The organism is Rugamonas rivuli, assembly GCF_009380165.1.
Taxonomy (GTDB): domain Bacteria; phylum Pseudomonadota; class Gammaproteobacteria; order Burkholderiales; family Burkholderiaceae_D; genus Rugamonas; species Rugamonas rivuli.
This window is the reverse complement of sequence record NZ_WHUF01000001.1, coordinates 1,086,958-1,144,628: the sequence shown is the minus strand read 5'-3', so window position 1 is coordinate 1,144,628 and position 57,671 is coordinate 1,086,958. Positions and strand designations below refer to the sequence as shown.

Sequence of the window (57,671 nt, the reverse complement as noted above, 5' to 3'; positions counted from 1 at the left end):
TGACGGTCAGCTTGTCTGCCGCCGTCTGCCGCACGTCGCCGTCCGGCCGCGTGCCTGTCATCGACGGCACGAACGCAAAGTAGTTGGGATCCGCGGGCTTGGCCTGCACCGCCGGCGCCTCACCGTGCGTCAGCGCGAAATACAAGCCGATGCCGGCGACTGCGGCCAGCGCGCCGAGGCGCAGCAGTTTTGCGTTCGTGTCCATCGCGAGCTCCTTACAGTCCCAGTCCCTGCAGGCGATTGGCCTGCTGGCGGAAGATGGTGACAGGGCTGGTCTCGAACAGGTTGGTGATGCCGACCAGTTGATTGACCTCGTCCAGATGGTTCAGCGCATAGTCGTCGCGGATCACGCGGCCCAGGTGGCTGGAGCAGCTGCTGACCAGGCCATCGTTCTTGGCGCCTTCGAAGGCGATGGCGGTCAATGCCAGCACCGGATCGCTGACATCCAGCAGATTGGTATAGGGCTGCGCGCCGCTCCACGAGAAGTAGTACACGCCGCGCACCTGGTAGTCGCCTTCGCCGCAGGCCGACGCCGGCACGCCTTCCGGATGGCGGCTGTTGAAGGCCAGCGTGCCGGCGGTGCTCAGCGATGCGGCCGCCGCGCGCGCGTTCTGCGGCAAGGTCGGGCTGCCGGACAGGAAGCTGATCAGGCCCGACACCGCGTTCGCCAGGCTGTAGGTCACGTTGGGCACCGCGCCGATCAGCACATCGGCCACCTTCGAACCCTTGTTGACGCCACCCACGCTGCTGACCGAGGCCACCAGGTCGGGCCGCACCGAAGCGACATAGCGCGCGGTTGGGCCGCCATGGCTATGGCCGATCAGGTTGACCTTGGACGCGCCGGTGGCGGCCAGGATTTGCTTGACCTGCACCAGCAGCTGCTCGCCGCGTACCTCGGTGCTGTTGGCGGCCGATACCGACGTCACGTACACATTGGCGCCGCCGCTGCGCAGCGCCGGGGCGATGCCGTAGAAGTAGTCGACCGGGCCGAGGCTGTCGAAGCCGAACAGTCCATGCACCAGCACGATGGGGTATTTGGTTTGCGTGTAGCCGGCAGCCCATGAGGGCGAGGGCAGGGCGGCGAGGGCGATCAGGCAGACCGCCAGATACTTCCAGAAGCGTGTTTTCATTGAAGTCTCCGATTGTATTTTGAGGTCCGGGTATTTCCCCGGTCAGCAAAATGTAGCACCGGGGCGTTGGCCTTGCAGTCCGCACGCTAGGCCTGGGGAGCCAATCTGCGGCGGCGCTGATGCCAGTTGTTTTCCTGGGCTATAATCGGTTACAAAAATCATACAAAGAGACTATCTTGCGGGCGCGATTCGACTTCCAACAATTTCAGGCGATGACGCCGCTGGACGGCGCCAATATCTGGGCGTATCTGCTCGACCACAACGCTGAGCGCATCACCGTCAAGCGCCGCAAGCCGGCGCTGGAAAACCTGGAGCGCATCTTCCGCGCCACCTTCAAGCTTGCCAACGATGTCGGCTTCCGCGCCATGAACCTGCGCGACCTGTGCCAGGAAACCGGCCTGTCGATGGGCGGTTTGTACGGATACATCAGCAGCAAGGACCAGCTGGCGGAGATGATAGAAGACGTGGTGCGCCACGCCACGCTGGAGATGCCGCGCCTGTTCACCGATATCACCGAACCGCTGGACAAGCTGGAAGCGCTGATGCGCGCATCGATCTACGTGTCCGAGATTCTGCAGCCTTGGTTTTATTTCGTCTTCATGGATTCGCGCGTGCTGCAGGCGGCGCAGCGCACCACGGCCAAGGAATCGGAGCTGTATGTGCAGGCCTTGTTCGCCGGGGTGATCGCGCAGATTCCGCAGCGTCCCGAAGGCAGCCCGGAACTGCTGGCCGCCCACGTCATGGCGATGTTCCAGGACTGGTACGTCAAACGCTGGAAGTACCGGGCTGCGGATATCAGCCCGGACCAGTTTGCCGATAGCGCCGTGCGCATGATGCGCGGCTATCTGGCCGTGTAATTCAGGCGTTGCCGCCCGGCGTATGCGGCAGCGCCTTGATCCATGCGACCAATTGACGCATGCCGGGGGCCGGGTCTTGCGCGTAGCGGTGAACAATCGTGTGGTAGATCGCGCGGGCTTCCGTTGCCATCCCCCGGCCTTCCAATATCTTGGCGTGTTCGACGCTGCTGTCGGCGACCATGCTGCGTATTTCCGGTACATTGTCGTGCGCAAAACGCTGGTCAAGATCGGCATACGCCGCGATGGCCTGATCCTGCCGGCCCAGGAGGTTCGATAGCCGGCCCTTTTTGAACAGGCTGGAGGCGACATGCACGCGCAGCTTGGGGTCTTCATCCTGCCCGTAGCGTTGATCGACTTCCGCGAAGATGAGCAGGGCGCTGTCTGCCTGTTGCAACTTGAGCAGATTGGCGCTCTTGTTCAATAAATCCATGACGACGATTTCGCGCAAGGCTGGCGAGGGATCGTCGGCAAAGCGGCGGTGCAGATCGTCGTGGGAGGCGATCGCCTCCTCGGCGCGATCCAGTTGAGAGAACAATAGTCCGCGGTTGAACAGCGCCCGCGCCAATTTTTCACGCAGTGGCGGCGCGGGGTCGTCGCCGAAGCGCGCGACGATCTCGTCGTAGACGGCGAGTCCTTCGGCTATCTGGCCCACGGCCGCCAGCTTGGAGCCTTTGCCTATCAGGCCGCTCGCTATCTTGACGCGCAAACCCAAAGCGGCGTGCGGGCCTGCGTGGCGCGCGACGCCATCCGCAGCGGTGGCCGCCTCATCGAATTTCCCCGCGTTGGCCAGCAATAGCCCTTGCTGGTGCAGTGCCTGTGCGACCAGTTCGCGCAATGCCGTCTGTTCGCTGGCGCCGAAGCGCTGCGCGATGTCGCCCAGGGTGGCGCTGGCGGCATCAATCTGCTGCAGGGCATGCAGGCTGTTTGCTTTTCTGAGCAGGCTGAATGCCACCAGTTCTTTTTCCATTGTGGCGGCGTCGTCCCGGTAGCGCCGGGTGATCTCGTCGCAATGGGCGATCTGGGCTTCCGGCCTGGCCAGGGCTTCCAGGCGCAGGCCTTTGTTGTTGAACACAATGCACAACAGCTTGCGTATCTCCAGCGTGGAATCTTGCCCATAACGCTCGATGAATTCATCATAGACGGCCAGTTCATCTTCAAACCGGTTCAGGCGCGCCAGGGCGACGCCCTTGTCCAGCAGGCAGGCACCCACCATTTGGCGCAGCGCCGGAAAAGGCTCGCGGGCATAGCGCTGATCGAATTCGGCGAGAGCGGCGATTTCTTCGTTGAAGCGGCCCAGTTGCCTGAGCGTCTGGCTTTTCCTCAGCAAATTCTTCGCTGTGATTTCACCGAAGGGGGACTGCAGCGGAAAGCGTGCAAAGCGTCGTTCAATGTCGTCAAACGCCGCCAATTGCTCGTCGAACCGCCCCAGACTGCCCAGCAGCGCCTCCTTGTTGCACAAACCGCGCGCCAGCACGCCGATCAGCTCATGTTCGGATCTGTCGCCGAAGCGGCGAACCAGGTCGTCATAGATGGAGATTTCGTCATCGATCTTCCCTGTCTGCCCCAGTTTGACTGCCTGGCTAAACAGGTTTTGCGCAACCTGAAGATTCAAGTCGGCGTCGGCGTGTTCTGGCGCGGGTGCGGTCTTAAACAGGGAGCGCGCAACATCGCGTATTTTTTTCCAGTGGTGATCGGACATGGTTTTTAAATTTAATTGGTCGGCGGCGGAGGCGTGGCGCCAGCCGGCTGAGGCGCCACGTTCTCCGCGCCAGGCGCGGCGTCGTCCATGTCCAGCGTGTGGCGCGCGGCATCGCCCATGAACTCGTCGAACAGCCACTCGCCGTCCACCTGCGTCAATCCCGCCGGTACCTGGCGCTCCTGCGCAGGGCGGCCTTGCAGCGCCACCTTCATGTAGTCGATCCAGATCGGCAGCGCCACGCTGGAGCCGAACTCCTTGCCGCCCAACGATTTCGAATCGTCGTAGCCCATCCACGACACCGCGACGATGCCGCCGCCGTAGCCGGCGAACCAGCCGTCCACCGCGTCGCTGGAGGTGCCGGTCTTGCCGGCCAGGTCAGGGCGGCCCAGGCGGGCCACGGCGGCGCCGGTGCCGGTGCGCGTCACCTGGCGCAGCATGCTGTCGGTGACGAAGGCGTTGCGCGGATCGATCACGCGGGCGTCGTCCGGCAGCGTCGTGCGCGGCTTGGCTTCGGAGATGATCTTGCCGCTGCCATCGACGATCTTCGCGATCAGATAGGGCTCGACAGTGTAGCCGCCGTTGGCGAACACCGAGTACGCGCCCACCAGCTGCGCCGGCGTCACCGAGCCGGTGCCCAGCGCCATGGTCAGGTTCTTCGGATGCTTGGCCAGGTCGAAGCCGAACTTGCCCAGGTAGTTGTGCGCGTACGGCACCGTGATCGAACGCAGGATGCGCACCGACGCCACGTTCTTCGATTCCGCCAGCGCGGTACGCATGGTGATCGGGCCGTCGAATTTGCCGTCGTCGTTTTTAGGACTCCATGCCTCGTTGCCGGTTTCGGCGCCGGTCAGGTCCAGCGGCACGTCGTTGATCAGCGTCGCCGGCGAGAAGCCTTTTTCCAGCGCCGCCGAATACACGAACGGCTTGATCGAGGAACCCGGCTGGCGCCAGGCCTGCGTGACGTGGTTGAACTTTTGCAGGTTGTAGTCGAAACCGCCGACCATGGCGTGATAGCCGCCCGTCACCGAATCGATGGACACGAAGGCCGCCGCCACTTGCGGCACCTGCGAGATGCTCCAGCCGTTCTTCTCCTGCATGATGCGGATCACCGCGCCGGGACGCAGGCGCACGTTGTCCTTGGCCTTGTCGGTCAGCGCGCTGGCGGCCAGGCGCAGGCCGTCGCCGCTGATGGTGATCTCTTCGCCCGACGGGTTCTGCACCTTCACCGACTTGGCGCCGACGTCCAGCACCACGGCCGGGATCAGGCGGTCGCTGCTCGGGCGGCGTTGCAGCGCGTCCTCGATGGCGTCGTCGCGTTCCTCCTCGCCGGCCGGCAGTGTGATGAAGGCTTCCGGGCCGCGATAGCCGTGGCGCTGGTCGTAGTTCAGCACATTGCGGCGCACCGATTCGTAGGCCGCGTTCTGGTCGGCCTTCAGGATCGTGGTGTAGACGCTGATGCCCTTGGTGTACGAGTCCTCTTTAAATTGGGCGTACACCACCTGGCGCGCCAGTTCGGCCACGTACTCGGCGTGGGTGTCGAACTCCTGGCCGCGATGGCTGACGTGCAGGGTTTCATGCAGCGCCTTCTGGTACTGCTCTTCGGTGATGTAGTCCAGGTCGCGCATCGACTTCAGCACCACGTGCTGGCGTTGCTTGGCGCGCTTGGGGTTGACGGCCGGGTTGTGGCGGGCCGGGTTCTGCGGCAGGCCGGCCAGCATCGCCATTTCGGCGATATCCAGATCCTTCAGCGATTTGCCGAAGTAGACCTGCGAAGCCGCGCCGAAGCCGAACGAGCGCTGGCCGAGGTAGATCTGGTTCATATACAGCTCAAGGATCTGCTCCTTGCTGAGCGTTGCCTCGATCTTAAAGGCCAGCATGACCTCATTGAGTTTGCGGCCGTAGAATTTCTCCCGGGTGAGGAAGAAGTTGCGCGCCACCTGCATGGTGATGGTGGAGCCGCCCTGGCGCATGGCGCCGCCCAGGTTGGCGCGCGCGGCGCCGAGGGCGCGGCGCCAGTCGATGCCGTTATGCTCGTAGAAGCGCTTGTCCTCGATCGCCAGCACGGACTTCTTCATCATCTCCGGAATGTCCTTGATCGGCACGAAATCGCGGTGCTCCTCGCCGAATTCGCCGATCAGGGCGTTGTCGGCGGTGTAGATGCGCAGCGGGATCTTGGGCCGGTAATCCGTGATGACTTCCAGCGACGGCAGGTTGGGCGCAACGTACAGCAGCATGTAGGCCAGCAGCAGGCCGCCGGCGATCAGCGCGGCGACGCCGGCCAGGACGAAGCCGCGGATGGCGTTGCGGCGGGTCAGCCATTTGGACAAAACAGTGGGGGAAGCAGTCAAGGCGTAGTCTCACGGTAGCATTGGTAGGCGCGATTATAGACCAACAAAATTTGGGCACTCTTAAATCAAACGGGGCGGAAAAGTGGTTTTTTATGCAAATATGGTCACTCAGCTCTATGACTATTGGTGATTTTGTCGTAACGTAACAGATATTCGACTCAATGACGCTTTACTCACGCTTTATTACCGGGGAAGACATGGCGGAACCGCAGCACACTCTCGATTGCGACGTCCTCATCGTAGGGGGCGGCATCAACGGCGCGGGCATCGCGCGCGACGCGGCGGGGCGGGGGCTGTCGGTGGTGCTGTGCGAGAAGGACGACCTGGCCTCGCACACCTCGTCGGCCTCCACCAAGCTGATACACGGCGGCCTGCGCTATCTGGAGTACTACGAATTCAACCTGGTGCGCAAGGCGCTGATCGAGCGCGAGGTGCTGCTGCGCGCCGCACCGCACATCATGTGGCCGCTGCGCTTCGTGATGCCGCACGCGCCCAGCCAGCGTCCCGCGCTGATGATACGGGCCGGCCTGATGCTGTACGACCTGCTGGCCAAGCGCGAGCTGCTGCCCGCATCGGCCGGCATCAACCTGCGCACGCATGCTGCTGGCAAGCCGCTCAAGCCGGAGTTCCAGCGCGGCTTTATCTATTCGGATGGCTGGGTCGACGATGCGCGGCTGGTGGTGCTGAACGCCATCGACGCCTGCGAAAAAGGCGCCACCATCTTGACCCAGACCGTGTGCAGCACGCTGGCGCGCAAGGCGGGCGGCTGGGAAGCGTCGCTGCACAAGAGCGGCTGCGGTGATTTTCGCGTCAACGCGCGCTACGTGGTCAACGCGGCCGGGCCGTGGACGGCGGACTTCCTGCACTCGGCGCTGCCGAAAGAGGGCCGGGGCAAGCTGCGGCTCATCAAGGGCAGCCATATCATCGTCAAGCGCATCTTCGAGCATGACAATGCCTACATCTTCCAGCACCCGGACGGCCGTATCGTGTTCGCGATTCCGTATGAGCGCGACTTCACGCTGATCGGCACCACCGACCTCGATTACCAGGGCGACGCCGGCCAGGTCGCCATCAGCGAAGACGAAATCGCCTACCTGTGCGGGCTGGCCAGCCAGTACTTCGTCAAGCCGATAGCTCCGGCCGACGTGGTGTGGACCTATTCGGGCGTGCGGCCGCTGGTGGAAGACGGCGCCGACGCCAAGGCGGTCACGCGCGACTACAGGCTGGAAGTCGACAGCGAAGGCCCGCCGATGCTGAGCGTCTTCGGCGGCAAGATCACCACCTTCCGCAAACTGGCCGAGGAGGCGGTCGACCAGATAGCCAAGGCGCTGGGCAACCGCCACGGCGCCTGGACCCACAACGCCTGCCTGCCGGGCGGAGACCTGTTCGGCGCCGAGCCGCAGAACCGCTCGGTGCTGGAGTTCGACAACTGGGTGCGCAACGTGCAGGGTCGCTACAGCTGGCTGCCGCCGTTGCTGGTGGCGCGCTACGCCCGCGCCTACGGCACCCGCATCCACACGCTGCTCGGGAAGAAGGAAGATATCGCCGCGATGGGCGAAGAGATCGCGCCGGGCCTGTACGCGGCGGAAGTGGAATACCTGCGCCGCTACGAATGGGCGCGCACCGCGCAGGATATCCTGTGGCGGCGCTCCAAGCTTGGCCTGCACCTGCCGCCGGATACCGGCGATAAGCTGCAAGTCTGGTTAGGGGCGAACCCCTTCCAGTACAAGCAAGCGGCATAAAAAAACGGCGCCCCCAAAATCGAGGCGCCGTTTTTATTGGAGCGTAAAGCGCTTACTTCACGCCGTGCATCAGCTTCTGGATCAGCGGAGCGATCAGGAACAGCAGCGCGCCGCCAGCCATCAGCGACCAGAAGCCGAAGGTGTAGCCGGACAGCGCCGACGTCACCGACATGCCGCTCTCGCCGCTGACTGCCGAAGCGAAGATGCCCGACAGGTTGTTGCCGATACCGGTAGACAGGAACCAGCCGCCCATGCCCAGGCCAACCAGGCGGGTAGGGGCCAGCTTGGTCACCATCGACAGGCCGATAGGCGACAGGCACAGCTCACCGATCGATTGCAGCACGTAGACCATGAACAGGGTCCAGAACGGAATGTGGTTGTCGATGCTGACCAGCGACGACAGCGCGAACATCAGCAGGCCGAAAGCGGCGCCGTTGAACAGCAGGCCCAGGCCGAATTTACGCGGGATCGACGGGTTCTTGTTGCGCATGGCGACCCAGATGAACGCGATGATCGGAGCGCAGGAGATGATGGCCAGCGAGTTCACGGTCTGGAACCAGGCAACCGGGAAGGTCCAGTTGAACATCTGGCGGTCGACGATCTTATCGGCCAGGAAGGTGAACGAGCTGCCTGCCTGTTCGAAGAACATCCAGAACATGATGTTGAAGAAGAAGATCAGCAGCATGGCGATGACCTTGTCGCGGGCTACCTTGCCGTTCTTGATACCTTCGACCAGCAGCATGATCGACAGCAGGATGAACAGCGCCGACAGCACGATCTGCAGGTTCTGCGCGCCGGCAGCCAGCAGGAAGTAGACCACAGGGATCACGCAGAACGAGCCCAGAACCACGTACAGCACGCGTTTCGGGTCGGAGTTCGATGCATCCGGAGCTCCAATGCCTTGCAGCTTGCGGCGGCCGATGAAGAACCACACCAGGGAGATCAGCATGCCGACGCCGGCGGACATGAACACCACTTTATAAGCAGGCATGCCGTTGGAGCCGAAGATGGCGGTCGCCAGCCACTCGGTCAGCACCGGTGCGACCATCGCGCCCGAGTTGATGCCCATGTAGAAGATGGTGAAGCCGGAGTCGCGACGGGTGTCGGCGGCGCTATACAGCTTGCCGACCATGGTCGAGATGTTCGGTTTGAACATGCCGTTACCGACGATGATGGTGGCCAGGCCGAGTTGGAACACAGTCTGATTAGGGAGCGCGATCATGAACAGGCCGGCCGCCATGAAGGACGCGCCGACGAGGATGGAGCGCTGATAGCCCAACACGCGGTCGGCGATGTAGCCGCCGAACAGCGCGGCGGCATAGACCACGGCCAGATAGGAGCCGTAAATCAGGTTTGCAGGGGCCTCACCGGAGGGGTCGCCATTGTAGAACTGCGCCACGACGTAGAGCACCAAAGCCCAACGTATGCCGTAGAACGCGAAACGCTCCCAGAACTCGGTCATGAACAACATCCACAGCGGAGCAGGGTGGCCCATGATCTGCTTGAATTCGGGAATAGCGACTTCCGTATTGGTGGTGGTAGCACCGCTCATGCGGCTTCTCCTAATTTTATGATCTATGAAAAGTGTCTCGGGTTCCCTCGTGGGGAGCCAAATTGGGCGCCATTTTAATCTACAAATCGCTCCGGCCGTACATTTTGATGGCCTGCCTGCAAAGATATGTCTTTTGTGCTAATAAATATGTACTTTCCTGCTATGGCAATCTCCGCCCCAAAATCTTCCGGTTTGTCGTATATTGGCACTGCAGGCTTACCTGTAATGCATCGGAATGCATCGAATTTGAATAAGGATTTACGCATCATGGAACATGACGTTGTCGATACCCTGATTTCACCCGAAGGCCATCTGGAAGTGCTTTCGAAGGCGGAAGTGAACAAGCTGCTCGACACTAGCCAGGGCGGCCTCTATAACATCTTCCGCAATTGCGCACTGGCGGTGCTCAATTGCGGCAGCACGATCGACGATGGAAAGGAACTACTGGAACGATACAAGTCGTTTGACATCAGCATTGTGCAGCGCGAGCGGGGCATCAAGCTCGATATCAAGGGAGCGCCGGCGATCGCTTTCGTCGACGGCAAGATGATCAAGGGGATCCATGAGCACCTGTTCGCGGTGCTGCGCGATATCGTCTTCGTCAGCAATGAGGTGAGCGACAATCCGAAGTTCGACATGGGCAGTACCGAAGGCATCACCGACTCGGTGTTCCACATCCTGCGCAACGCCGGGGTGCTCAAACCTATGCTCAATCCGAACCTGGTGGTGTGCTGGGGCGGGCATTCGATCAACCGCGCCGAGTATAACTACTCGAAGGAAGTCGGCTATCAAATGGGCTTGCGCGACCTGGATATCTGCACCGGCTGCGGCCCGGGCGCGATGAAGGGCCCGATGAAGGGCGCCACCATCGGCCACGCCAAGCAGCGTTTGCACAAGGGGCGCTATCTGGGGATCACGGAGCCGGGCATCATCGCGGCGGAATCGCCCAACCCCATCGTCAACGAGCTGGTGATCATGCCGGATATCGAGAAGCGACTGGAAGCGTTCGTGCGCACCGGCCATGGCATCGTCGTGTTCCCGGGCGGCGCGGGGACGGCCGAGGAGATCCTTTATATCCTGGGCATCCTGCTGCATCCCGATAATGCGGACATTCCGTTCCCGCTGGTGTTCACCGGGCCTGAGACTTCGCGCGAGTACTTCGTGCAAATCAACCAGTTCATCCACGATACGCTGGGCCCAGAGGCGCAGCAGCGCTACAAGATCATCATCGACGATCCAGAGCTGGTGGCGCGCGAGATGCAGGCGGGGATCAAGCAGGTGCGCGAGTTCCGCAAATCCCGCAGCGACGCCTACTACTACAATTGGGGCCTGAAGATCGACCAGGAGTTCCAGCATCCGTTCGCGCCGACGCACGAGAACATGCGCAACCTGAGCCTGCACAAGAACCAGGAAGTGCACCTGCTGGCGGCGAATCTGCGCCGGGCGTTTTCGGGCGTGGTGGCGGGTAACGTCAAGGACGAAGGCATACGCGCGATCGAGAAGTTCGGCCACTTCGAGATCCACGGCGACAAGGGGATCATGGGGCCGATGGATGCGCTGCTGGCGTCCTTCGTATCGCAGCATCGCATGAAGCTGGCGGGTAAGCAGTACACGCCTTGCTATCGGGTGATCCAGTAACCCTAACCGGCGTCCGCGCGCAGCTTGCGCGGACGTCGGACATCTTCAGTCGATCATGGCCGAACCGATTTCCATACAGTGCCTGTGCGGTGCTGTACATATTGAATTGCGTGGCGAGCCTGCGGCTCGGGCGAACTGCCATTGCGGCTCATGCCGCGATTTCTACGGAACGCCGATGTTGTCGGCCACGGCGTGGCCGGCATCCTCCGTGCGTATAGTCCAAGGGGCTGTCACCACGTTCGCGCATCCTGCCAAGCAGATGTCGCGGGCGTTTTGCGCTGGGTGCGGCGAGACCATGTTCGGCATCAACCGCCTGGATATGCGGGTTGTGCCCAACAGCTTGGCGGCCCGCGCCAGCGGCGGCGATCTGCCCACCGGCCTTGGGCCGACCATGCACCTGTTCTACCGCCACCGCGTTGTCGACATCGATGATCGGCTTATCAAGTACCTGGACGGATGGGATGGTCCGGAGTTTCTGTCAGTGCCTGAAGCCTGAGCATGCGCGGAAAGCTATTCTGATCCTTTGATCTGATTTTTGCCTCGCTTCCAAGCCGTTGTGCCTAGTCCTGACTCAATGTAGCCAACATGTGGCGGCGCGATAGGGGGAAATCTTTTATATCAATTCCAGACCCGGATAGTTGATCTTCAACTTTCAATTGTGTGATTCTTCTCAGTGCCTACGATCCACGTTTGCTTAGCATGGAGTAAGTTTTATGGGCGATCAACTCAGGAGAATGAAATGGAAACGCTTTCTGGATTTGAGATCGAACAAGTAGGTGGTGCTGTCAATCGTTCGGATATTTTGAATTATGGCGCGGCGATAACAGCGGTTGGTGCTGCCGCGCTAGGAGGGCTCGCTTTGGTCTCTGCATCGCCTGCTATCGGCGTTGCCGCTGCAGTGTACGGGGTTGCATCGGGGGCGATGTGGTTAGGTAGCTCTATGTACGGTATGGGCGTGATAAGCGGAAGTGGTGGGCATAGCCTCCGGTTCCTGCCGTGGGACTAGGCTCTACTTGATACTTGGGAGGGCGGGATATGTGGATTAAAAATATAGCTGTGGTGGCGCTATCGTTTGGAATCGCTATGTTGCTTCTTTTGGGCGTCACGCGATTTGGAGGGATTGTCGCCGCACGCATTTTTGCTCTTGACTTACGCGTGCTGTCCACTATCACGCTGAGCGGATTGGCAATCATGCTGGCGTGTGTGCTAGTGTTACGCAGGAATAGGTATGGAGCCAAACATGGCGATTGATGATTCCGATGAAAAAAAGCCGCTCATTGAGCGGCTTTTTCTTGATTGCTCTTTACGGCGTAAACGCGGTTGCGCTACTTGGCTTACTTCGCCACCTGCTCCGCGCGAGGGGCGTAGTTGTCGAAGCCGTAGCTGGCGTAGATGCGCCTTACGGTGCCATCGCGGTACATCGTGCGCAGCAGCGTGTTGAGTCGCGCGACTTCGTACGCGTCCATCGTCTTGTTACAGGCCAGGTACATATCGTAGTGAGCGAAGGTCAGCACCGCTTCGACACCGGTGATGCCCATTTGCTCCATCATGTATAGACCCGGAAGGCGGCCCTCCGACCATAGCTGGATGCGCTGCATCTTCAACTTTGGGCCGTTGGTGCGGTTGTAGGGAACGATGCTCAGTTTGAGCTGGTTCGCCCGCAGCAGCGGAATCATCGCATCGTCGATGATGGTGCCGACGGTGTAGGGGCGGGCGTCGGCCAGGCTGGTGAGCCGGATATGGTCCTCGGCGCGCGCATACATCACCCACTCGTTGCGGCCGACCGGGCCGATCCAGGCAAAGCTGGTTTCGCGCTCCGGCGTGCGGGCCATGGAGAACAGGCAGGTGTTGGTATTCTTGCTGGTCAACGCCATGGCGCGCGCCCAGGGCATCAGCATCGGGACGGAGGCGAGAGTGTCGGCCCGCCGCATCAGCTCAACGACAATGTCGGTGGAAAGTCCTGTGGCGGAGCCAGTCGTCCGGTCGGTCCAATTGAAGGGCGGGTATTCTTCGGTATAAAGTACCAACGGCTCTGATGCGCGCGCAGCGAAGCACGTAATCATCAACAGCACTGCACTCAGGCGCAGCAGCGAGCGGCGGCCAGCCATTTTCTTCCTTTTTCATTGGATACTCTGCTGAAGACTACCTGGTTTATCGAACCCGGTCGAGCAAAAATATTGACTTGCTGTTCGTGACATTGAGCAACTTCATAGCGAGAATTGCACAAGCAGTTACATTGGACTTCCCAGTTTATCGTTTGCCTCCAGGCAATGGCAGGCGATGTCTACGACGAGGAGCGTCTATGTGGGACACGAAAGTAGCTGTGGCTTATCTCGATAAACATGCTCGTTCAGCTAGTCAAGGAAAATGCGCGGCATACGTCAGAAAGGCAATCGAGGCGGGCGGTGTGCGCTTGCATCGACATGTATCGGCAAAGGACTATGGTGAGAGCCTTATCGCCGCGGGTTTTTCAGTTCAGGATAGCTCGATACTTAATGCTGGGGATGTCGTCGTTATACAACCAATCACCGGCCATCGTCACGGACATGTGGCGATGTATGACGGCGTGAAATGGGTATCCGATTTTAAGCAGCGCCATGGACTCTATCCGAGCGAATCGTATCGGAGATTGAAGCCGGCATTTACGACCTGTCGTCATCCATGAAAACGCCGTTTAGCCGCCTCGGGAAAATCCAGGCCATCTCGCTCTCGGTGTTCCTGATATTGCTTATCTGCTGGAGCCATGTGACGGCTGCCGCCCCGCAGCCAGCAGAACAGACCGTATCCGTATTTTACAAATGGTATTTGCGTTCACTCGCTGCCGGCCGTGAACCACTCGCTGATGATCGAGTGGAGATATCAAAGTACGTTTCCACTCCGCTGATTCGCGAAATTCGGCAACGCATGCGCAGCGATGAAGGCCTGGATGAGGACTACTTCATCAAGGCCCAGGACTATCTTGAAGATTGGGAGCGGACTGTTGTCGCTGACAAGGCTCTGGTCGATGGTGGTAGGGCGCTAGTGGTGCTGCAACTTGGGGCGAGTAGCGAAAGCCGCCGCAAGCTCTCGATCACTCTTGCAAGAGAAGGCGGCCTCTGGAAAATTCAAAGTGTTCAGCTTCTGAAGACGGCCAAATAGAGTGTTTGAAGGAAGAGTAGCAGCACTGCATTCACGGCGTGGAGTGCATCACAATCTTCAGGAAATTGTTGGCTTTTTCTCGAAACGCCACGGGTGGCATTTTATCGGCGAGGGAAACGGTCATGATTCCTTCAAGGGACGCGAAAATAATCTCCGCCAGTTCCCGTTCTCGTAGGCCCGACGGCAACCGTTGCGTGCCGTTTTTAGCATGCAGAATTTTCTCAAGCCAGTCCACATTTTGCTTTGCAAACAGCTGCAGCTCGTCGATACAAGCCTGCTCTTGAAAGGACGGCTCACGCACCATCGTCACATACATGCACAGGCGATTCCCGTCGTGGAGCATCTCGGCAAAAAGGCCTGCATACATGCGAAGCTGCTCACTCAAGTCCCCCATACCCTCGATGACGAGCAGCTGCGTGGCTTGCTCCTCCCGATACTGCTGCAGCGCCTGCCTGGTCAAATCTTCTTTCGAAGTGAAGTGGTGGTAGAGGCTGGGCGCTTTGATTTGCAGGTACTCAGCGATCTGACGCATGCCCAGCCCGCTGAATCCACGTTGCTGGAACAGGCGGATCGCCGCGCCGAGTATGGTCTCCCGCGTCAGCGACGGCTGGTTTTTTTTCGCTTGTGTCATGGCGCTTACTCCCGAATCTCGATACCGCCGTGGTGAGCGACGAACAGCAGCGTTTCCTCCAATGCGCAGGCCTCATGCTCATCGCTTCCCTGAACCTGCAGCACATCGCCAGCACGCATCTCCACATCGTTAAAGCGGATCGCACCCGCTATCACGAAGATCTGCTCCCACCCATGGTGAGCATGTTTTGGAAACCGTGCGCCGGCTTCAAACCTGGCCAGGTAGCCGCCATCGCCATCGTTGCCGGTCCAGGTCGAGCAGGTCTGCACCCCGGGGATGCCTGAGTCGCTCCAGTTGCGGTCATCTTGTTGAGCCAGAATCATTTGCCAATTCCTTTTATAAGCAGAAGCCACAACTCTAACTAACGTTCGTTAGGTAGTCAAGCGTGATCCACAATTGGCGTAAAACCGACCAGTTTCGCGACATCGCCGCCACCGGCAATATGATCGACATCACGCAATACCGCACCTTTCGCATTGCCGATGGCCGCATCGTCGAACACTGGGCGCTGTTCGACATGGCCAGCGCCTTTCACCTGGACGTGCAGGAGCGCAGCTGGCTGCTGCCTCCGCATCGGGCGGCCCTGATTCAGGCGGGGACGGCGATCCGCATCCTTAGCCATGCCGCCGCTACATCGGCCTCGGTGCTTTTCTCGCCGGGATGCGTCGTCGCGCCTGCACTGCCGTGCCAGGTGTTCCGGGTCACGCCGCTGATCGCGGAAATGATCCAGCATGCGGCTCGCTGGGATGAGCGGCAAGCGGGATTGGACAGCAGCTCACAAACATTTTTTGCTGCGCTGGCCGGCGTCGCTGGCGAGGCCGCCGCCTGCGCAGAAGACTTGTGTGGACAAGGCGGCGATCGTGTCCGAGCGCACGCTGTCGCGGCGCTTCACCGACGAGTTCAACATGGGCTGGCGAATCCGTATAGCGCGCAAAAAAGCCGCTCAGTTGAGCGGCTTTTGCTGGATTACTCTTCGCGGCGCAGGTGCGGGCGCCTCGCCTCCTGGCGCCTAGTGTTGCAAGACGGAGGGGACAGGAATCACCAGCACGTTCTTATTTCCAGCAAAGAACAGGGTCTTGCCATCCGGGCTCACAACAGTCGACATACGCGGATCGCAGTACGCATCCGGCAGGCAGCTTGTCGGCGAATCGGGAACCTCAAAGTAACCGAGTACCGGGAAAACACCGCTAACCGCCTTGCTGGTGTCGAAGACGTAGATGCGTGGTTTGAGAGTCGGATCGGTGCTGGGGCCGAGGTACATCACATAACTGCGCATGCTATCCGAAGCGAGTGCCGATCCATATGCGTAGCTCAGTGCATAAGGTCCGCTTGGCGGCGCAAATTTGCCAAGCAACTTGAATGTGTTATCGCGCAGTTCGCGATCGTCGAGGATGATACGGCTGCCATCACGGTTTTGCGACGAGGTGGAAAAGAAATATAGATCGGGATCGGGTACGTCCCGGATCACGCTGTTGGCCGCATCGAAATACTGCATCGGCGGCATCGGACTGACCGATGCGGATTGCGACATCACGAGACGCTCACCGTCACCTGACAACGAGAACCATGGCCCGCTGTAGTAGCTGCCCCCGAGATGTCCGAACTGGCGCGTGCGCACGTCGAAAGTCGCCATGATATTCCATTGATTCCCTTGCGGGAAAAGAGCTCTGCCGTCATTGAGCATGGCCAGCCGTGGCGATACATAGGTGCCGATCGCATACGGGCCGCCCTGGTAGCTGGCTTGCAGTGCGAGCGTCGCCGGATCCAGCAGCGACAACAGGCCTGAGGTGGAAGTCACCAGCAGCGATTTGCCGTCCGGGCTTAAGGCAGCATCGTCGGCGCCGGCAATATTAATGTTGGATTGCAGCCAGCTGCCGCCCGTGTAGGCATAACGCAGTACTTTTTGATCGCCCCGGTTAACGAGCAACAGGGCTTGGCGTTCGACGTCGAAGCGCAGCGTGCCTTTGTATCCCTCGGAAGCAAAGGCCTGATAGCCGTAACTGGTCGGCGCGACGATTTTCAGTATGGCCGAATCGGTGTCCAATCCCATGGCGTTGGCGATGGCGAAACGAGCGGTTCCCGCAATGCCGGCGGAGGAGGCCTGCACGGTAATTTCAGTATCGCTGATCAGGCGCGGGTTACTGATGCTGATGCCGTTCACTTGCAGTGCCTGACCCAGGTCGTTCAAGCTGGCCAGGCCGCGGCCGCGCAAGCGGATCTGGGCGGATTGGCCTGGCTGCATCGTATAGGGGCCGGCATAGTTCAGCTCAGCGATATTTTTTTTCAGCGTGACCGTGGTCGTGGTGCTCGGCGCGTCCGTCGCGTTGGCGCTGATGGTCACGATGGCCTTGTGGTCGGCGAAGTTGGGGAGCTTGGCGAATTCGATGGGATCGACTGCGAACTGCAGGCTGGACGAGTTGGTGATGCCCGCACTCCGGACCAATTTGAGCCAGGGCGCGGTGGTGGTGGCGTACCATTGGGCCGGTCCGGCACCCGACAGGCCGACGGCAGTTTGCGTCGTCAAGGAAGCCTGCGTGGAATTGCTGTTGGCAACGATGGCGGGCGGCTCCTGAATCGACCAGATGATCGGTGCGGCAGCTTGCTTAACTTGTATGTGGTAGGGCAGGTGCCATGGCGAGCCGCTGTGTGGGCGGCTGCAGATCTTGGGGTCGTCTTTGCACAAATGGATTTCCAGCATGCCGTCGTAGCTTCCGGCGGCCAGGGACGGTAGCGTTTGCAGTCTTGCCGTATAGCTGTACTGGGATGCAGCAGTCAAGCTGATGTTGGCGGAGAACGCGCCGTTTTTATCGACCACGGCGACGTTGATGATATCGGGGAAATTACAATTGGCTGTAGCCTGGACTTGGACGGCTGCCGGCGAGCCTTGCGTGAGTGCCAGGCTTAGAGGATTCGGAGACAGCGTCAGGCAGCGATCGTCGGCGGTCGCCGGTGTGTTTGGCGTCGGGGGTGGTGTCGGAACTGGCGTGGCGCCCGGCGACGTGCTGGAACCGCCGCCGCCGCAGGCGCTCAGCAGCGCCGCAAAAATACAGGCAACAATTTTTTTCATGGGGGAGGGCTTTCGACCCGAGCAACGCCAAAGTCCGCTGCGAGAGCGGCGGCGAAGCCGGAGAGGTGATGTCAAACGGAAAGCCAAGATTCTACAGGAAAATTGATTTATTTGCAATGACGGGGTGATCACCGGCTGGGCGCCGCCAGCTGCAAGCCATTCGGTTGCGCAAAAAAAAGCCGCTCAGTGAGCGGCTTTTTGCTTGATTACTCTTCGCGGCGCAAGTGCGGGAACAGCAGCACGTCGCGGATGTTCGGCGAGTCGGTGATGATCATCATCAGACGATCGATGCCGATGCCGCAACCGCCGGCCGGCGGCATGCCGTATTCCAGCGCGCGGATGTAGTCGGCGTCGTAGAACATCGCCTCTTCATCGCCTGCGTCCTTGGCCGCTACCTGCGACAGGAAGCGGGCCGACTGGTCTTCCGCATCGTTCAACTCGGAGAAGCCGTTGGCGATCTCGCGGCCGACCATGAACAGCTCGAAGCGCTCGGTGATGCCTTCGCGGGTATCCGAAGCACGGGCCAGCGGCGACACTTCGACCGGATAGTCGATGATGTAGGTCGGTTCCCACAGCTGCGCTTCGGCGGTTTCCTCGAACAGCGCCAGTTGCAGCGCGCCCAGGCCTGCGGTGGCGAACGGCTTGACGCCGAACTTCAGCAGTTCCTTCTTGATGAACTCAACGTCGGTCAGCTGCTCAGGCGTGTAGCCCGGCGCGTACTTATTGATCGCTTCAACGATGGTCAGGCGATGGAATGGCTTGGCCAGATCCAGCTCGCGGCCGCCGTAGGTCAGCGTCGCGGTGCCGTGCGCGTCGATCGCGGCCTGGCGGATGATCGCTTCGGTGAAGTCCATCAGCCAGTGGTAATCGGTGTAGGCCGCGTAGAACTCCATCATCGTGAATTCAGGATTGTGACGGACCGACACGCCTTCGTTGCGGAAGTTGCGGTTGATCTCGAACACGCGGTCGAAACCACCGACCACCAGGCGCTTCAGGTACAGCTCAGGCGCGATACGCAGGAACATCTGCATGTCCAGCGCGTTGTGGTGGGTGATGAATGGCTTGGCCGCGGCGCCGCCTGGAATGGCGTGCAGCATCGGCGTTTCCACTTCCATGAATTCGTTCTTTTCCATGAAGCGGCGCATCGACGAAATCGCAGCGGTACGCGCCTTGAAGGTGCGGCGCGTTTCTTCGTTCATGATCAGATCGACGTAACGCTGGCGGTACTTGGTTTCCTGATCGGCCAGGCCGTGGAATTTGTCCGGCAGCGGGCGCAGCGACTTGGTGATCAGGCGCAGTTCCGACACCTTGATCGTCAGCTCGTCGGTCTTGGTCTTGAACAGCGTGCCGACCACGCCCAGGATGTCGCCCAGGTCGTAGTGGTGCAGCGCGGCCATCGCGGCTTCGCCGGTCAGGTCCAGCGTGGCGTAGATCTGGATGCGGCCATCGGCTTTAGGGCCGGACGAATCCTGCAGCGTGGCGAAAGCGGCCTTCTTGCCGGCTTCGCGCTTGAGCATCATGCGGCCTGCCAGCACCACGGTGACTGGCGCGGCTTCCAGCTCTTCGCGCGACTTCTCGCCGTACTGCGCGTGCAGGTCGGCGGCTTTATGTTGAGGCTTGAAGTCGTTCGGGAAGGCGACGCCTTGTTCGCGGATGGCGGCCAGCTTGGCGCGGCGCTCGGCGATGATCTTGTTTTCGTCCGGCGGGGTGGCGTTGCCTGCTTGTTCTTGAAGATCCGTAGTCATGGTCTGTTCTTTTGTTGAGGTGATGATTAGTTGGTGGCGGATGCGAAGAGCTCTTCCACATCCAGCTCGCTGAAGTCGCGCACGACGGCGATGACGTTGTCGAATTCGGCGAAGGCGTCGGCCGGCAGGGTGGTGGTCAGCACCACCGCGCGCATGCCGGCGCGGCGCGCCGCTTCCACGCCCAGCGGCGCGTCTTCGAACACGATGCTGTTGGCGGGCAGGGCGCCGCTGCGTTGCGCTGCAAGCAGGAACACGTCCGGCGCCGGCTTGCCATGTGCAACGTCGGCCGCGCCGGCGATGGCGTCGAACTGCTTGCGCAGATCCAGGCCGTCCAGCGTGAAGTCGATATTTTCGTTCGGAGCGGCGGTGGCCACGGCCAGCTTGACGCCTGCGCTTTTGGCGCGGGCGATGAAGTCCTCGAAGCCATTCACCGCCGCCAGGTGCGGCGCGTACAGTTCGCGGTACAGCGATTCCTTCTCGAAGTCGAGCGCGGCGCCTTCTTCCTTGGTCACCGGCTTGCCCAGGTATTTGCTCATGATTTCATGGCCCTGGCGTCCGGCGGTGGCGCGGAAGAATTCGTCGGCGTCGAGGTCGTGACCGCGACGGGCGAAGAAGGCCAGCCACGATTTGGTGTGGAAGGCCATGTTGTCGACGATGGTGCCGTCCATGTCGAAGATGAACGCGCGCTGCGAATTCGAGATGCTCATTAGACGCCTTGCTTCAGCGATGCCGAGATGAAGTCGTCCAGGTCGCCGTCCAGCACGCCCTTGGTGTTACCCGTCTCGAAGTTGGTGCGCAAGTCCTTGATGCGGGACTGGTCCAGCACATAGGAGCGGATCTGGTGGCCCCAGCCGACGTCGGTCTTGGAGTCTTCCAGCTTCTGCTGCTCGCTCATGCGCTTGCGCAGTTCCATCTCGTACAGCTTCGCCTTCAGCATTTCCATCGCCTCGGCCTTGTTGCGGTGCTGCGAGCGGTCGTTCTGGCACTGAACCACGATGCCGGAAGGGCCGTGCGTCAGACGCACTGCGGAGTCGGTTTTGTTAATGTGCTGACCACCGGCGCCCGATGCGCGGTAGGTATCGATGCGCAGGTCGGCAGGGTTGATCTCGATATCGATCGAATCATCCACTTCCGGATACACGAACAGCGACGTGAACGAGGTATGGCGGCCGTTGGCCGAGTCGAACGGCGACTTGCGCACCAGGCGGTGGACGCCGGTCTCGGTGCGCAGGTAGCCGTAGGCGTAGTCGCCTTCGACCTTGATGGTGGCGGTCTTGATACCGGCCACCTCGCCGTCGGATTGTTCCATGACCTCGACCTTGAAGCCTTTGCGTTCCGCGTAGCGCAGGTACTGGCGCAGCAGCATGGACGCCCAGTCCTGGGCCTCGGTACCGCCGGCACCGGCCTGGATGTCGATGAAGCAGTTGTTCGGGTCCATCGGATTGTTGAACATCCGGCGGAACTCCATGCCCTCGATGACCAGGCGCACGTCTTCAGCATCGACGATCAGCGCTTCCAGCGTGTCGTCGTCGCCTTCTTCCTTGGCCATGGCGAACAGGTCGCCCATGTCTTTGAGGTCGGTGTCGGCCTTGGTCAGCGCGAAGACGATGGCTTCGAGCGATTTCTTTTCCTTGCCGAGATCCTGGGCCTTTTTCGGGTCGTTCCAGACCGTCGGGTCTTCCAGTTCTTCGTTTACTTGTTCGAGTTTCTCTGACTTTTTATCGAAGTCAAAGATACCTCCGTAGTTCGGCTTCGCGCGAGGTCAGATCGGCGAGCAGGGCGGAGAGGGCGTTGATGCGTTCGGCTTCCATGTTTTCTTCTTCTCTAAGGCTGAAATCAAACCTTCGATTATACCCTAGCCGGGCCGCTCCCTCGCAGCTAAATAGCCGAGGCCGCGCCGGCGGCCGTCCGGGCGTGCCCGACCCCGTCCCGATTGACGCACAATGCTGACACTTTTGCCACAAAAAGCATAAAATGCGACTCCTCTGGCTTAAGTTGCTTGATGCAAGGAAATTCGCTGCGTATGATGTCGCGCATAGCTCCGTTGCCTAAAAAATCGCAACCCCAAATATAGTTCATTCATGCGCCCAGCAGTTTGCCGTCTCACCATCGCGTTGCCCTCCTTGTTGCTCGGCTGTGCCGGTCTGCCGCAGGGTACGCCGACGCCCATGGGCGCCGAGGCCACGCTGGCGCTGCTGGAAACGACCGACCTGCACGCGACGGTCCTCAGCTACGACTACTACAAGCTCAAGGCCGATCCATCGATCGGCTTTGAACGCACTGCGACGCTGATCAAGCAGGCACGCACCGAATTCCCCAACAATTTGCTGCTCGATAACGGCGACGCCATCCAGGGCACGGCCTTGGCAGACTACCAGGCGCTGGTCGCGCCGGTCGCCTGCGGCCAGCCGCTGGCGATCTACAAGGCCATGAACCTGCTGGGCGTGGACGGCGGCGGCATCGGCAACCACGAATTCAACTTCGGCCTGGCCTACCTGAACCAGGTGACGGGCAGCCATTTCGACGTGGACGGCGTGGCCGCCGATGCGCCGCGCTGCGCCGGGCCGAACTTCCCCATCGTGCTGGCGAATATCTACAGCGTAAAGACCCGGCAGCCGCTGTTCGAGCCATACCGTATTCTCACGCGCCGGATCAGCGCCACAGGGCCGGATGGCAAGCCGCTGACGGCCACGATCAAAATCGGCATCATCGGCTTCGCGCCGACGGTGGTGATGTCCTGGGATAAGCACTGGCTGGAAGGGAAGGTCTACGCGGAAGGCGTGCGCGAGACGGCGCAGAAGTACATCCCGCAGATGCGCGCCCAGGGTGCGGACCTGGTGGTGGCCATCTCGCACGGCGGCCTCGATGGCGATCCGTATGCGCCGGAGATGGAGAACGCCAACTACTACCTGGCCCAGGTGCCGGGCGTGGACGCGATGATGATAGGCCACGCGCACCAGCCGTTCCCGGATGCGGCCAGCAAGGTGCCTGAATTCAGCCTGCCGAACGTGGACAAGGCCAAGGGCACTGTCTTCGGCGTGCCCGCCGTGATGGCCAACCTGTGGGGCAAGCACCTGGGCGTGATCGGCCTGCGCCTGAAGTACGACGGCAAGGCCTGGGTGGTGGACAAGAGTCGCACCACGGTCGAAGTGCGCGCCACCCGCAACGCCGACGGCAGCTACGTCGCCGCCGAGCCGGCCGTCGCGCCGCTGGTGGCGGCCGAGCACGAGGCCACCATCGGCTACGTCAAGACGCCGGTCGGCAGCAGCGACTTCCGCATGACGACCTATTTCGCCGACGTCGGCGACATCAGCGCCATCCAGCTGGTGAACCAGGCGCAGACCGCCTACGTGCAGAACTACGTCAAGGCCAATCTGCCGCAGTACGCGGCGCTGCCGGTGCTGTCGATGGCGTCGCCGTTCAAGGCCGGCGCCGCCGGTGCGGGCGACTACACCGACGTCAAGTCCGGCGGCCTGGCGCTGAACAACGTCGCCGACCTGTATCTGTACCCGAACGCGCTGCATGTGGTGAAGGTGGACGGCGCGGGCCTGAAAGCCTGGCTGGAGAAGGCGGCCGAACGTTTCAACCGCATCGCCCCGGCCAGCAGCGCGCAGCAGGAGCTGGTCAACACGGCGGTCCCCGGTTTCAACTTCGATGTGCTCAGCAGCGCCGATGTAAGCTACCAGATCGACGTCACTAAACCTGTCGGCCAGCGCATCACGGCGCTGCAGTACCGGGGCGCGGCGCTGTCGCCGTCGCAGGAATTCCTGGTCGCGACCAATAACTACCGCGCCAGCGGCGGCGGGGCGTTCCCTGGGCTGGACGGCAGCAAGACCATCCTGGCCTCGCCGGACGCCAGCCGCGATGTGCTGATCGCCTACATCCAGCAGCAGAAGAACGTCACCCGCGCGCGCAACGGCTCCACGCGCAGCTGGCGTTTCGCGCCGGTGGCGGTCAAGGGCGCGGTGGTGTTCCACTCGGCCCCGGACATGCTGGACCTGGCAAGGGAGGCCGGCCTGAAGGCGGTCTCGCAGATTAAAACGGACGATGGCGGCGGCAAGGGCCTGGCCCTGTACGCCATCGATTTGTCGAAATGAACGGAGGGCGCATGAAGCAAGTGCGGAAAACGCTGGCAGGGCTGGTACTGATGGCGGTGGGCGGCGCGGCCGGCTTTGCTGCGGCCGGACCGGTCGGGCCGGTCGACGAAGCGCGCCTGTACCTGCGCGGCGGTTCCGGCGTGGCCGTCGACCTGCCGAAGGCATTCTCGCTCTTCACCAGCGCCGCCAAGGCCGGCGACCCGCTGGCCGCCTACTACCTGGGCATGATGTACCGGAACGGCATGGCCGTCGCACGCGACGCCAAGGCCGCAGCGCGCTGGTTGAAGTTCGCCGCCAGCCGCCAGATGCCGGCGGCGATGTTCGCGCTGGCGAACCTGTATCTGAGCGGCGACGGCGTCAAGCGCGACGAGCAGGCCGCTCGCCATTTGATAGAAAAAGCCGCCGATCTGGAGTATCCTGAAGCGGTGATGGCGATGGCCATCGGCCTGCGCGACGGCTCCATGGGCTTCGACCGCAACGAAGCGCTGTCCGAAACGCAGATGCGCTTCGCCAACCGCGCACTGGCGCAGCGCACTTCCGGCATGTAATTCCTCCGCCGCACGCGCGCTTTACTCACTGCTTACTTACAAGTTCCTTACACGCGGCAGGCCATTTTTGGCTTGCTGCGATGCCGCACATCTATGTGTTGCTGCTGCTGATCGACTCACCTACAATGGCCCATCGATGGGGTACTACTATAAAAAACGTTGTAAACAGGAGATCACAGATGAACTTTAAGTTGAAATTGCTCATAGCAGGCATTGCACTCGGTTTCTCGGCTTCTTCCATGGCGGCAGACCCCATCAAGATCGGCGTCGCCGGTCCGTTCACCGGCGGTTCCGCGCCGATGGGCGTGTCGATGCGCGACGGCGTCAAGCTGGCCGTGGCGGAGATCAACGCCAAGGGCGGCGTGCTGGGTCGCCAGATCCAGCTGGTCGAACGCGACGACGAAGCCAAGAACGAACGCGGCGTGCAGATCGCCCAGGAACTGATCAACAAAGAGAAAGTCGCCGCCACCGTCGGCTACATCAACACCGGCGTGGCCCTGGCCTCGCAGCGCTTCTACCAGGAAGCCAAGATCCCGGTCATGAACAACGTCGCCACCGGCTCCATCGTTACCAAGCAGTTCGCCGACCAGCCCGAGAACTACATCTTCCGCAATTCCGCCAACGACCAGATCCAGTCCGGCATGATCGTGCACGAAGCGGTCGAGAACCGCAAATTCAAGAAGGTCGCGATCCTGGCCGATTCCACCAACTACGGCCAGCTGGGCCGCGAGGATCTGGAAAAAGCGCTGGATAAAAAAGGCCTGAAGGCCGTCGCCACCGAGAAATACAACCTGAAGGACGTCGACATGACGGCCCAACTGCTCAAGGCCAAGCAGGCCGGCGCCGAAGTGGTGCTGACCTACGGTATCGGCCCGGAGCTGGCGCAGATCGCCAACGGCATGGAAAAACTGGGCTGGAAAGTGCCGCTGATCGGCAGCTGGACGCTGTCGATGGCTAACTTCATCGACAACGCCGGCAAGAACGGCAACGGCACCCGCATGCCGCAGACCTTCATCCAGGATCCGACCACGCCGAAGCGCAAGGCCTTCATCGACGCCTATGTCAAAGCCTACAATCCGCCGGGCGGCCGCATGCCGTCGGCGGTGTCGGCGGCACAGGGCTACGATTCGATCTACCTGCTGGCGGCCGCCATCAAGCAGGCCGGTTCCACCGACGGTCCCAAAGTCAAGGCCGCGCTGGAAGGCCTGAACGAGAAGATTGAAGGCGTCGTCACCACCTACAGCAAACCGTTCAGCAAAGACAACCACGAAGCCATCACCGCGGACATCACGGTCTTCGGCGAAGTCAAGGACGGCAAAGTAGTGCCGGCCAAGTAAGCCAGCGCCGCATGGGTACCGGCCAGTCTTGAGGATTCAAGCCTGGCCTTTTTCTTGTCGTCCTACAGTGGTGGTTATCATGGAAATCTTCCTGCAACTGGCATTCAGCGGCATCGCGCTCGGCATGATCTACGCCGTCATCGCCTTCGGCTATCAGCTCACCTTCGCCACTTCCGGCACGCTCAACTTCGGCCAGGGCGAATCGCTGATGCTCGGCGCGCTGGTCGGGCTTAGCCTGGTCGGCACCATTCACGGCGGGCCTTACATGAGCTATCTGCTGATGATCCCCCTGGTGATCGTGTTCGGCGCGCTGCAGGGCATGTTCGTCGAATGGATAGGCGTGCGGCCGGCGATCAAGATCAAGTCCGAATTCGGCTGGATCATGTCGACCATCGCGCTGGCCATCATCTTCAAGAACGTGGCCGAGAATATCTGGGGCAAGGACGACCTGACCTTCCCGTCGCCGCTGAGCTCCACGCCGTTCCAGGTGCTGGGCGCGAATGTGCAGCCGATGCAGGTGGCGGTGATCGTCGGCGCGCTGGCGATCATGGCGGCGGTCGAGATCTTCAACCGCAAATCGATCTACGGCAAGGCCGTGGTGGCCACCGCCAACGACCGCGACGCGGCGGGGCTGATGGGCATTAACACCCGCATGGTCATCACGTTTTCGTATGCGCTGTCGTCGGCGACGGCGGCATTCGCAGGCGTGCTGGTGGCGCCATTGACGCTGACCGGCGCCACCATGGGCGCCTCGCTGGGCCTGAAGGCCTTCGCGGTGGCCATCATCGGCGGCCTGACTTCGGGCGTGGGCGCCATCGTCGGCGGCCTGATACTGGGCATCGCCGAAACCACCACCGGCTACTACATCTCGACCGGCTACAAGGAAGTACCGGGATTGCTGCTGCTCCTGCTGGTGCTGGCGATCAAGCCGTCCGGCCTGTTCGGCAAAGCCGCCATCAAAAAGGTCTGACCCATGAACAAGAAAATCGTCGCGGCGAGCATCGTGGGGCTGGCGGTGCTGGTGCTGTATCCGGTGCTGATCCCCAACCCGTACTACATCCATCTGTTTGAAACGATCCTGATCTACGCGATCCTGCTGTTCGGGCTGGACATCGTGGTCGGCTACACGGGCCAGGTGTCGCTGGGCCACGCGGGCCTGTTCGGCATCGGCTCTTACGCCACCGGCGTGATGGTGTTCAAGCTGGGCGCACCGTTCTGGATCGCGATACCGGCCAGCGTGGCCGGCGCCGCGGTGTTCGGCGCCATCCTCGCGCTGCCGGCCTTGCGCGTCACCGGTCCTTATCTGGCGATGGTGACGCTGGCCTTCGGCACCATCATCCAGATCCTGATCAACGAAATGACCTTCCTCACCGAGGGCCCGATGGGCATCAAGATCGCCAAGCCCATGATCGTCGGCCAGAAGCTCAGTGAAGTCGGCTACTACTACATGGTGGCGGCGCTGATGGTGGTGTCGCTGATCGTCGTGCACAGGATATTGAAATCCAACCTGGGCCGCGCCTTCGAAGCGCTGCGCGACAGCCCGATCGCCTCCGACTGCATGGGCGTTTCGGTGTACCGCTACAAGGTCTACGCCTTCATCATCAGCGCCGGTTTCGCGGGCCTGGCCGGCAGCCTGTATGCGTATTCGGAAGAGTACATCTCGCCAAATACCTACAACTTCGAGCTGACCATCCTGTTCCTGCTGGCCGTGATCATGGGCGGCCGCAAGACCCGTTCCGGTTCGCTGATCGGCGCGCTGATCGTGGTAATGCTGCCCAGCCTCCTGGCCGACATTGAACTGTTCCGCAAGATCGCCACCGCCGCCGCCGTGCTGGGCGTGATCGGATCGGCGTTCATGCTGGCGAAAAAACGCTCGACGCTGCGCGGCGTGCTGGTGCCGCTGATCGCCACCATCGGCATGGCGGCGTTCTCGTACAAGCTGGAAAACATCGTCGACTGGCGCCTGACAGTGTTCGGTTTGATGACGCTGTTCGTGGTCTACTATCTGCAGGACGGCATTGTCGGCTTCCTGTTCAGCCTTGTGGGCAAAGGCGCCGCGCACGCCAAGGCGGTGGCGGCCGGCGGCGTCGAGCCGTTCTCGCGGGCCAAGGGCGGCAACGCCGGCGACACGCTGCTCAGCGTCGACAAGATCCTGATGCAGTTCGGCGGCCTGAAGGCGCTCAACCAGGTGGACCTGAACGTGGTGCAGGGATCGGTGCATGGATTGATCGGCCCTAACGGCTCCGGTAAGAGCACGATGATGAACGTGCTGACCGGGATCTACAAGCCGACCGCAGGGCAGGTATCATTCTCCGGCGCGGTGATCTCCGGCCGCACGCCATCCGAGATTGCGCTGGGCGGCGTGGCGCGCACCTTCCAGAACGTGCAGCTGTTCGGCGAGATGACGGCCACCGAGAACGTGCTGGTCGGCCTGCACAACACCTTCGAATCGAATGTGCTGGATGTGATGCTGCAAACGCCGCGCTACAAGCGCGAGGAACGCGCCGCGCGCGAGCGGGCCGCCAGCATCCTGGAGTTCGTCGGCCTGACGGCGATGGCCGATGAAGAGGCGCGCAATCTCCCTTACGGCAAACAGCGCCTGCTGGAGATAGGCCGCGCACTGGGCCTGAGCCCGCGCCTGCTGCTGCTCGACGAACCGGCTGCCGGCCTGACCGCGCCAGACATCAAGGAGCTGATGGCCATCATCCGCAAGATCCGCGACCACGGCATCACCATCATCCTGATCGAGCACCACATGGACGTGGTGATGGCCTTGTCCGACACGGTGACGGTGCTGGACTTCGGCCAGAAGATCGCCGAAGGCGTGCCGGCGGCGGTGCAAAGCGACGCCAAGGTGATCGAAGCCTACCTGGGTGGCAGTGGCGAAGAACATGGCGGCACCAAAGCGCCTGCGGCGCATTAACGAGGACAGCACATGCTATCGATCTCCAATCTGCAAGCGTCATACGGCAAAGTCGAAGTCCTGCACGGCATCTCGCTCGACGTCCCGAAGGGCAAGCTGGTGACGCTGATCGGCTCCAACGGCGCCGGCAAGACCACCACCATGCGCGCCATCTCCGGCATGCTGAAACCGAAGGGCGGCACCGTCACGCTGGACGGCAAGGACATCACCGGCGCCGACTCGCACAAGATCGCGCGCGCCGGCCTGGCGCATTCGCCGGAAGGGCGGCGCGTGTTCGCCTCGATGACGGTGACGGACAACCTGCTGCTGGGCGCCTTCCCGCGCTTCACGCGGGCGCGGCCCCGGGGCGACATCAAGCACGACCTGGAAAAAGCGCTGGAGCTGTTCCCGCGCCTGAAGGAGCGCCAGACCCAGCTGGCCGGCACGCTGTCCGGCGGCGAGCAGCAGATGCTGGCGATGGCGCGCGCCGTCATGCTCAACCCGGAGGTGATCCTGCTGGATGAGCCGTCGATGGGCCTGGCGCCGATCCTGGTCGAAGAAGTGTTCAAGATCATATCGCGCCTGAAATCGGAGGGCGTGACGATGCTGCTGGTGGAGCAGTTCGCCGCCGCCGCGCTGAACGTGGCCGACTACGGCTACGTGCTGGAAAATGGCACGATATCGGTCCACGGCCCTGCGGCAAGCCTCAAAACCGACCCGAAAGTGATCGCCGCCTACCTCGGCGGCGGGCAGGGGCATTGATCAACTATCAAAATAAAAGTTATAAATTTTAGAATAATTTAATTGCCGTATGGAAATTCAATAGATATAATTCGCAACTATTGAATTTCCGCAAGGCAACAAATGCAGCAAGCAAGCAGTCGGCTGTACGGCATGATTTTGCTGTACGGCCTGGTCAACCAGAGCGCGCACGGCCAGAGCCAGGCCGACATCGCGGCGCAGCAAATCCAGCGTCAGCAGCAGAGGGAGCGGGCACAGAACGAGCAGGCCGAGGAGCAGCGGCCCGCCGTGCGCCTGCCGCGCGAGCCGGTCAAGGCCGCCGCCGTCTATCCGCTCGACGAAACCCCATGCTTCCCGATACGCCACATCGCCTTGCAGGGCGAGCAGTCGGCGCAGTTCGCGTGGGCGCTGGGCGCGGTGGCCGATGCCGCCGGCCTGTGCCTGGGCAGCGCCGGCGTCAACGCCGTCATCGGCAAGGTGCAGAACGCGCTGATCGCCGCCGGCTACGTCACCACGCGCGTGCTGGCCGCGCCGCAAGACCTGCGCGGCGGCGAGCTCAACCTGGTGCTGGTGCCGGGCCGCATCCGCGCCATCCGATTCGCCGACGCGGCCGCCGGCGCCAGCAATGCGCGCGCCTCGTGGCGCACCGCGCTGCCGGCTCGGCCGGGCGACATCCTCAACCTGCGCGACATCGAGCAGGCGCTGGAAAACTTCAAGCGTGTGCCCACGGCCGAGGCCGATATCGAAATCGTGCCCGGCGAGCAGCCCGGCGAAAGCGACTTGCTGATCAAGTGGCGCCAGGCGCGGCCGGTTCGCCTGAGCCTGTCCGCCGACGACAGCGGCAGCGACTCCACCGGCAAATACCAGGGCGGCGCCACCGTCTCGCTGGACAACCTGCTGGGCTGGCAGGAGCTGGCTTACTTCAGCGTCAACCGCGACCTGACCGCGCACGGCCGCGACCACGGCACCCGCAACTATGCGCTGCATTACTCGATGCCGGCCGGGTATTGGCTGTTCTCGCTAAACGCCAGCCGCTACCGCTACTACCAGGCCATCGCCGGCGCCAACCAGACCTATGTCTACAGCGGCACCAGCGGCAACGTCGACCTCAAGGCCGCGCGCGTGCTGTACCGCGACGCCGCCCGCAAGACCACGGCGTCGCTGCGCCTGTATCAGCGCCGCAGCAACAACTTCATCGACGACACCGAGGTGCAGGTGCAGCGCCGCCAGATGGGCGGCTTCGAGCTGGGCCTGACGCACAAGGAATTCATCGGCGACGCCACGCTGGACGCCAACCTGCTGTACAAGCGCGGCGCCCACATGTTCGGCACCTTGCCGGCGCCCGAGGAGGAATTCGGCGACGGCACCTCGCGGCCGGCCATCATCAATGCCGACGCCACGCTGACGCTGCCGTTCGCGCTGGGCGCATCCAAGCTGCAATACCAGGGCAATGTGCGCGCCCAGTGGAACCGCTCGACGCTGATCCCGCAGGACCGCTTTGCCATCGGCGGCCGCTACACCGTGCGCGGCTTCGACGGCGAGACCAGCCTGTCGGCCGAGCGCGGCTGGCTGCTGCGCAACGACGTCAGCTGGTCCGTCAGCGACAGCATGCAGCTGTACCTGGGCCTGGACTATGGCCAGGTATCGGGCGCGCATGCCGCTGCGCTGGCCGGCACCAGCCTGGCCGGCGGCGCGCTGGGCTGGCGCGGCCAGCTTGGCGGCATCCAGATCGATCTCTTCATCGGGCGGCCGCTGCGCAAGCCCGAGCATTTCCGCACCGCCCCAAACGCCGGCGGCTTCAGTCTCAATTATCAGTACTAATTATTTACGCCGGCCCCAACCCCGCCGGCGGAAGGAATCGCAATGAACAAGCTCTGCTACCGTATCGTCTTCAACAAAGCCCGTGGCCTCTGCATGGTGGTGCAGGAAGGCGCACGCAGCCAGGGCAAGGGCGCGGGGCAGGCCGGTCCTGCGGGCGGCGCAGCGATGGGCGAATGGCAGGGCGGCCTGGCGACGCGCCTGCGCAGCCTGGCGTTGGCCATGCTGGGGGCGTTCGGCGGTTCGTTGCTGCTGGCCGGCCTGGCGTCGGCGCAGATCATTGCGGACCCGAACGCGGCGGGCCGCCAGCAGGCCACGGTGCTGAATGCGGCCAACGGCGTGTTGCAGGTCAACGTGCAGACGCCGAGCGCGGCGGGCGTATCGCGCAACGTCTACAGCCGCTTCGACGTGCCCAAGACCGGCGTCGTGCTGAACAATTCACGCACGGCGGTCCAGAGCCAGCTGGGCGGCTGGATCGACGCCAATCCGTGGATGGCGCAGGGTACCGCGCGCGTGATCCTGAACGAAGTCAATTCCAAAGATCCCAGCCAGTTGCGCGGCTATATGGAAATCGCCGGTTCGCGGGCGGAGATGGTGATCGCCAATCCGGCCGGCATCGTGGTCGATGGCGCTGGCTTCATCAACGTCAGCCGCGCCACGCTGACCACCGGCAAGCCGCTGCTGAGCGAGGCCGACGGCGCGCTGCGGGGCTATGCGGTACGCGGCGGCATGATCAGCATCGAGGGCGCGGGCATGGATGCGCGGCAGACCGACTATGCGGCCTTGATCGCACGTTCGGTGCAGCTCAACGCAGGCCTGTGGGCGCAGCAGTTGGAGGTGACGACCGGTACGAACGATGTCACGCTGGCGGCCGATGGCGCGGCGCCGGGCAATACGGCCGCGCCGGTGGCGGGCAGCGGCACGGCGCCGCGTTACGGCATCGACGCCTCGCTGCTGGGCGGCATGTACGCGAACAAGATCACGCTGGTTGGCACCGAGGCCGGTGTGGGCGTGCGCAACGCCGGCGCCATTGGTGCGGCGGCCGGCGAGCTGGTCGTCACCAGTGAAGGGCGGTTGGAAAACACCGGTAGCCTGGCGGCCAGCCTGGCGTTGTCGGCCAAGGCACGGGATGGCATCGTCAATAGCGGCGGCATGTCTGCGGGCGGTACGCTGGCGCTGAGCACGCCTGCGGCGGTGTCGAACAGCGGCACGATCAATGGCACGGGCGGCTTGCAGCTGACGGCCGATACGCTGAGCAACAGCAATCTGATCAGCAGTTCGGGTCGTGCGGTGCTGGCCATGCAGGGCGATGTGGATAACAGCCACGGCGTGATCCAGGCGCAGAGCCTGGCGCTGAGCAGCGTTGCCGGTGGCGTGAACAATCAATCGGGCAAGTTGCTGCAAAGCGGGGCCGTGACGCTGGATGTGGCGGCGGCCAGCCTGCACAATGCGGGCGGTGGACAGGTCGGCGCGGCGCCTGCGACTGCGGGCACGGACGGTGCGGGCAACGGTGGCGCGGGTACCGGGAACGGTTCCGACAGCGGCGCTGGCACGGGCAATGCTGGCGGCACCGGCGGCACCGGCGGCACCGGCACCGGTACTGGAACGGGCACGGGCACGGGCACCGGCAGCGATACGGGCGGCGCCAACACCGGCGTCACGCCACCTGCGCCCATCGCACCGGGCTTCGTGCGCGTCGCCGGTGCGATCAACAATGACGGCGGCCAGATCCTGTCCGGCGGCGGCATCGCGCTGGCGGTCGGCGCGCTGGACAACGCCGGCAGCCAGATGAACCTGTCGTCGCTGGCAGTCGACGGCGGGGCGTTCAACAACCGCGCCGGACAGCTGAACGTGCAGCGCGCCGCCAGCATCCACGGCACCACCCTCGACAACCACGTCGGCAAGCTGGTCGCCGGCAGCAATGTCGACATCCAGGTGCAAGGCATGGACAACGGCAGCGGCACGCTCTCGGCCGGCGGCGACCTGCTGCTGGACAGCGGCGCCATCGTCAACCGTGACGGCAAGCTGGTCTCGGGTGCGCGCGCGGCCGTCGCCGCCAGCGGAGCAGTAGACAACCACAACGGCCAGATCCAGGCCGTCACCGGCCTCGCGCTCAACGCCGGCGGCAAGCTCGATAATCAATCCGGCGCCATCGAGACCATAGGCGCCGCCGCTGCCATGCAAGTGCGCGCAGGCGAGATCGACAATACCAAAGGTCGCATCGTCAACACCGGCAGCGGCGCCAGCGAGGTCGGCGCGGCCGGCAAGTTGTTGAATACCGGCGTGATCGGCGCAAACGGCGCCTTGAGCGTCGCCGCGCAGACGATGACGAACCAAAGCGGCGGCACCGTCCAGGCGGCAGGCAGCCTGGCGCTGGCCGTCAGCAAGCAACTGGACAACCAGGGCAGCATCGCCAGCGGCGCCAAGCTCAACTTCGACGAGAGCGGCGCAACGCTGAACAACGCCGGCCAGATGGCGGCCGGCGGCGACATCCATATCGCCGTGCTGCACGCCGCCAATGACGGCGGCCAGATCGGCACCGCAGCCGCGTCCGGCGCCAGCCTGGCGCTCAGCGCGGCCGATATCAGCAACCGCGGCGGCAGCCTGCTGGCCGACCGCGACATCGGCATCTCCGCCTCGCAAGGCGACCTCGACAACAGCAAGGGTGTGATCCACGGCCAGCGCGACGCCGCCGTCAACGCCGCGCAAACGCTGCTCAACCAGGGCGGCTTGATCGAAGCGGTCAGCGCCGGCAGCAAACTGAACCTCGACACCGGCGCGATCCAGAACCAGGGCGGCCGCATCGTCAACGCCGGCAGCGGCGACAGCACGGTGGCCGCCGCCGGCGCCATCGTCAGCGACGGACTGATCGCCGGCAACGGCAAGCTCGCGATGACGGCCGCCACGGTCAGCAACAGCGGCACGCTGTCCAGCGGCGGACCGTTCAACCTGGCCGTGACCCAGCAGCTCGACAACGCCGGCCTGATCAGCAGCGCCGGCACGCTGGACCTGGGCACCGCCAAGGCCGACATGCGCAACACCGGCCAAATGGTCGCGGCGGGCGACATCAACGTGCTGGCGCACAACGTCGCCAACGCTGGCCAGATCGCCACGACGACCGGCTCCGGCAGCGGCATCACCCTGCACGGCGCGGCATTGGACAACCACGGCGGCGGCATCGCCGCCAGCGGCGCCGTCGATATCCAGCTGGACGGTGCGCTCAACAACAGCAGCGGCACCGTGCAGGCCGGCCGCGACCTGACCATTGCCGCCAAGGACACGCTGAACAACAGCGCAGGCGTCATCGAGGCGATGGGCAGCACCAGCCGCATGCAGCTCAATGTGGGCGCCATCGTCAATGCCGGCGGCCGCATCGCCAACGTCGGCAGCGGCGATACCGGCATCACGGCGGAGGGCGACATCCAGAATAGCGGCGTGATCGCGGGTAATGGCGACGTCAAGGTAACGGCCTATACCGTGCACAACGGCCAGGGCGGCGCGCTCACGTCGGGCAAGGACATGACGCTGGCGGTGCAGCAACTGCTGCAGAACGACGGCACCATCCAGAGCGGCGCATCGCTGGTGTTCAGCAAGACCACTAGCAACGTCGGCAACAGCGGCTCCATCATTGCCGACGGCGAGCTGGTCATCAAGGCCGGCAACCTGGTCAACGATCGCGGGCAGATTGCCACCACCCAGGCGAGCGGCGGCGACATCTCGATCGAAAGCCAGCAGCTGGGCAACCACAACGGCCGCATTCTTGCCGCCGGCAGCGCCGATCTCCAGGTTGGCGGCGCGGTGGACAATCGGATCGGCGTGATCCAGGGCGCGCAGAATGTGACGCTGAACGCTGTCGGCGCGCTCAACAACACCAACGGCGCCGTCGAGGCGCTGGGGGCGGATGGCCGCTTGCTGGTGCAGGCCTATGGCATCGACAACACCGATGGCAGCATCGTCGGCGCCGGCCGCAACGGCGCCAGCATCGGCAGCGCCAGCTATATCTGGAACGGCGGCCGCATCGCCGCCAGCGACAAGCTGGACTTGAACGCTTTATCGGTCAGCAACAGCAGCGGCGCCAGCATCCTGGCGGGCGCGGGCCTGGGCCTGTCGGTGCGCGACCTGCTGGACAACCACGGCACGGTCAGCAGCAACGGCCTGATGAACTTCGGCTTGACCACGGCCGTCGTCAACAACGACGCGCAGATGGTTTCCAAAGGCGGCATCAATTTGGCCGCAGGCGTATTGAACAACGATAAGGGACAGATTTCGACCGTCAAGCAATCGCAGTCGGACCTCAATATTACCGCGAACAGCGCCAGCAACCAGGGCGGCGCCATCGTCGCCGACCGCAACGCCACGCTGACCGTCGGCGGCGCGCTGAACAATACCTCGGGCGGAATTCAGGCCGGCAAGGACTTGCAGGCCACGGCAGGCGCCGCGCTGAACAACACCAAAGGCGTGATGGAAGCGGTCGGCGCTGCCAGCGCGCTGAAAGTGCAGGCTGGTTCCATCGATAACACGGACGGCCGCATCGTCAACGTCGGTACCGGCGCCAGCAGCGTAACCGCCCAGGGCGCGATACTGAACGGCGGTCTGATTGCCGGCAACGGCGATCTCACGGTCGCTGCGAAAACCTTGCAGAACAACGCTACCGCGACCATTTCGGCAGGCAAGAACCTGGTGCTGGGCGTGACCCAGCAGCTGGACAACCTGGGCGCCATCAGCAGCACCGGCAAGCTGGACTTTACGCAGACCACGGTCGCGGTGCGTAACGGCGGCAGCATCGTCGCCGGCAGCACGGCGACGATCAACGCGGGTGCTTTCAACAATGACGGCGGCCAATTGGCCACGGTGCGCGGCTCCGGCGCCGACATCGCGCTCAACGCGCAGAGCCTGAGCAACCGCGGCGGCGTGATCCAGTCCGACCGCAACGTGACGGTCGGCGTTGCCTACGCGGCGGACAATACGCACGGCTCTATTCAGGCCAAGCAGGATCTGCAATTCGCGGCGGGTGCGGCACTGAACAACAACAGCGGCGTCATGGAGGCGATCAGCGCAGGCAGCGCATTGCGCGTGCAGGCCGCCTCCATCGACAACAGCGCCGGCCGCATCGTCAACGTCGGCAGTGCGGCGGCATCGGTCTCGGCGCAGGGCGCCGTCATCAACAGTGGACTGATTGCCGGCAACGGCAGCCTGGACCTGGCGGCCGGCAGCCTGCAGAACCAGGCGGCGGGCAAGGTGTCGTCGGGCCTGGCGATGGACCTGGCCGTGACGCAGCAACTGGACAACCAGGGCACGATCACCAGCGGCGGCACGCTGGAATTCAGCAAGACCACGGCCGTGGTCAACAACAGTGGCCAGATCATCTCGGCCGGACAAGCCCATGTGGCGGCGGGCGCGCTGAACAACGATGGCGGCCAGATCGCCACGCTGAAGGATAGCGGTTCCAGCGTTGTCATCGACAGCCAGAGCATGAGCAACCAGGGCGGCAGCGTGCTGGCCAGCGGTGATGCCACGCTGGCGGTCGCCGGCGCCGTCAACAACGCGCGCGGCACGATCCAGGCGCAACGCGACCTGAAATTGACGGCAGGCGGCGCACTCAACAACGCGAGCGGCGTCATTGAAGCCGTGACGGCAGCCAGCAGCCTGACGCTGCAAGCGAGTGCGATCGACAACACCGCCGGCCGCGTGGTCAACGTCGGCACTGGCGCCGCCACGGTGAGCGCCCAGGGGCTCGTCACCAACAGCGGTTTGATCGCCGGTAACGGCAGCCTCGATCTGGCGGCCGGGTCTTTGCGCAACCTGACGGGCGGCAACGTGCTGTCGGGGCAGCGCATGGGCTTGGGCGTGGTGCAGCAGTTGGATAATCAAGGTGTCATCAACAGCGGTGGTACGCTGACGTTCAACCAGACTACGGCCATCGTCAACAACAGCGGCCAGGTCGTTTCGGCCGGGCAGGCGACCATCGCCGCCGGCAGCTTGAATAACGATGGCGGCCAGATCGCCACGCTGAAGGATAGCGGTTCCAGCATTGCCATCGACAGCCAGAGCATGAGCAACCAGGGCGGCAGCGTGCTGGCCAGCGGCGATGCCACGCTGGCGGTCGCTGGCGCCGTCAACAATGTGCGCGGCACGATCCAGGCGCAACGCGACCTGAAATTGACAGCTGGCGGCGCACTCAACAACGCGAGCGGTGTGATCGAAGCCGTGACGGCAGCCAGCAGCCTGGCGCTGCAAGCGAGCGCAATCGACAACAGCGCCGGCCGCGTGGTCAACGTCGGCACGGGCGCTGCCACGGTGAGCGCCCAGGGGCTCGTCACCAACAGCGGTTTGATCGCCGGTAACGGCAGCCTCGATCTGGCGGCTGGGTCTTTGCGCAATCTGACCGGCGGCAACGTGCTGTCGGGACAGCGCATGAGCCTGGACGTGGTCCAGCAGCTGGATAACCAGGGCGTGGTCAACAGTGGCGGTACGTTGACGTTCAACCAGACCACGGCCATCGTCAACAACAGCGGGCAGATCACATCGGCAGGGCAGGCGACCATCGCCGCCGGCAGCCTGAACAACGATGGCGGACTGATCGCGACACTGCCTAATTCCAACGCCGGCATTGTGATCGGCAGCCAAAGCCTGAGCAACCACGGCGGCCGGGTGCAAGCCAGCGGCGACGCGGTGTTCAACGTCGTCGGCGCGCTGGACAACGCGCAAGGCACGTTGCAAGCGGGGCAGGATATGCGCCTTGCCGCGGGCGGAACGCTGAGCAATAACGCCGGGGTGATCGAGGCGCTGGCTTCCGGCAGCACCATGCAGGTGCAGGCGGGCGCCATCGTCAACGGTAGCGGCCGCATCGTCAATGTCGGTACGGCGGCCACCAGCGTCAGCGCACAGGGCGGCATCAGCAGCAGCGGCACCATTGCCGGCAACGGTACGCTGGACCTGAGCGCGCAGAGCCTGCAAAACAGCGGCACCGTGTCGTCCGCTCGTTCGATGAGCTTGTCGCTGTCGCAGTTGCTGGACAATCGCGGCGCCATCAACAGCGGCGGCACGCTCGATTCCTTGCAAACCATCTCGCAAATCACGAACAGCGGCACGATGACGGCCGCCGGCCGGATCGGTTTCAACGCGGACAATTTGAACAACGACGGTGGCCAGATCGCCACGCTGAGCAATTCCGGCGCGGACATCCGTCTGGACAGCCAGACCATGAGCAACCGCAGCGGCAGCGTGCTGGCCAGCGGCAATGCCGGAGTCAACGTCTACGGCGCGCTGGACAACGCCCACGGCACGCTGCAAGCCGGCCGCGACATGCAAGTGAGCGCAGGCGGCGCACTCGGCAACGCCAGCGGCGTGATCGAAGCGCTGTCCGCCGGCAGCACGCTGGCGGTGCAGGGCCAGTCCATCGACAACACGGCCGGCCGCATCGTCAACGTCGGCAGCGGCGATACCGGCATCGGCAGCCAAAGCAGCATCGTCAGCAGCGGCATGATCGCTGGTAATGGCAAGCTGTTGCTGTCGGCGCAGAGCGCGCAAAACCGCGTGGGCGGCACCATCGCCGCCGGCGGCGACATGGAGCTGGCGGTAACGCAGCAGATGCAGAACCAGGGCACGGTCAGCAGCGCCGGCACGCTCGGCTTCACGCAAACCGGCGCCAGTTTCAGCAACAGCGGCCAGATGATCGCCGGCGGCACGGCCACGTTCAACGCGGCCAGCTTCAACAACGATGGCGGGCAGATCGCCACGACTACAGCATCCGGCGCCGACATCAGCGTCACCAGCCAGCGCATCAGCAACCGCGGCGGCAAGATACTTGCCAGCGGCGATACCACGCTGAGCAGCGGTGCCGATCTGGACAACGGCGCCGGCACGCTGCAGGCGGGCAAGAGCCTGAAACTCGGCGCCGTCGGCGCGCTGGGCAATACGGGCGGCACGATCGAGGCCGACGGCACGGCCGGCACGCTGGACTTGACGGCGGCAACCGTCGACAGCAGCGGCGGCCGCATCGTCAACGTCGGCATCGGCGATACCAATGTGCTGATCGGCAGCGACCTCGTCAACAGCGGCCTGATCGCCGCCAACGGCAACCTCAATCTGAACGCGCATACGCTGAAGAACAACACCGGCGGCAGCATAGGCGCGGCCGGCAAGCTGCTGCTGGCGGTGGACCAGCAAGTCGACAACCACGCCGCCATCACCAGCACCGGCACGCTGACCTTCAACCAGGCCGGCGCCAACCTGAACAACGACGGCAAGATCGTTGCCGGCGGCGCCATGACCATCGTCGCCAAAGCCGTCAACAACAATAACGGCCAGATCGCCACCGCCAAGAGCGGCGGCGCCGACCTGACGCTGACCGCAGCCAGCCTCAGCAACGAAAAAGGGCAGATCCTCGCGGACGGCAAGGCGGTGCTGGCCATCGCCGGCGCGCTGGACAATGTGCAGGGCACCATTCAATCCGGCAAGGACTTGCAAATCACTGCGGGCGGCGCGCTGACCAACAACGGCGGCGCCATCGAAGCGGCCGGCGCCACCTCCGCGCTGACGTTGAAAGCACTGTCCATCGACAACGGCACCGGCCGCATCGTCAACGTCGGCAGCGGCGACACCAGCATCACCAGCGTGGGCGCGGTGAGCAATGCCGGCGTGATCGCCGGCGGCGGCAAGCTGCTGCTCAGCGCCGTCACGCTGCAAAACAGCGGCACTGGCATCGTCGCCTCGGGCAAGGACATGACCTTGCAAGTGACGCAGTTGCTGGACAACCAGGGCACGATCAACAGCGCCGGCACGCTGACCTTCAACCAGGCCGGCGCCAACCTGAACAACAGCGGCCTGATCGTCTCGGGCGGCAATGCGCTCATCGTCGCCAACCAGATCAACAACAACGGCGGCCGCATCGGCACCGGCGCCGGCACCGATGGCGACCTGAGCCTGACCGCGCAGCAGTTGAGCAACGAGGCCGGCCACATCACCACCGGCCGCGACCTGACCGTGATCACCCACGTACTGCAAGGTAACGGCGAACTGCAGGGCGGCCGCGACCTGTCGCTGAGCATGGACGGCGACTACACCCAGGGCAGCGGTACCCAGCAGTTCCATTCGAATCGCGACCTGAGCCTGACGGTCACCGGCAATATCGTCAACAACGCCACCTTCGAAGCGGCTGGCAAGCTGACGCTGAGCGGCAACAATGTCAGCAACAACGCCGGCGCGGTCATGCAGGGGCAGGGCGTGGCGGTCAATGCGGCGGGCAATCTGGCCAACGCCGGCCAGATCAATGGCTCGGCGACGGTGGACCTGAAAAGCGGCGGCACCATCGACAACACCAACGCCATTGTCGGCGGCAACCTGACCCTGGCGGCGCAAAACCTGAACAACACCGGCGCCAGCACCTTGCTCGGCTCGACCGGCACGATGGCGCTGGGCGTGGCCGGCACGGTCAACAACACCGGCGGCGCCAGCATCTACAGTGGCGGCAGCCTGAGCATTGTAGGCGCGCTGAGCGGCGGCACGACCGGCCTGGTCAACAACATGTCGTCGACCATCGAAGCGGCCGGCGACCTGTCGCTGAACGCGGCCAGCGTCAACAACATCCGCGAGAACGTCACGCTGGTCAAGGTACAGACGGTGGACGAGACCAAGCAGATGGAGTTGCCGAGCTGGGACCACAACGGCGATAACCACGACAACTACGACACCAACGCGGCGAACTACTATCCGCACGAGCTCTACTACGTCAATCCCGACGACATTCTTGAGAATCAAATCATGTACGCGCCGGACGGCAATGCCTATGGCCGCGCGGTGATCCGCACGCATGCGAATGACTCGGCCTTCTTCTGGGCCTCGACCGGCGCCTATAACGCGCAAGGCGCGCGCCAGCGCATCACGATGAGCGACGGCACCAGGGTGCTGTATTACAAGTACAGCCAGGACAACCAGGCCAACCCCGACCAGGGTGGGCCGACCGGTACGCCTGACGGCTTCTATCTGGAGCATGTCACTAACTGGACCAGCGGTCCGCCGGCGTATTCGAATATGTACGGCAGCTGCGCGGCCAATTGCGTGCGCTTCGTGACGCAACCGGGTTATGACGATCCAACCAGCATCATCAACCGGAGTACGGCGCGGGCACTGGTACCCCAAGCGGGCAAGCTGGAGAAATCCCGTCTGGCGCATCACACGGCGGAAGAGGACCAGATTGCACCAGGTTCCGGCGCCGTGGCGCAGATTCTGTCCGGCGGCAATATGCACCTGACCGTCGGCCAGGCGCTGACCAACCAGTACGGCCAGATCATGGCGACCGGCAACCTGGCCATCGACGGCGGCGCCGCCATCAGCAACCAGGGCGCGACGCTGTACCGCAACCACACCTTCGACGGCACCTGGAAGACCTATGACGGCGACGTCACGGCCTACACCATGCCATCGCAGAGCGAAATCATCGGCTCCGCCGCCGGTGTGATTTCCGGCGGCAAGGGCGTATCGATCACCGGCCGCAGCTTCAGCAACGTCGACATCACGGCCGGCACGGTTGGCAATATCCGCGACAGCGTCACCGTGCTCGCGACCGGCAACAACAGCGCCAGCGGCGCCAGCCATGCGACTGGCAACGGCGCCAGTGGCGGCAGCGCCGGCGGCCATGTCGGCGGCAGCGGCATCGGCAACAACGCAAGCGGCGCCGGCGCGGCCGGCGGCAGCGGCATCGCCAACCAGGCGGCGCATGGCGCGCAAGCCGGCGGCAGCGGCGTCGGCAACAACGCGGCACTGGGCGCGCAAGCCGGCGGCAGCGGTGTCGGCAACAACGCCGCGCTGGGTGCACAGGCTGGCGACAGCGGATTGTCCAACCAGGCGGCGGACGCCGGACTGGCCGGCGGCAGCGGCCTCGGCAACCAGGCGCGTACGCGTCTGGATACCAGCGGCAGCGGCGCCTACAACGGCGCACGCGACGTCGACAACATCAACGCCAGCGGCAAAGCCAGCACGGCGGCGACCAGCGAACCAGCCAAAGGCAGCGGCACCAGCGGCAAGGCGCTGGGCGACGTCAGCTCCGGCCATGGCGCCAGCCTGGCGCAGAACGCAGCCAACAGCGGCACGGCGGTCAAGGTGACGCCGAATGGCCTGTCGCTGCTGAACCCGAACGCCAACGGTAGCTATGTGTTCGAAACCCGTCCGCAATTCGCCAACCACGGCAACTGGATCAGCAGCGACTACCTGCTGAAAGCGCTTGATACCGATCCGGCCGTCACGCAAAAGCGCCTGGGCGATGGCTTCTACGAACAGCGCCTGGTGCGCGACCAGTTGATCGAACTGACCGGCCGCGCACCGACCGGCGGCCAGAACGACGACAGCCGCTACAAGGATCTGATGACCAGCGGCATCAGCTTCGCGCAGCAATACGACCTGCGTCCGGGTATCGCGCTGAGCGCCGACCAGATCAGCCACCTGACCAGCGACATCGTCTGGATGGAAACGCAAACCGTCAGCCTGCCGGACGGCACGGTGGAAAACGTGCTGGTGCCCAAGGTCTACCTGGCGCACGCGGGCGGCGACGCGGTCAAGGCCAGCGGCGCGCTGGTGACGGGCGATGGCGTGGCCATCAATACCAGCGACAGCATCGTCAACCGTGGCGGTCTGATCGACGGCGCCAACGGCCGCACGGTGCTGGTGGCGGGGCAGGATATCGTCAACCAGGGCGGCGCCATCAAGGGCGGCGCGGTGGGCTTGTCGGCTGGGCGCGATGTGATCAACCAATCGCTGACCATCAAGCAGGAATATGCCAGCGTCAACACCAGCGGCAGCTACACCACCTTGTCCAACCAGGCCAGCATCTCGGGCAGTGGCGCGGTGGCGATCAAGGCTGGGCGAGACGTGACCGACACCGGCGGCACTATCGCCGGCACCAGCGTCGGCATCGGCGCGGGGCGCGACATCGCCTTCAATGCGCTGCAGACCGGCAGCACCTATGCATCGCAAGTGGCCGGCATCACCGAGAAAGACAGCAGCACGACGTACAAGGTCGGCCAGGTCGCCAGCAGCGGCGACCTGACGATGGTCGCCGGCCAGGACATCAAGCTGAGCGGCACGCAAGTGGCCATCGGCGCTACCGGCAGCGGCACGCTGGTGGCAGGGCGCGACGTGAGCATCGCGGCCGTCGTCAACGAAGTCAACATCAGCAAGCAGAATGACCCGGGCAGCAAGCACTACGACAAGGAAGTCCATCAGGAGCAGAACGTGGTCGGCGCGTCAGTGACGGCTGGCGGCAATCTGGCGATCAAGGCCGGTGATAGCGGCCTGGGTAATCTGGCGATTGCTGGCAGCAACCTGGCTGGCGGCGGCAAGGTGCTGCTGGCGGCCAGTGGCGACGTCAGCATCACGCAGGTACAGGAAATCCACCTGACCGACCTGGCGCACCATGACGAATCGAGCAGCATGTTTAAGAAGAGCAGCAATACTTCGGCCGACTACAGCAAGATCGACAAGGTGGTGGGCAGCAGCGTCAGCGGCGATTCGGTTGTGGTCAAGTCCGGCAACGATATCGTCGTCAACGGCAGCCAGCTGAGCGCCACGCAGGCGCTGACCTTGAACGCGGGCCGCGATCTGCTGGTCTCCAGCGCGCAGCAGAGCGATAGTGAAAAGCATAGCGAACAGCATGATCGCAGCGGGTTCTCGTTCAATGTCGCCTCCGGCGCGCTCGGCTACAGCAAGAGCGAGCAGGCCAAGGCCGGCAATAGCGATACGGTGACGCAGGTGGGCAGTGTGCTCAGCGGCGGCAGCGTCAGCGCCAGCAGCGGACGCGACACCACCATCAAGGGCAGCACGGTGGTGGCCGACCACGACATTGTCATCGACGCCAAGCGCGACCTGAGCATCGTCAGCGCCGAGAACAGCAGCGACGGAGCGTCGTCGAGCAGCAGCAAGAAGTCGGGCTCGATCGGCACGACGTTCCAACCGGCTATCGGCACGGTCAAGAACGCGAGCGACGGCACCAGTTCCAGCGTGACGCAGGTGGGCAGCCAGATCGCCAGCCTGGGCGGCAACGTGACCTTGAAGGCAGGCGAGCAGTACACGCAAACGTCGAGCGAAGTGACGGCGCCGAAGGGCGATATCAGTATCGATGCCAAGGACGTGCTGATCAACGCGGCCATGAACAGCAGTGACAGCAGCGACCATACGACGTACAGCAAGACGGCCATCGGCGGCTCCGTCAGCATGCCGGTGGTGGATGCGTTGAAGAGCGCGAACAGCATGGTCAACGCGGCGAAGAGCACCAGCGATGGCCGCATGCAGGCATTGGCGGCGATGAACGCGGCGAATAGCCTGAAGGATGCATACAAAGCCTATACCGCAGTTCAGGATACGGGCATTAAGGTCAGCATCAGCCTGAGCAACCAGAAGAGCGATAGCACGGTGGTGCGTACCAGCGACACGGCGGCTGGCTCGTCCGTTTCGGCCGGGGGCAGCGTGACCATCAACGCGACCGGTGCCGGCAAGGACAGCAACCTGACAGCGATCGGCAGCGACATCAAGGCGGGCAAGGATGTCAGCCTGTCGGCGGATAACCAGGTGAACCTGCTGGCGGCGAAGGGCACGGCGAGCCAGCACAGCACCAACAGCTCCAGCGGTTCCAGCATTGGCATCGGCTTTGGCATCGGTGGCACATCGAACGGCTTCACGATCGATTTGGCGGTGAGCCAGGCGCGCGGCAAGGCCGACGGCGACGATATCGGCTATACCAACAGCCACGTTACCGCAGGCAGCACAGTCAACGTGAACAGCGGCGGCGACACCACGCTCAAGGGCGGCGTAATCACGGCACCGACCGTGGTGGCCGATATCGGCGGCAACCTGAACATCGAGAGCCTGCAGGACAGCAGTAAATTCAACAGCAAGCAAAGCAGCGCTGGCTTCAACGCCAGCCTGTGTATTCCACCGGCATGTTATGGCGCCAGCACCGTGGGCGGCAGCATCAGCAAATCGCATGTGAATGGCGATTTCCTGTCTGTGCTGGAGCAAAGCGGCATCAAGGCGGGCGACGGCGGCTTCCAGGTGGCGGTGGGCGGCAATACGGACTTGAAGGCCGGTCTGTTGAGTAGCAGCCAGGCGGCGGTTGATCAGGGCAAGAACGTGCTGATCACTGGCAGCCTGACGTCGAGCGATCTGAAGAACAAGGATCACTACGATGCGGGTGGTTTTGCATTGTCAGGTTCGGTTAGTGGCAAGCTCGGTGATCAGACCATACCGTCGGACAAAAAATTCACGGAGGATCAAAAGAAAGCGGCGTCAGCCGACGGGAAATCAGGTGGAAGTGCAGGTTTCGGCTCGGCCAGCGGCGACCAGAACAGCACGACGGCGGCTGGTATCAGCGGCGGGCTGATCGCGATCACCGACCAAACCAAGCAACTGGAGACTGGTAAGGACGCTGCGAAGGCTGTGTCCGGTCTGGATCGAGACGTGACGACGGAATCGGCGGCATCCAACACCAGTGCCCTAGCCAAAGGATGGGATGCCAAGCAATTGCAGCGCGACGTTGATGCCCAAGTGGCAATTACAACCGCATTTGGTCAAGTCGCTGCTCAGAAGGTTGGTGACTTCGCCGACACGCAAAGGGATGAGGCGTTGGCGCGAGGCGACAAGGCAACAGCTGCTAAATGGGACGAGGGTGGTGAATATCGGGTTGCTGCGCATGCTGCTATAGGGGCTGTAACGGGCGGCATGAACGGTGCACTCGGGGCGGGAATCAGCGCGATTGCTGCGCCCAAAATTAACGAGCTGATTTCTGATATCGGACTACCTGAAGAAGTCAGAAAGCTGGTAATCGCGGCCGCTAGTTCCGGTGTGGCAGCATTGGCCGGCGATGCGGGACTGGTCAGTGGCTACAATCAGGTAGAGAACAACTTCCTCAAGCATGAGCAGGCAACCGCAATGAGGAAGGAGTTTGAGCAATGTGATAAAAAGGCAGGAGGATGTACTGACTCAGAGTACGTCAGTATCCGCGATAAATACTTGGCGCTATCGAACAAAAATATCGCGCAAGTTCAATCTTGTGTGTTCACAGGTAACGTAGCCTGCGTATCTGCCCTTGAAGGACAAGCTGCAACTTCCAGCGAGCTGGGGCGTGACTTGGTTGGGGCAGATTTCACGATTTTCGCAGGCAGACAGAATAATGTATTGTCATACCAGTCGGTGAACGGTGCGGCTTCCTTGTTCGGTACTGATGCGCAGCAGGCCGCCGAAGTGGCGAAGTTCAGACTGAGCTATTGCGGTGGTGTGAGCGCAGGTACTTGTGACGGCTTGGTCAAGGAAGCGCTGGCCGATCAGAAGGCAAGGGTAGCAATACTAATGGCGGTCGGGACGGCCGTTCCATTAGCGACGCAGGCGACGATTAAAGGTCTGCGGAACTTAAAAATGCCATCAAAAGACCCTGCTGTTCAGCCTGTAGAGCCACCTATCAACAATAAAGGAACGCCCGATGCCCTTTTGCCAGATGCTGACTTTGCTGGTCAGTTTTCTGCCCGCCCGGATTTGGAGCAGCATTTGACTAAGGCAACAGTTTCTGGAAAACAGATTTCAGGGGGGCATGATTTGGATAATTTTAAGACAGCATTGAAGGATGCCGGTGGCGTAGAAATTTCAAGGACGGAAGTTGCACCGGGAATATATGAGGTAGAGTACCAACTCCCCAAAGCCAAGAAGAGTGCTGAGAAGACATTGTACGATCCAAAAATGTATCCAGATATGCCTTCATTGACTTCGGAGGCCGCTAGCAAGGCCCTGATGCAGTATCAGATAACCGGTGAGTTAACGCAAAAAATTACTGTTAATGGAATGAAATTCAATGTCAATATCAAAGTCACACCTGGAACTCCCGCCACGGTGAGTACTGCATATCCTGTCGGAAAGGTTAAATAAAATGAAGTGGGGAAAATTGGATGGAATCGAACCAAAAAATTATTTGCTTTATATGGTTCTCATGTGGGTTGTTGCTCCATATGATAATCGTCCAGTAGATCATTTCCTCAAGAGAGTCATTGGGGATGAGCGAGGTTTTGGCGGAGATCCTGGTTGGGAAATTGAATATGTAACAGATATTTCTGGTAGTGATAATTTCAGAGTGTGGGCTGATAAGAACGTAAGTGGTCTTTGCGATGAAGAGACCATGTACGATACTGCAACTTTTCACGCCGCCGTCCGAGAAACCTTATTAGCATATGCGATAGCACATCCACATCGCGCAGTTGAGGTAGCTGAAATAATAAAAACACGATGGGACTGAATCTAATTAAAAGTTGAGTTCTGGAGGAACTTGCTTTTAATTAGCGGTTGACAGCAGTCGAAGCACTGGCAACACAAACAGTATGATCTGCTCCTCGGCATCGCGCTGAGCGCCGACCAGATCAGCCACCTGACCAGCGACATCGTCTGGATGGAAACGCAAACCGTCAGCCTGCCGGACGGCACGGTGGAAAACGTGCTGGTGCCCAAGGTCTACCTGGCGCACGCGGGCGGCGACGCGGTCAAGGCCAGCGGCGCGCTGGTGACTGGCGATGGCGTGGCCATCAACACCAGCGACAGCATCGTCAACCGTGGCGGCCTGATCGACGGCGCCAACGGCCGCACGGTGCTGGTGGCGGGGCAGGATATCGTCAACCAGGGCGGCGCCATCAAGGGCGGCGCGGTGGGCTTGTCGGCTGGGCGCGATGTCATCAACCAGTCGCTGACCATCAAGCAGGAATACGCCAGCGTCAACACCAGCGGCAACTACACCACCTTGTCCAACCAGGCCAGCATCACGGGCAGCGGCGCGGTGGCGATCAAGGCTGGGCTCGATGTGGCCGATACCGGCGGCACGATAGCCGGCGCCAGTGTCGGCATCGGCGCGGGGCGTGACGTCAATTTCAACGCACTGCAAACCGGCAGCACCTACGCCTCGCAGGTGGCGGCCTATACGGAAAAAGACAGCAGCACTACCTACAAGACCGGCCAGGTCGCCAGCAGCGGCGATTTGACCATGGTGGCCGGCCAGGACATCAAGCTGAGCGGCACGCAAGTGGCCATCGGCGCTACCGGCAGCGGCACGCTGGTGGCGGGGCGCGACGTCAGCATCGCGGCCGTCGTCAACGAAGTCAACATCAGCAAGCAGAACGACCCGGGCAGCAAGCTGTATGACAAGGAGATCCACCAGAACCAGAGCGTGGTCGGCGCGTCGGTAACGGCTGGCGGCGATCTGGCGGTCAAGGCCGGTGATAGCGGCCTGGGCAATCTGGCGATTGCTGGCAGCAACCTGGCCGGCGGCGGCAAGGTGCTGTTGGCGGCCAGTGGCGACGTCAGCATCACGCAGGTGCAGGAAAACCACCTGACCGATCTGGCGCACCATGACGAATCGAGCAGCATGTTCAAGAAGAGCAGCAATACGTCGGCCGACTACAGCAAGATCGACAAGGTGGTGGGCAGCAGCGTCAGCGGCGATTCGGTTGTGGTCAAGTCCGGCAACGATATCGTCGTCAACGGCAGCCAGTTGAGCGCCACGCAGGCGCTGACCTTGAACGCGGGCCGCGATCTGCTGGTCTCCAGCGCGCAGCAGAGCGATAGTGAAAAGCATAGCGAACAGCACGATCGCAGCGGGTTCTCGTTCAATGTCGCCTCCGGCGCGCTCGGTTACAGCAAGAGCGAGCACGCTTGGGCAAGTCTCGCCGAGTAAGCCTGAGCCTGCTGTCAATCCGTTTACACCGAATGCAAATGGCTGTATCACTGCTGAGTGTGCTGCTGATGTGTTGCCCAATGCAATAGGGAAGTCGGGAGAAAATCGTTTTGTTGGAGTAGTACAGATTGCTGGCGGGGGCACGCAAAGTTTCGGTGGCGGTGCATTAGTCAGCATCGGCTTGGCCAGCTGTATGGAAACCCTCGGCGGAGGCTGCCTCGTCGCAGCGTTTGGCGGTTTTCAAGTGCTGTCGGGAGTGGACAATGTCTACACGGGAGGCCAGAACGTTAGTGATGGAACTCTTCACGCAACGACAGGCGGACAATTGCTTCAACGTACGGGGTTGTCGCCAGGATGGGCAGAGCTCCTTTATTCTGGATCGCAAATCGGAGCAGGCTTTGGAGGTGGATATGCGGTCGTAAAATTTGGGCCAACATTTAACTCCCTTGACCGGGGTTTGGGCGGTGCCAATGGTCATCAATTTGCTGCTAATGTTACTGACGGTGGTAGCGGGCAAGCATTGGCGGGCCATGGTGTAATGGATACAAGTGCTACTGTTCTTGGCAACGGCCAGTATGTCTCGCCAGCAGGAACCACGGTGATTACGCCACGACCGGGAATTACAATAGCAGATTCTACCGGCCGTATATTGGAAAATGTTACCTCCGTGGAACATCTTGAAAGTATTTTGAGTTCGGGTATTGGTCCAAATGGAGAAATTCTTCGACCTCGAAACTTTGCGGATTTGGCGGGGTATAATGTTATATCGCCAGGTGAAACAGGGTTTAATTACACGTTACTCAGTCCTGGTTATAAAAATAAGCCGTTAAATATATTTAGCAAATCGACGACCACGGACGCAGCGACTCATCTTTCGGTATTTCTTAAACCAAATATGGGTTGTGTTTTCTGGGCCGCATGTACTCAAGTAGTTCCATATATTCCTAAATAATTATGGTGAAAAATGAATTATTTTAAAGATTTGACAAATTACACCCATCAGATCTCACCGTACGAGATGAGAGACGTAAAAAATGTTGGATGGCTCAACATTGGTGAGAAATTTTCAGTGGGGGAGGTACCATCGGAACTTATTCTTAAATTGAAAATTTTAGCTTCTGGGAGGGTTGCATTAAAGCCGCTTGTTGAACCAATTAGAGAAATGCCTTTTTGTGAGGTTTGTGGGTCCGTGGAGTTAAAAGGGGAGGGAGGGAAGTTTCTTCCAAATGCTGAACTTTGGATTCCGTCAGGAAATTGTATTTATGCCTCACCTATTATAATTATACATTTTATTGAGTTTCACAACTATTTTCCGCCTCTTGAGTTTATTTCTGCTATACGTTCTTTGGATTTAAATTTTAATTTCGATGCGGATAAAATCTATGGCGAGAAACTGATTGAGTGCGGTTGGGCTGGTAGAAATAAATAATTTGATCCATGAGTAACCGGGTGAGCCTGCCCCATAAAATGAAGACAAAATTTCTTGAATATGACGTTGTAAGATCAGTTCGTTCGCTGACTAAGAGTGTTCCGAAGGGTACAACTGGTACTGTATTAATGGTGTTTGAATCGGCGAACTCTCGATATGAAGTTGAATTTGTCAACCGTGCTGGTGAATCGTTGGCTGTATTAACAGTAGACGAAAAAGATTTGGAGCTGATTCAACGAATGATGTGAGTTGGCTCTAGCGACGATGTCGACAGTAGCGGCGCCTACAACGGGGCCCGCGACGTCGATAACATCAACGCCAGCGGCAAGGCGCTGGGCGACGTCAGCTCCGGCCATGGCGCCAGCCTGGCGCAGAACGCAGCCAACAGCGGCACGGCGGTCAAGGTGGCGCCGAACGGCCTGTCGTTGCTGAACCCGAACGCCAACGGCAGCTATGTGTTCGAAACCCGTCCCCAGTTCGCCAACCACGGCAACTGGATCAGCAGCGACTACCTGCTGAAAGCGCTTGATACCGATCCGGCCGTCACGCAAAAGCGCCTGGGCGATGGCTTCTACGAACAGCGCCTGGTGCGCGACCAGTTGATCGAACTGACCGGCCGCGCACCGACCGGCGGCCAGAACGACGACAGCCGCTACAAGGATCTGATGACCAGCGGCATCAGCTTCGCGCAGCAATACGACCTGCGTCCGGGTATCGCGCTGAGCGCCGACCAGATCAGCCACCTGACCAGCGACATCGTCTGGATGGAAACGCAAACCGTCAGCCTGCCGGACGGCACGGTGGAAAACGTGCAGGTGCCCAAGGTCTACCTGGCGCACGCGGGCGGCGACGCGGTCAAGGCCAGCGGCGCGCTGGTGACTGGCGATGGCGTGGCCATCAACACCAGAGACAGCATCGTCAACCGTGGCGGCCTGATCGACGGCGCCAACGGCCGCACGGTGCTGGTGGCGGGGCAGGATATCGTCAACCAGGGCGGCGCCATCAAGGGCGGCGCGGTGGGCTTGTCGGCTGGGCGCGATGTCATCAACCAGTCGCTGACCATCAAGCAGGAATATATCAACAGTCACGTTGAGGTGAACAGCGCAGCGGTCAAAGGTATTAACAAAGGCAACGTAGCTAAATTTAAATTTCCTGCCAGTGAGGGTGTAAATGATTAAATTCAATATTGAAATGCAGCAACAAATTATTTCGTTTGGATTGGATGATTCTTCTCCTAATGCAATGCTGCCAAAAATACATGGAGGGCAATATGGCGATACGCCTTTGGAGTGGCGTAAAGATGTAGTTTCACTTGCCTGCAGTATGTTGGCGGCGGGACTTGTTACTCCATTGTCAGGAATGGAGGGTTATCAGGCTAAAAGTGCTGAAGAGGTCAGGGGGCTTTTGCAAGAAGGTGATTCGGAAAACGGATTCGATGTTGATTTGGTTTGGGATGTCATGCATCTTTCTGGCACTCAAAAATTGCTTGAGTTGCTGCGAATGTTTGAACTCGATAGCTGGGAGGCAATGCACTCAGGACTGTCGCAGTCTCTTGGTCAGGTACTTGCAGAAATGGATGTTGTACAGGTTTGATTGCAGTGATTGCGACCTGATCTGACATTGAAGCCAGCGATTGTCTGTTCAGCTCCTACAACGGGATCAACGGCCGCACGGTGCTGGTGGCGGGGCAGGATATGCCAGCGTCGGCATCGTCGCGGGGCGCGACGTTGCCCCTCAATGCGCTGCAGACCGGCAGCACCTATGCGTCGCAAGTGGCCGGCATCACGGAAAATGACAGCAGCATGACGTATAAGACCAGCCAGGTCACCAGCAGCGGCGACCTGGCGATGGTCGCTGGCCAGGGCATCAAGCTGAGCGGTACGCAGGTGGTCATCTCAATGGAGAATAAGCGTGAGAACTATTTGCGATACATGTGGGAAATATTCGGAAAATGAAACATGCTGCACAAATTGTGGAGCGAAAATTCTCGCTGATGAGGAAATTCCTTCGCGCCAGAGTCTTGCGCGATGGGGATGGGCAACATTTGGATTGGCAATGAATGATTCGTCATTAAAAGAAGATGTGGTGCAGTATCTTCGTGAAAAATGGGTGTCACTTGAGGAGTTTACGGTGTTGCGTCTAATAGATTCTCAGATTTCCAGATTCGAGTCGGATGCGATATCGATAAAAGTCCTCACTCGCGAAGACTTCCTTTCGATGATCGTCAAAGATGCTCTATCAAAATTTGAAGGGTTATCGGTGCAGTTTGAGCCGGTTGATCTTGCAACGGCGGAAGAAGCAAATGAATTGCTGACTCACGGGTAGATCAAAGTGGCAGTGGGTACATAATCGACGCCAACAAAGGGCATGACTGATAGTCAGATAGCCACATTAAAGAGTTTGATCGCTAAAGCTTGGAAATAAATAATGTCATTTACTTTGAATTTGGAAGCGGATTGTAAGGTTCAGCTGCGGGAAATTATAAGTGCCCTTAAGAGTGCAGGAGCAGACGATTTCGTGGAGGAAGAATTTGGTTTAAGTGGGAATTTTTCTGTATCAAATATGCATTTTGGTCTGTTTGATCGTAACAATTCATATTGGACTGAAAATGGAATGCGATCTTGTGTGATAACTGAAGGCGTTTCTGAGCCGCTGGATTGGGATGTTTGCGCTCGAATCTCGTTTAAATATGTCAGGGAGCGATATGCTGAGTGCAGCAAGGAGTTGCATCAATTCCTGCATCGACTGGCAGAGCTGACTAGTGGCAATTTTCTGCTCTCATTTCAATATGAAACCATTTATGTTGTAAATGATGAAGACGGACTGCGATTTATTGAGGAATTCTGATTGCGATGGAACCTCAATGGTCAATGGTAATATCGAAACCAGGACTTCCTTGCGGAAAAGATAATGCAATCCTTCAGTAAATTAGTGAGCTACTACAAAAATGAAGACGAAATTTCTTGACTATGATGTTGTAAAGTCCGTTCGTTCGCTGAATAAGAATGTTCCGAAGGGTACACTTGGCGCTGTATTGATGGTGTTCGAATCGACGAATTCTCGATATGAAGTTGAATTTGTCAACGATGCTGGTGATTCGTTGGCTGTATTAACAGTAGATGAAAAAGATCTGGAGTTGGCTCAACGTGTGAAGTGAGTTTTTGGTTCCGGGGGCGAAGCAGGATCTATAGGGTATCGTATGCAGGTTTCAGAAGTGTTTTCTTCAAAGAGTATTCCCGTGGGTCACAGAATAACGCTTGAGGGAATTTTTGTGATGAGCTGCGGCATCGGATGTTTTGTGCAAAATATGGATGACCTAGGCGATAAAGAAAAATCTATTTTTATAGAGCATCCAGATCTTGAAAATAAATTGCTTTCTTGTGTACCTGCATTTGGCGGTGGAAAAATAAGTTACTGCGATAAGGCCAAAATATCGGGTGTGCTGAATCGTGAATTTTCGGAAGGTTTCTTGTGTAAATTCAATGGGGTCAGCGATTTCATTATTTTCAGAAACGATGCTGTATTTAACGTTAAGTTATAATAAAATATTGACAGCGTTGAGTAATTGCTGACATGGTTAACTGGCGAAGGTGGGAGAGCCATTGTTATGAATGAAAAATTGATGCCAATATCCCTTTTTCAGGCAAGGGAGATCGCCGATCAGCAAGCACGTATTGATCTTGAAGGATACGCAGGTTCACTTCAGAGGTGCTAGAAAATGAATATCTGGAAGCTGAACACTGCTGGATGTTTTTTCGATCTAGGGAAATTGATGTTCCGCTAGACGCTACGCTTGGAATCAAGTGGGCGCATGTGGTTAGCAAAAACGGGACATATAGTATGGTTCAAGACTTCTCGGAAGATCCACAAAGACTCCAGGCGTATTTGCAATGTATGTCAGATCATTTCAAAACACGTGGAGAGTGAGTCTCGGCGACTCAGCTTCGAAGTCAAATAATCCCGCGCGTTTGCAAAAAAAGCACCGTTGGGGCTACCATACGTTTTTTTGACGGCGGGCCCCGCGATGAAAACTGTGAACTTCCCTTCGGGGGTGTCCGTGCCGGTGCTGGGGCAGGGCACGTGGAATATGGGCGAGGAGGCCGCGCGCAAGCGCGATGAGGTCCGCGCCCTGCAACTGGGCCTCGATCTCGGCATGACCCTGATCGATACCGCCGAAATGTACGGCGACGGCGGTGCTGAGGAAGTGGTTGGCGAAGCCATCGCCGGCCGTCGCGACGAGGTCTACCTCGTCAGCAAAGTCTATCCGCACAATGCCAACCTCGAAGGCACGCAGGCCGCCTGCGAACGCAGCTTGCGCCGTCTGAAGGTCGATTGCATCGATCTCTATCTGCTGCACTGGCCCGGCTGCTTCTCGCTCGACGAGACCTTCGACGGTTTCGAAGCACTCAAGAAGGCCGGTAAGATCAAGGACTACGGCGTCAGCAACTTCGATCTCGAAGGCATGCAGGACGCCGTCGATTGCGGCGCCGTCGCCACAGACCAGGTGCTGTATAACCTCATCAAACGCGGCATCGAATTCGATCTGCTGCCGTGGTGCCGCCAGCAGGGCATGCCGGTGATGGCCTACTCGCCGCTGGAATCGAGCGGCCGCGAACAAGCCGCGTTGCTGGACAATCCCGGTCTGCACGCTGTCGCCCACGCTCACGGCGTCACTCCGGCGCAGATCGCGCTGGCGTGGGTGCTGCACCAGGATGGCGTGATCGCCATCCCCAAAGCCACCGACCCCGTTCACGTGCGCGCGAACCGCGCCGCTGCCGACATCAAACTCTCCCCGCAGGATCTGGCCGCATTGGATCATGCATTCCCACCCCCACGTCGGCGCCGCGCGCTCGACATGCGTTAAAGGATCTATGAAACATAAACTGCTTTGTTTAAGCCTGCTGCTGGCCAGTACCGGCGCCTGGGCACAGGAAGTTCCCGATGCCGATGCCGACGCGCCGCAAGTGGTGGAAGTGGGGGGCGTGAAGAACCCCGAACTCAAGTCCTACAAGGTGATGCTGAAAGGCGTGGACGCTTTCGAAGCGAACCGCAAATACGCGCCCGCCGCGCCGATGAAATTCAAGCTGGTGTCCGCCACGCCCGGCGCATCGGTGGAGGGTGTTACGCTGCGCATCGCCGGCGACAATACCTCGGAAAACGTCCCGGTCGCGGCGGATGGCACCTTCGTCCTGCCGCGCATTCAGGCTGCCATCGACGACAAGGCGGATCTGGTAACGAACAAGAAGAAGAGCGTAGTTCGTTGGCGCGGCGATATCCACACCCCCGGCGTTCCGGTAAATGCACGCCGGCTGGGCGATCTGCGCATGGAGTGCGAGATCGGGTGGGCCGTTAATCGGGAAGACATCCCTTTCCTGATTCGTAACGGCCTTGCGCTGGCTGGTGGCGCTTGCCACATCAAGAGTATCCAGCTACGCTACCAGGCGCCGTTGAATGCGACCGGAGTGACGCTGGTCTCCGGCGACCGCCGCATGCCGCTGCCGTTTATCCCCAAGTACAAGAATGTGTTTTCTCCGCCGGTGGCCGACACCAGCTGGGATGACGAATCGCTGATCGAGTACGAGTTCTCGACGGCGTCCATGTAAAGCTCCAAGTAAAAGTTATGTTCAATCGAATCAAGCAGCTGTTCTCGTCCAAGGACACCAGCAACCATATCCTGATCAATGCCTATTGCACGGTTGCCGACGTGCCCAAGCCCGGCTTCCCGCATGTGCTGAATGCCCGGCGCGACCTGTCCAATCGGGAACTACAGCCGCATCTCAACGGGTTGATGAACCACCTGGCGCAGGCTGGCGGAGGGAAGATGACGCAGGTTCGGTACCACACGATCCGCCATGTGCAGCGCGTGCGCCAGCATGTCAGCCTGTCCATCGAGGCCGGTGCAATGGACGGGTTCACTGCCTGGGCGGAGGCTGCAAACGCGATCGCGTTCATGGAGAATGGCAGTGTGCGCGATCCGCAAGGGCGCATCCTGCTGCCCGCAAGCGGTGACGATGGCGACCCTAAAGCCGTCGTGCCATATCCGCAGCAGGCCTGGCAGCGCAAGGCGCGCTCGGAACAGCTGCTTGCAGCGCGCAAGATCGTTGTGCCAGCGACGCTGCCGCCCTTAGTCTCCGAGCCGGAGCTGCGTTTGCGCATGCCGGAAGATGTGCTGCGCAGGATGCTGGCGCTATTTGTGGTCGCGATCCGCGCGGAGTCGCTGTCGGGTGGCCACGCCATTGCCGTCGACGAGCTGAAAAAACGCTTCCCGCCTGCCTTTGCCGGCTTGACCGATGCGGAGCGGGCCTTCCTCGCGAAGGATGCGCCAACGGAGCAGGAGACCACGCAGTTCCTGTGGCGGTATGAAGCCATCCTTGTGCTGCAGTGGGTTCTTGGCCTGCAGGAGGAATTGCCGTTTGCCGACGCGATCTGCGACGTGGCTTCGATCTCGCGCACCGTCATCGAACGCGGTACTGAAGGCTTGCGCAAGCAGCTGGCCATGCGTCCGGCGGTGGAGATCCTGGATGCGCTGGATCTGCACTACCGCCAGCACTGGGCCACGCGCCAGGCGATTCTGAAGAAGGCCGCTGCGCCCGCCGGACTGAATGACGGTGTGCTGCAAGAGCGCCACCATGCCTTGAACTGGCTGGTGCATTTCGAAGACCGCGACTGGGACGAAGTCGATACCCCAACCTGACCTGCAAACATCTATGAGCCTTCAATCCGTTCGTGAGTTTTTCCTCGCCCGAGATCTTCATCTTCCCATCGTGGAGCTGGACGTCAGCACCGCTACTGTGGCGCTGGCGGCGGAGGCGCACGGCGTCGAGCCGGGCCGCATCGCAAAGACCTTGGCCTTCCGCGTTCGTGATGGACGCGTGATCCTGCTGGTTGCAAGCGGTGTCGCCCGCATCGATAACCGCAAGTTCCGCGAAGCCTTCGGCAAGGGCAAGATGCTGCCGCCCGAAGAAGTCGCGGAAACCACCGGCCATCCGGTCGGTGGTGTCTGTCCTTTCGGCCTGGCGCAGGCACTGCCGGTGTATGTCGATGAGTCGTTGCGTAATTTCGACGAGGTGCTGCCGGCCGCTGGCTCGGTCAACAGCGTGGTGCGGATGTCGCCGGACATGCTGGCGTCGGTCACGCAAGCGCAGTGGGTGGATGTCTGCTGACCGCTAACTAAAGGTCAAGCGTCAACGCCGCACCTTCAGCACGCGAGACGCAGATGCACATGCGGCCTTGCGCGTGCTGCTCCGGCGTGAGCGCATCATCGCGATGGTCGGGAACCCCGGCCACCACATCGACCGCGCAGGCGCCGCAGTTGCCGATGCGGCAGGAGGCTGGCGCCGCCACACCCGCTGCCTGGACGGCGTCCAGGATGCTGCGGTCTGCTGCGACCTCGATCACTTTACTGCTGCGGCGTAGCGTTACGGCGATTGTCCGGTCGCTGTTGCGCGCCGTGTTGCTGGCAAACCGTTCGAACCGCACGCGGTCGTCGGCGATGCCAGCGTTGCGGGCGGCTGCCTGTACGGCGGCGATCAGCCGCTCCGGTCCGCACGTGTAGAT

General features: G+C 61.3%; 45 protein-coding genes (2 of these 45 only partly in view). 31 read left to right on the top strand and 14 right to left on the bottom strand.

Features of this window, described 5'->3' with window-relative positions:
• Together GEV01_RS04840 and GEV01_RS04835 are read right to left on the bottom strand one after the other, a co-directional pair.
• On the bottom strand, nucleotides 1-205 hold the 5' portion of the coding sequence (locus GEV01_RS04840; protein WP_152802118.1) for a lipase secretion chaperone. Its footprint begins 719 nt before the window's first position; only the first 205 of its 924 coding nucleotides appear in the window; its start codon is at nucleotides 203-205; its stop codon lies off the left edge, out of view.
• 10 nt (nucleotides 206-215) lie between these two features.
• A complete protein-coding gene (locus GEV01_RS04835) occupies nucleotides 216-1,130 on the bottom strand; it encodes a lipase family alpha/beta hydrolase (protein ID WP_152802116.1) in 915 nt (304 codons plus the stop codon).
• Between the two features lie 176 nt (nucleotides 1,131-1,306).
• On the opposite strand from GEV01_RS04835, the gene GEV01_RS04830 reads away from it, so the two are divergent.
• Nucleotides 1,307-1,987, top strand: coding sequence for a TetR/AcrR family transcriptional regulator (locus GEV01_RS04830; RefSeq protein ID WP_235914220.1), 681 nt, complete (start codon nucleotides 1,307-1,309; stop codon nucleotides 1,985-1,987).
• 1 nt (nucleotide 1,988) lies between these two features.
• On the opposite strand, the gene GEV01_RS04825 is transcribed toward GEV01_RS04830, so the two are convergent.
• Nucleotides 1,989-3,686, bottom strand: coding sequence for a hypothetical protein (locus GEV01_RS04825; RefSeq protein ID WP_152802114.1), 1,698 nt, complete (start codon nucleotides 3,684-3,686; stop codon nucleotides 1,989-1,991).
• 11 nt (nucleotides 3,687-3,697) lie between these two features.
• Nucleotides 3,698-6,034, bottom strand: coding sequence for a penicillin-binding protein 1A (locus GEV01_RS04820; RefSeq protein ID WP_152802112.1), 2,337 nt, complete (start codon nucleotides 6,032-6,034; stop codon nucleotides 3,698-3,700).
• Nucleotides 6,035-6,231: 197 nt separating this feature from the next.
• Here GEV01_RS04820 and glpD point away from each other — a divergent pair, with 197 nt between their 5' ends.
• Nucleotides 6,232-7,776 carry a glycerol-3-phosphate dehydrogenase gene (glpD, locus tag GEV01_RS04815; RefSeq protein WP_152802110.1) on the top strand — a complete coding sequence of 515 codons (1,545 nt, stop codon included), beginning with the start codon at nucleotides 6,232-6,234 and terminating at the stop codon, nucleotides 7,774-7,776.
• Between the two features lie 52 nt (nucleotides 7,777-7,828).
• Here the strand turns inward: glpD and GEV01_RS04810 are convergent, their stop codons facing one another.
• Entirely contained in the window at nucleotides 7,829-9,328 is a 1,500-nt protein-coding gene (locus GEV01_RS04810; protein ID WP_152802108.1) for a peptide MFS transporter, read from the bottom strand.
• 267 nt (nucleotides 9,329-9,595) lie between these two features.
• Here GEV01_RS04810 and ppnN point away from each other — a divergent pair, with 267 nt between their 5' ends.
• The 3 genes from ppnN (at nucleotide 9,596) to GEV01_RS04795 (ending at nucleotide 11,972) form a co-directional block, all read left to right on the top strand.
• The gene (gene ppnN, locus GEV01_RS04805) at nucleotides 9,596-10,966 is read left to right on the top strand and encodes a nucleotide 5'-monophosphate nucleosidase PpnN (RefSeq protein ID WP_152802105.1); all 1,371 of its coding nucleotides are present in this window, start codon (nucleotides 9,596-9,598) and stop codon (nucleotides 10,964-10,966) included.
• A gap of 55 nt (nucleotides 10,967-11,021) precedes the next feature.
• Nucleotides 11,022-11,462 carry a GFA family protein gene (locus tag GEV01_RS04800; RefSeq protein WP_152802103.1) on the top strand — a complete coding sequence of 147 codons (441 nt, stop codon included), beginning with the start codon at nucleotides 11,022-11,024 and terminating at the stop codon, nucleotides 11,460-11,462.
• 243 nt (nucleotides 11,463-11,705) lie between these two features.
• Nucleotides 11,706-11,972 carry a hypothetical protein gene (locus GEV01_RS04795; protein ID WP_152802101.1) on the top strand — a complete coding sequence of 89 codons (267 nt, stop codon included), beginning with the start codon at nucleotides 11,706-11,708 and terminating at the stop codon, nucleotides 11,970-11,972.
• 328 nt (nucleotides 11,973-12,300) lie between these two features.
• Here GEV01_RS04795 and GEV01_RS04790 read toward each other — a convergent pair whose 3' ends face one another.
• Entirely contained in the window at nucleotides 12,301-13,029 is a 729-nt protein-coding gene (locus tag GEV01_RS04790) for a substrate-binding periplasmic protein (RefSeq protein WP_235914252.1), read from the bottom strand.
• 239 nt (nucleotides 13,030-13,268) lie between these two features.
• Between GEV01_RS04790 and GEV01_RS04785 the strand changes: the two genes are divergently transcribed.
• The gene (locus GEV01_RS04785) at nucleotides 13,269-13,631 is read left to right on the top strand and encodes an NlpC/P60 family protein (RefSeq protein ID WP_152802097.1); all 363 of its coding nucleotides are present in this window, start codon (nucleotides 13,269-13,271) and stop codon (nucleotides 13,629-13,631) included.
• Complete coding sequence (locus tag GEV01_RS04780; protein WP_152802095.1) at nucleotides 13,628-14,104, top strand: DUF3828 domain-containing protein; 477 nt, start codon at nucleotides 13,628-13,630, stop codon at nucleotides 14,102-14,104. Before GEV01_RS04785 ends, GEV01_RS04780 begins: the two co-directional genes overlap by 4 nt.
• A 31-nt stretch (nucleotides 14,105-14,135) precedes the next feature.
• Here GEV01_RS04780 and GEV01_RS04775 read toward each other — a convergent pair whose 3' ends face one another.
• The 7 genes from GEV01_RS04775 to prfB form a co-directional block, all read right to left on the bottom strand.
• Nucleotides 14,136-14,735, bottom strand: coding sequence for a TetR/AcrR family transcriptional regulator (locus GEV01_RS04775; protein ID WP_152802093.1), 600 nt, complete (start codon nucleotides 14,733-14,735; stop codon nucleotides 14,136-14,138).
• A 5-nt stretch (nucleotides 14,736-14,740) separates the two neighbouring features.
• Nucleotides 14,741-15,058 carry a cupin domain-containing protein gene (locus tag GEV01_RS04770; RefSeq protein WP_152802091.1) on the bottom strand — a complete coding sequence of 106 codons (318 nt, stop codon included), beginning with the start codon at nucleotides 15,056-15,058 and terminating at the stop codon, nucleotides 14,741-14,743.
• Between the two features lie 452 nt (nucleotides 15,059-15,510).
• Complete coding sequence (locus tag GEV01_RS31295; protein WP_268878350.1) at nucleotides 15,511-15,642, bottom strand: hypothetical protein; 132 nt, start codon at nucleotides 15,640-15,642, stop codon at nucleotides 15,511-15,513.
• Nucleotides 15,643-15,744: 102 nt separating this feature from the next.
• Nucleotides 15,745-17,802 carry a YncE family protein gene (locus GEV01_RS31055; RefSeq protein WP_152802089.1) on the bottom strand — a complete coding sequence of 686 codons (2,058 nt, stop codon included), beginning with the start codon at nucleotides 17,800-17,802 and terminating at the stop codon, nucleotides 15,745-15,747.
• Nucleotides 17,803-18,008: 206 nt separating this feature from the next.
• Nucleotides 18,009-19,547, bottom strand: coding sequence for a lysine--tRNA ligase (lysS, locus tag GEV01_RS04755; RefSeq protein ID WP_152802087.1), 1,539 nt, complete (start codon nucleotides 19,545-19,547; stop codon nucleotides 18,009-18,011).
• Nucleotides 19,548-19,573: 26 nt separating this feature from the next.
• Entirely contained in the window at nucleotides 19,574-20,254 is a 681-nt protein-coding gene (locus tag GEV01_RS04750; RefSeq protein ID WP_152802085.1) for an HAD family hydrolase, read from the bottom strand.
• Nucleotides 20,254-21,358 (bottom strand): peptide chain release factor 2 gene (gene prfB, locus GEV01_RS04745; protein ID WP_141753396.1). Its coding sequence is split into 2 segments (ribosomal slippage): nucleotides 20,254-21,276 and nucleotides 21,278-21,358, totalling 1,104 coding nucleotides; the frame shifts between segments, so codons are not numbered across the junction. Before prfB ends, GEV01_RS04750 begins: the two co-directional genes overlap by 1 nt.
• A gap of 270 nt (nucleotides 21,359-21,628) precedes the next feature.
• On the opposite strand from prfB, the gene GEV01_RS04740 reads away from it, so the two are divergent.
• From GEV01_RS04740 to GEV01_RS04625, 24 genes are all read left to right on the top strand, one after another.
• Nucleotides 21,629-23,644 (top strand): bifunctional 2',3'-cyclic-nucleotide 2'-phosphodiesterase/3'-nucleotidase, encoded by a 2,016-nt coding sequence (locus GEV01_RS04740; protein WP_152802083.1) that lies wholly within the window; start codon nucleotides 21,629-21,631, stop codon nucleotides 23,642-23,644.
• 11 nt (nucleotides 23,645-23,655) lie between these two features.
• Nucleotides 23,656-24,192: a tetratricopeptide repeat protein gene (locus GEV01_RS04735; protein ID WP_152802081.1), complete on the top strand. Its 537-nt coding sequence runs from the start codon at nucleotides 23,656-23,658 to the stop codon at nucleotides 24,190-24,192.
• Between the two features lie 179 nt (nucleotides 24,193-24,371).
• A complete protein-coding gene (locus GEV01_RS04730) occupies nucleotides 24,372-25,529 on the top strand; it encodes an ABC transporter substrate-binding protein (protein ID WP_152802079.1) in 1,158 nt (385 codons plus the stop codon).
• A 79-nt stretch (nucleotides 25,530-25,608) separates the two neighbouring features.
• Nucleotides 25,609-26,499 carry a branched-chain amino acid ABC transporter permease gene (locus tag GEV01_RS04725; RefSeq protein ID WP_008447933.1) on the top strand — a complete coding sequence of 297 codons (891 nt, stop codon included), beginning with the start codon at nucleotides 25,609-25,611 and terminating at the stop codon, nucleotides 26,497-26,499.
• Nucleotides 26,500-26,502: 3 nt separating this feature from the next.
• Nucleotides 26,503-28,452, top strand: coding sequence for a branched-chain amino acid ABC transporter ATP-binding protein/permease (locus GEV01_RS04720; RefSeq protein WP_152802077.1), 1,950 nt, complete (start codon nucleotides 26,503-26,505; stop codon nucleotides 28,450-28,452).
• Between the two features lie 12 nt (nucleotides 28,453-28,464).
• Nucleotides 28,465-29,193 (top strand): ABC transporter ATP-binding protein, encoded by a 729-nt coding sequence (locus tag GEV01_RS04715; protein WP_152802075.1) that lies wholly within the window; start codon nucleotides 28,465-28,467, stop codon nucleotides 29,191-29,193.
• Between the two features lie 102 nt (nucleotides 29,194-29,295).
• On the top strand, nucleotides 29,296-30,993 hold the full coding sequence (locus GEV01_RS04710; protein WP_152802073.1) for a ShlB/FhaC/HecB family hemolysin secretion/activation protein: 1,698 nt from the start codon (nucleotides 29,296-29,298) through the stop codon (nucleotides 30,991-30,993).
• Nucleotides 30,994-31,035: 42 nt separating this feature from the next.
• Nucleotides 31,036-46,896, top strand: coding sequence for a hemagglutinin repeat-containing protein (locus GEV01_RS04705; protein ID WP_152802071.1), 15,861 nt, complete (start codon nucleotides 31,036-31,038; stop codon nucleotides 46,894-46,896).
• 1 nt (nucleotide 46,897) lies between these two features.
• Nucleotides 46,898-47,260: a hypothetical protein gene (locus GEV01_RS04700; RefSeq protein WP_152802068.1), complete on the top strand. Its 363-nt coding sequence runs from the start codon at nucleotides 46,898-46,900 to the stop codon at nucleotides 47,258-47,260.
• 150 nt (nucleotides 47,261-47,410) lie between these two features.
• A complete protein-coding gene (locus GEV01_RS04695; protein WP_152802066.1) occupies nucleotides 47,411-48,685 on the top strand; it encodes a hemagglutinin repeat-containing protein in 1,275 nt (424 codons plus the stop codon).
• 70 nt (nucleotides 48,686-48,755) lie between these two features.
• Nucleotides 48,756-49,637 (top strand): putative adhesin, encoded by an 882-nt coding sequence (locus tag GEV01_RS04690; RefSeq protein ID WP_217428342.1) that lies wholly within the window; start codon nucleotides 48,756-48,758, stop codon nucleotides 49,635-49,637.
• A gap of 12 nt (nucleotides 49,638-49,649) precedes the next feature.
• Nucleotides 49,650-50,114 carry a DUF7919 family protein gene (locus GEV01_RS04685; protein WP_152802062.1) on the top strand — a complete coding sequence of 155 codons (465 nt, stop codon included), beginning with the start codon at nucleotides 49,650-49,652 and terminating at the stop codon, nucleotides 50,112-50,114.
• Nucleotides 50,115-50,122: 8 nt separating this feature from the next.
• Nucleotides 50,123-50,362 carry a DUF4926 domain-containing protein gene (locus GEV01_RS04680; protein ID WP_152802060.1) on the top strand — a complete coding sequence of 80 codons (240 nt, stop codon included), beginning with the start codon at nucleotides 50,123-50,125 and terminating at the stop codon, nucleotides 50,360-50,362.
• Nucleotides 50,363-50,518: 156 nt separating this feature from the next.
• Nucleotides 50,519-51,292: an S-layer family protein gene (locus GEV01_RS04675; RefSeq protein WP_152802058.1), complete on the top strand. Its 774-nt coding sequence runs from the start codon at nucleotides 50,519-50,521 to the stop codon at nucleotides 51,290-51,292.
• Nucleotides 51,285-51,707 (top strand): hypothetical protein, encoded by a 423-nt coding sequence (locus tag GEV01_RS04670; protein WP_152802056.1) that lies wholly within the window; start codon nucleotides 51,285-51,287, stop codon nucleotides 51,705-51,707. The genes GEV01_RS04675 and GEV01_RS04670 overlap by 8 nt, the downstream gene beginning before the upstream one ends.
• 101 nt (nucleotides 51,708-51,808) lie before the next feature.
• Nucleotides 51,809-52,069, top strand: coding sequence for a hypothetical protein (locus tag GEV01_RS04665; protein WP_152802054.1), 261 nt, complete (start codon nucleotides 51,809-51,811; stop codon nucleotides 52,067-52,069).
• Complete coding sequence (locus GEV01_RS04660; protein ID WP_175022919.1) at nucleotides 52,026-52,439, top strand: hypothetical protein; 414 nt, start codon at nucleotides 52,026-52,028, stop codon at nucleotides 52,437-52,439. The genes GEV01_RS04665 and GEV01_RS04660 overlap by 44 nt, the downstream gene beginning before the upstream one ends.
• Nucleotides 52,440-52,541: 102 nt before the next feature.
• Entirely contained in the window at nucleotides 52,542-52,961 is a 420-nt protein-coding gene (locus GEV01_RS04655) for a hypothetical protein (RefSeq protein ID WP_152802050.1), read from the top strand.
• Between the two features lie 100 nt (nucleotides 52,962-53,061).
• The gene (locus GEV01_RS04650; RefSeq protein WP_152802049.1) at nucleotides 53,062-53,271 is read left to right on the top strand and encodes a DUF4926 domain-containing protein; all 210 of its coding nucleotides are present in this window, start codon (nucleotides 53,062-53,064) and stop codon (nucleotides 53,269-53,271) included.
• Between the two features lie 42 nt (nucleotides 53,272-53,313).
• The gene (locus GEV01_RS04645) at nucleotides 53,314-53,655 is read left to right on the top strand and encodes a hypothetical protein (RefSeq protein WP_152802047.1); all 342 of its coding nucleotides are present in this window, start codon (nucleotides 53,314-53,316) and stop codon (nucleotides 53,653-53,655) included.
• A 483-nt stretch (nucleotides 53,656-54,138) separates the two neighbouring features.
• Nucleotides 54,139-54,978: an aldo/keto reductase gene (locus GEV01_RS04640; protein ID WP_152802046.1), complete on the top strand. Its 840-nt coding sequence runs from the start codon at nucleotides 54,139-54,141 to the stop codon at nucleotides 54,976-54,978.
• A gap of 7 nt (nucleotides 54,979-54,985) precedes the next feature.
• Entirely contained in the window at nucleotides 54,986-55,717 is a 732-nt protein-coding gene (locus tag GEV01_RS04635; RefSeq protein ID WP_152802044.1) for a hypothetical protein, read from the top strand.
• 17 nt (nucleotides 55,718-55,734) lie between these two features.
• On the top strand, nucleotides 55,735-56,808 hold the full coding sequence (locus GEV01_RS04630) for a DUF4272 domain-containing protein (protein WP_152802042.1): 1,074 nt from the start codon (nucleotides 55,735-55,737) through the stop codon (nucleotides 56,806-56,808).
• A 13-nt stretch (nucleotides 56,809-56,821) separates the two neighbouring features.
• Nucleotides 56,822-57,277 carry a YbaK/EbsC family protein gene (locus GEV01_RS04625; protein WP_152802040.1) on the top strand — a complete coding sequence of 152 codons (456 nt, stop codon included), beginning with the start codon at nucleotides 56,822-56,824 and terminating at the stop codon, nucleotides 57,275-57,277.
• 7 nt (nucleotides 57,278-57,284) lie between these two features.
• Here the strand turns inward: GEV01_RS04625 and GEV01_RS04620 are convergent, their stop codons facing one another.
• Nucleotides 57,285-57,671, bottom strand: the end of a protein-coding gene (locus GEV01_RS04620; RefSeq protein ID WP_175022917.1) for a 2Fe-2S iron-sulfur cluster-binding protein. Its footprint extends 1,221 nt past the window's final position; the window shows 387 of its 1,608 coding nt (coding positions 1,222-1,608); its start codon lies beyond the right edge, outside the window; it ends in the stop codon at nucleotides 57,285-57,287.

Bases quoted from the DNA above. Each gene is read 5' to 3' on its own strand.
- GEV01_RS04720 (WP_152802077.1), top strand. From the start codon at position 26,503: ATGAACAAGAAAATCGTCGCGGCGAGCATCGTGGGGCTGGCGGTGCTG.
- GEV01_RS04625 (WP_152802040.1), top strand. From the start codon at position 56,822: ATGAGCCTTCAATCCGTTCGTGAGTTTTTCCTCGCCCGAGATCTTCAT.
- GEV01_RS04790 (WP_235914252.1), bottom strand. From the start codon at position 13,029: ATGATTACGTGCTTCGCTGCGCGCGCATCAGAGCCGTTGGTACTTTAT.
- GEV01_RS31055 (WP_152802089.1), bottom strand. From the start codon at position 17,802: ATGAAAAAAATTGTTGCCTGTATTTTTGCGGCGCTGCTGAGCGCCTGC.
- GEV01_RS04650 (WP_152802049.1), top strand. From the start codon at position 53,062: ATGAAGACGAAATTTCTTGACTATGATGTTGTAAAGTCCGTTCGTTCG.
- GEV01_RS04795 (WP_152802101.1), top strand. From the start codon at position 11,706: ATGGAAACGCTTTCTGGATTTGAGATCGAACAAGTAGGTGGTGCTGTC.
- GEV01_RS04665 (WP_152802054.1), top strand. From the start codon at position 51,809: ATGCCAGCGTCGGCATCGTCGCGGGGCGCGACGTTGCCCCTCAATGCG.
- GEV01_RS04685 (WP_152802062.1), top strand. From the start codon at position 49,650: ATGAATTATTTTAAAGATTTGACAAATTACACCCATCAGATCTCACCG.
- GEV01_RS04825 (WP_152802114.1), bottom strand. From the start codon at position 3,686: ATGTCCGATCACCACTGGAAAAAAATACGCGATGTTGCGCGCTCCCTG.
- GEV01_RS04780 (WP_152802095.1), top strand. From the start codon at position 13,628: ATGAAAACGCCGTTTAGCCGCCTCGGGAAAATCCAGGCCATCTCGCTC.
- GEV01_RS04740 (WP_152802083.1), top strand. From the start codon at position 21,629: ATGCGCCCAGCAGTTTGCCGTCTCACCATCGCGTTGCCCTCCTTGTTG.
- GEV01_RS04775 (WP_152802093.1), bottom strand. From the start codon at position 14,735: ATGACACAAGCGAAAAAAAACCAGCCGTCGCTGACGCGGGAGACCATA.
- glpD (WP_152802110.1), top strand. From the start codon at position 6,232: ATGGCGGAACCGCAGCACACTCTCGATTGCGACGTCCTCATCGTAGGG.
- GEV01_RS04640 (WP_152802046.1), top strand. From the start codon at position 54,139: ATGAAAACTGTGAACTTCCCTTCGGGGGTGTCCGTGCCGGTGCTGGGG.
- GEV01_RS04835 (WP_152802116.1), bottom strand. From the start codon at position 1,130: ATGAAAACACGCTTCTGGAAGTATCTGGCGGTCTGCCTGATCGCCCTC.
- ppnN (WP_152802105.1), top strand. From the start codon at position 9,596: ATGGAACATGACGTTGTCGATACCCTGATTTCACCCGAAGGCCATCTG.
- GEV01_RS04715 (WP_152802075.1), top strand. From the start codon at position 28,465: ATGCTATCGATCTCCAATCTGCAAGCGTCATACGGCAAAGTCGAAGTC.
- GEV01_RS04735 (WP_152802081.1), top strand. From the start codon at position 23,656: ATGAAGCAAGTGCGGAAAACGCTGGCAGGGCTGGTACTGATGGCGGTG.
- GEV01_RS04810 (WP_152802108.1), bottom strand. From the start codon at position 9,328: ATGAGCGGTGCTACCACCACCAATACGGAAGTCGCTATTCCCGAATTC.
- GEV01_RS04655 (WP_152802050.1), top strand. From the start codon at position 52,542: ATGTCATTTACTTTGAATTTGGAAGCGGATTGTAAGGTTCAGCTGCGG.
- GEV01_RS04785 (WP_152802097.1), top strand. From the start codon at position 13,269: ATGTGGGACACGAAAGTAGCTGTGGCTTATCTCGATAAACATGCTCGT.
- GEV01_RS04750 (WP_152802085.1), bottom strand. From the start codon at position 20,254: ATGAGCATCTCGAATTCGCAGCGCGCGTTCATCTTCGACATGGACGGC.
- GEV01_RS04725 (WP_008447933.1), top strand. From the start codon at position 25,609: ATGGAAATCTTCCTGCAACTGGCATTCAGCGGCATCGCGCTCGGCATG.
- GEV01_RS04710 (WP_152802073.1), top strand. From the start codon at position 29,296: ATGCAGCAAGCAAGCAGTCGGCTGTACGGCATGATTTTGCTGTACGGC.
- GEV01_RS04800 (WP_152802103.1), top strand. From the start codon at position 11,022: ATGGCCGAACCGATTTCCATACAGTGCCTGTGCGGTGCTGTACATATT.
- GEV01_RS04645 (WP_152802047.1), top strand. From the start codon at position 53,314: ATGCAGGTTTCAGAAGTGTTTTCTTCAAAGAGTATTCCCGTGGGTCAC.
- lysS (WP_152802087.1), bottom strand. From the start codon at position 19,547: ATGACTACGGATCTTCAAGAACAAGCAGGCAACGCCACCCCGCCGGAC.
- GEV01_RS04670 (WP_152802056.1), top strand. From the start codon at position 51,285: ATGATTAAATTCAATATTGAAATGCAGCAACAAATTATTTCGTTTGGA.
- GEV01_RS04705 (WP_152802071.1), top strand. From the start codon at position 31,036: ATGAACAAGCTCTGCTACCGTATCGTCTTCAACAAAGCCCGTGGCCTC.
- GEV01_RS04695 (WP_152802066.1), top strand. From the start codon at position 47,411: ATGGAAACGCAAACCGTCAGCCTGCCGGACGGCACGGTGGAAAACGTG.
- GEV01_RS04730 (WP_152802079.1), top strand. From the start codon at position 24,372: ATGAACTTTAAGTTGAAATTGCTCATAGCAGGCATTGCACTCGGTTTC.
- GEV01_RS04680 (WP_152802060.1), top strand. From the start codon at position 50,123: ATGAGTAACCGGGTGAGCCTGCCCCATAAAATGAAGACAAAATTTCTT.
- GEV01_RS04635 (WP_152802044.1), top strand. From the start codon at position 54,986: ATGAAACATAAACTGCTTTGTTTAAGCCTGCTGCTGGCCAGTACCGGC.
- GEV01_RS04630 (WP_152802042.1), top strand. From the start codon at position 55,735: ATGTTCAATCGAATCAAGCAGCTGTTCTCGTCCAAGGACACCAGCAAC.
- GEV01_RS31295 (WP_268878350.1), bottom strand. From the start codon at position 15,642: ATGTTGAACTCGTCGGTGAAGCGCCGCGACAGCGTGCGCTCGGACACG.
- GEV01_RS04770 (WP_152802091.1), bottom strand. From the start codon at position 15,058: ATGATTCTGGCTCAACAAGATGACCGCAACTGGAGCGACTCAGGCATC.
- GEV01_RS04700 (WP_152802068.1), top strand. From the start codon at position 46,898: ATGAAGTGGGGAAAATTGGATGGAATCGAACCAAAAAATTATTTGCTT.